General features: G+C 68.9%; 40 protein-coding genes and 3 pseudogenes. 30 read left to right on the top strand and 13 right to left on the bottom strand.

The genetic code is table 11. The annotated features are described in order from the left end of the window. Positions 1-290 precede the first annotated feature (290 nt). The 4 genes from FAB82_RS09700 (at position 291) to FAB82_RS09685 (ending at position 6,016) form a co-directional block, all read left to right on the top strand. Positions 291-2,207 carry a right-handed parallel beta-helix repeat-containing protein gene (locus FAB82_RS09700; protein ID WP_136534343.1) on the top strand — a complete coding sequence of 639 codons (1,917 nt, stop codon included), beginning with the start codon at positions 291-293 and terminating at the stop codon, positions 2,205-2,207. 24 nt (positions 2,208-2,231) lie between these two features. Further along, a complete protein-coding gene (locus FAB82_RS09695; protein WP_136534342.1) occupies positions 2,232-2,435 on the top strand; it encodes a hypothetical protein in 204 nt (67 codons plus the stop codon). Between the two features lie 66 nt (positions 2,436-2,501). After that, positions 2,502-4,838 carry an AAA family ATPase gene (locus FAB82_RS09690; RefSeq protein WP_211116487.1) on the top strand — a complete coding sequence of 779 codons (2,337 nt, stop codon included), beginning with the start codon at positions 2,502-2,504 and terminating at the stop codon, positions 4,836-4,838. Positions 4,839-4,975: 137 nt separating this feature from the next. Beyond that, on the top strand, positions 4,976-6,016 hold the full coding sequence (locus FAB82_RS09685; protein WP_136534341.1) for an NAD(P)-dependent alcohol dehydrogenase: 1,041 nt from the start codon (positions 4,976-4,978) through the stop codon (positions 6,014-6,016). Positions 6,017-6,077: 61 nt separating this feature from the next. Here FAB82_RS09685 and FAB82_RS09680 read toward each other — a convergent pair whose 3' ends face one another. Continuing rightward, the gene (locus FAB82_RS09680) at positions 6,078-6,800 is read right to left on the bottom strand and encodes a glycoside hydrolase family 11 protein (RefSeq protein ID WP_211116486.1); all 723 of its coding nucleotides are present in this window, start codon (positions 6,798-6,800) and stop codon (positions 6,078-6,080) included. Positions 6,801-7,164: 364 nt separating this feature from the next. Between FAB82_RS09680 and FAB82_RS09675 the strand changes: the two genes are divergently transcribed. The 16 genes from FAB82_RS09675 (at position 7,165) to FAB82_RS09600 (ending at position 22,671) form a co-directional block, all read left to right on the top strand. After that, positions 7,165-7,782, top strand: coding sequence for a helix-turn-helix domain-containing protein (locus tag FAB82_RS09675; protein ID WP_136534340.1), 618 nt, complete (start codon positions 7,165-7,167; stop codon positions 7,780-7,782). 60 nt (positions 7,783-7,842) lie between these two features. Beyond that, positions 7,843-9,024, top strand: a complete 1,182-nt coding sequence (locus FAB82_RS09670) for an NAD(P)/FAD-dependent oxidoreductase (RefSeq protein ID WP_211116485.1) — start codon at positions 7,843-7,845, stop codon at positions 9,022-9,024. Beyond that, positions 9,021-9,278 (top strand): (2Fe-2S)-binding protein, encoded by a 258-nt coding sequence (locus FAB82_RS09665; protein WP_136534338.1) that lies wholly within the window; start codon positions 9,021-9,023, stop codon positions 9,276-9,278. Before FAB82_RS09670 ends, FAB82_RS09665 begins: the two co-directional genes overlap by 4 nt. Next, a complete protein-coding gene (locus FAB82_RS09660) occupies positions 9,275-10,648 on the top strand; it encodes an FAD-dependent oxidoreductase (RefSeq protein ID WP_136534337.1) in 1,374 nt (457 codons plus the stop codon). The genes FAB82_RS09665 and FAB82_RS09660 overlap by 4 nt, the downstream gene beginning before the upstream one ends. Then, complete coding sequence (locus tag FAB82_RS09655; protein WP_136534336.1) at positions 10,645-11,568, top strand: dihydrodipicolinate synthase family protein; 924 nt, start codon at positions 10,645-10,647, stop codon at positions 11,566-11,568. The genes FAB82_RS09660 and FAB82_RS09655 overlap by 4 nt, the downstream gene beginning before the upstream one ends. A gap of 1 nt (position 11,569) precedes the next feature. Continuing rightward, positions 11,570-12,571 (top strand): proline racemase family protein, encoded by a 1,002-nt coding sequence (locus FAB82_RS09650; protein WP_136534335.1) that lies wholly within the window; start codon positions 11,570-11,572, stop codon positions 12,569-12,571. A 62-nt stretch (positions 12,572-12,633) separates the two neighbouring features. Next, complete coding sequence (locus FAB82_RS09645; protein WP_136534334.1) at positions 12,634-14,145, top strand: aldehyde dehydrogenase (NADP(+)); 1,512 nt, start codon at positions 12,634-12,636, stop codon at positions 14,143-14,145. 145 nt (positions 14,146-14,290) lie between these two features. Continuing rightward, the gene (locus FAB82_RS09640) at positions 14,291-15,118 is read left to right on the top strand and encodes a phosphotransferase enzyme family protein (RefSeq protein ID WP_136534333.1); all 828 of its coding nucleotides are present in this window, start codon (positions 14,291-14,293) and stop codon (positions 15,116-15,118) included. Positions 15,119-15,282: 164 nt separating this feature from the next. Next, positions 15,283-15,516: a hypothetical protein gene (locus FAB82_RS09635; RefSeq protein WP_136534332.1), complete on the top strand. Its 234-nt coding sequence runs from the start codon at positions 15,283-15,285 to the stop codon at positions 15,514-15,516. A gap of 327 nt (positions 15,517-15,843) precedes the next feature. Next, positions 15,844-17,298 (top strand): family 43 glycosylhydrolase, encoded by a 1,455-nt coding sequence (locus tag FAB82_RS09630; protein WP_136534331.1) that lies wholly within the window; start codon positions 15,844-15,846, stop codon positions 17,296-17,298. Between the two features lie 172 nt (positions 17,299-17,470). Continuing rightward, positions 17,471-17,980 carry a mycothiol transferase gene (locus FAB82_RS09625; RefSeq protein WP_136534330.1) on the top strand — a complete coding sequence of 170 codons (510 nt, stop codon included), beginning with the start codon at positions 17,471-17,473 and terminating at the stop codon, positions 17,978-17,980. A gap of 136 nt (positions 17,981-18,116) precedes the next feature. Then, positions 18,117-18,929 carry an ABC transporter ATP-binding protein gene (locus tag FAB82_RS09620; RefSeq protein ID WP_136534329.1) on the top strand — a complete coding sequence of 271 codons (813 nt, stop codon included), beginning with the start codon at positions 18,117-18,119 and terminating at the stop codon, positions 18,927-18,929. After that, positions 18,926-19,594 (top strand): ABC transporter permease, encoded by a 669-nt coding sequence (locus tag FAB82_RS09615; protein WP_136534328.1) that lies wholly within the window; start codon positions 18,926-18,928, stop codon positions 19,592-19,594. The genes FAB82_RS09620 and FAB82_RS09615 overlap by 4 nt, the downstream gene beginning before the upstream one ends. Further along, on the top strand, positions 19,591-20,322 hold the full coding sequence (locus FAB82_RS09610) for an ABC transporter permease (RefSeq protein WP_136534327.1): 732 nt from the start codon (positions 19,591-19,593) through the stop codon (positions 20,320-20,322). Before FAB82_RS09615 ends, FAB82_RS09610 begins: the two co-directional genes overlap by 4 nt. Next, the gene (locus FAB82_RS09605; RefSeq protein ID WP_136534326.1) at positions 20,319-21,221 is read left to right on the top strand and encodes an ABC transporter substrate-binding protein; all 903 of its coding nucleotides are present in this window, start codon (positions 20,319-20,321) and stop codon (positions 21,219-21,221) included. The genes FAB82_RS09610 and FAB82_RS09605 overlap by 4 nt, the downstream gene beginning before the upstream one ends. Before the next feature lie 16 nt (positions 21,222-21,237). Then, positions 21,238-22,671: a dihydrolipoyl dehydrogenase family protein gene (locus FAB82_RS09600; protein ID WP_136534325.1), complete on the top strand. Its 1,434-nt coding sequence runs from the start codon at positions 21,238-21,240 to the stop codon at positions 22,669-22,671. Positions 22,672-22,695: 24 nt separating this feature from the next. Here FAB82_RS09600 and FAB82_RS09595 read toward each other — a convergent pair whose 3' ends face one another. Both FAB82_RS09595 and FAB82_RS09590 read right to left on the bottom strand, forming a co-directional pair. Then, positions 22,696-22,962, bottom strand: coding sequence for a dihydrofolate reductase family protein (locus tag FAB82_RS09595; RefSeq protein WP_136534324.1), 267 nt, complete (start codon positions 22,960-22,962; stop codon positions 22,696-22,698). 61 nt (positions 22,963-23,023) lie between these two features. Further along, positions 23,024-23,425 carry a nuclear transport factor 2 family protein gene (locus FAB82_RS09590; RefSeq protein ID WP_136534323.1) on the bottom strand — a complete coding sequence of 134 codons (402 nt, stop codon included), beginning with the start codon at positions 23,423-23,425 and terminating at the stop codon, positions 23,024-23,026. Positions 23,426-23,518: 93 nt separating this feature from the next. Between FAB82_RS09590 and FAB82_RS09585 the strand changes: the two genes are divergently transcribed. From FAB82_RS09585 to FAB82_RS09575, 3 genes are all read left to right on the top strand, one after another. Then, entirely contained in the window at positions 23,519-23,887 is a 369-nt protein-coding gene (locus tag FAB82_RS09585) for a winged helix-turn-helix transcriptional regulator (protein WP_136534322.1), read from the top strand. 113 nt (positions 23,888-24,000) lie between these two features. After that, complete coding sequence (locus FAB82_RS09580) at positions 24,001-24,441, top strand: RbsD/FucU family protein (protein ID WP_136534321.1); 441 nt, start codon at positions 24,001-24,003, stop codon at positions 24,439-24,441. Next, positions 24,438-25,646: an alpha-L-fucosidase gene (locus FAB82_RS09575; RefSeq protein WP_136534320.1), complete on the top strand. Its 1,209-nt coding sequence runs from the start codon at positions 24,438-24,440 to the stop codon at positions 25,644-25,646. The genes FAB82_RS09580 and FAB82_RS09575 overlap by 4 nt, the downstream gene beginning before the upstream one ends. A gap of 82 nt (positions 25,647-25,728) precedes the next feature. On the opposite strand, the gene FAB82_RS09570 is transcribed toward FAB82_RS09575, so the two are convergent. After that, a complete protein-coding gene (locus tag FAB82_RS09570; RefSeq protein WP_136534319.1) occupies positions 25,729-26,748 on the bottom strand; it encodes a helix-turn-helix domain-containing protein in 1,020 nt (339 codons plus the stop codon). Positions 26,749-26,801: 53 nt separating this feature from the next. Further along, positions 26,802-27,641 carry an alpha/beta hydrolase gene (locus FAB82_RS09565; protein ID WP_136534318.1) on the bottom strand — a complete coding sequence of 280 codons (840 nt, stop codon included), beginning with the start codon at positions 27,639-27,641 and terminating at the stop codon, positions 26,802-26,804. Positions 27,642-27,763: 122 nt separating this feature from the next. Between FAB82_RS09565 and FAB82_RS09560 the strand changes: the two genes are divergently transcribed. Next, positions 27,764-28,054, top strand: a complete 291-nt coding sequence (locus FAB82_RS09560) for a hypothetical protein (RefSeq protein WP_136534317.1) — start codon at positions 27,764-27,766, stop codon at positions 28,052-28,054. Here FAB82_RS09560 and ligA read toward each other — a convergent pair. Then, positions 28,047-30,149, bottom strand: coding sequence for an NAD-dependent DNA ligase LigA (gene ligA / locus FAB82_RS09555; protein ID WP_136534316.1), 2,103 nt, complete (start codon positions 30,147-30,149; stop codon positions 28,047-28,049). The genes FAB82_RS09560 and ligA overlap by 8 nt on opposite strands. 340 nt (positions 30,150-30,489) lie before the next feature. Between ligA and FAB82_RS09550 the strand changes: the two genes are divergently transcribed. The 3 genes from FAB82_RS09550 (at position 30,490) to FAB82_RS28860 (ending at position 32,016) form a co-directional block, all read left to right on the top strand. Then, entirely contained in the window at positions 30,490-30,726 is a 237-nt protein-coding gene (locus FAB82_RS09550; RefSeq protein ID WP_136534315.1) for a hypothetical protein, read from the top strand. Between the two features lie 264 nt (positions 30,727-30,990). Continuing rightward, positions 30,991-31,728 carry a class I SAM-dependent methyltransferase gene (locus FAB82_RS09545; RefSeq protein WP_136534314.1) on the top strand — a complete coding sequence of 246 codons (738 nt, stop codon included), beginning with the start codon at positions 30,991-30,993 and terminating at the stop codon, positions 31,726-31,728. A gap of 114 nt (positions 31,729-31,842) precedes the next feature. Further along, entirely contained in the window at positions 31,843-32,016 is a 174-nt protein-coding gene (locus FAB82_RS28860) for a hypothetical protein (protein ID WP_168801515.1), read from the top strand. Positions 32,017-32,034: 18 nt separating this feature from the next. Here the strand turns inward: FAB82_RS28860 and FAB82_RS09540 are convergent, their stop codons facing one another. The 5 genes from FAB82_RS09540 to FAB82_RS09520 all read right to left on the bottom strand — a co-directional run bounded on the left by FAB82_RS09540 (position 32,035) and on the right by FAB82_RS09520 (position 39,015). Continuing rightward, entirely contained in the window at positions 32,035-32,742 is a 708-nt protein-coding gene (locus FAB82_RS09540; protein ID WP_136534313.1) for a hypothetical protein, read from the bottom strand. A 222-nt stretch (positions 32,743-32,964) separates the two neighbouring features. Then, positions 32,965-34,437, bottom strand: coding sequence for an ATP-binding protein (locus FAB82_RS09535; protein ID WP_136534312.1), 1,473 nt, complete (start codon positions 34,435-34,437; stop codon positions 32,965-32,967). Positions 34,438-34,577: 140 nt separating this feature from the next. Continuing rightward, a complete protein-coding gene (locus tag FAB82_RS09530; RefSeq protein WP_136534311.1) occupies positions 34,578-36,380 on the bottom strand; it encodes a hypothetical protein in 1,803 nt (600 codons plus the stop codon). Between the two features lie 297 nt (positions 36,381-36,677). Then, positions 36,678-36,986: a hypothetical protein gene (locus FAB82_RS09525; RefSeq protein ID WP_136534310.1), complete on the bottom strand. Its 309-nt coding sequence runs from the start codon at positions 36,984-36,986 to the stop codon at positions 36,678-36,680. A 223-nt stretch (positions 36,987-37,209) separates the two neighbouring features. Beyond that, entirely contained in the window at positions 37,210-39,015 is a 1,806-nt protein-coding gene (locus FAB82_RS09520; protein ID WP_136534309.1) for a GmrSD restriction endonuclease domain-containing protein, read from the bottom strand. Between the two features lie 24 nt (positions 39,016-39,039). Between FAB82_RS09520 and FAB82_RS09515 the strand changes: the two genes are divergently transcribed. Next, positions 39,040-39,189, top strand: coding sequence for a hypothetical protein (locus FAB82_RS09515; protein WP_211116483.1), 150 nt, complete (start codon positions 39,040-39,042; stop codon positions 39,187-39,189). A 47-nt stretch (positions 39,190-39,236) separates the two neighbouring features. Further along, positions 39,237-39,830 (top strand): annotated as a pseudogene (locus tag FAB82_RS09510) (transposase); the annotation flags it as partial. A gap of 62 nt (positions 39,831-39,892) precedes the next feature. Here FAB82_RS09510 and FAB82_RS09505 read toward each other — a convergent pair. Beyond that, positions 39,893-40,192 (bottom strand): annotated as a pseudogene (locus FAB82_RS09505) (transposase); the annotation flags it as partial. Here FAB82_RS09505 and FAB82_RS09500 point away from each other — a divergent pair. After that, a pseudogene (locus FAB82_RS09500) lies at positions 40,184-40,333 on the top strand (VOC family protein); the annotation flags it as partial. The pseudogenes FAB82_RS09505 and FAB82_RS09500 overlap by 9 nt on opposite strands. A 554-nt stretch (positions 40,334-40,887) precedes the next feature. Here FAB82_RS09500 and FAB82_RS28855 read toward each other — a convergent pair. Then, a complete protein-coding gene (locus FAB82_RS28855; RefSeq protein WP_425461580.1) occupies positions 40,888-41,424 on the bottom strand; it encodes an ATP dependent DNA ligase in 537 nt (178 codons plus the stop codon). Positions 41,425-41,546 lie beyond the last annotated feature (122 nt).

Genomic DNA, 41,546 nt, shown 5'->3' with positions numbered 1-41,546 from the left:
GTGTCGCGGATCGGCACCCCCCGGTCTCAAAGATGCCCCCGGAGACCGACAAAACTCGACGGCAATGCCACCCGCGGTCGGGCGCGTTGCGCGGGCACCCTCCACACCCTTCCGTCGCTGCCTGATTGAAGCCCAACCCGAACGGCGCGGGCCACGGCCATTCCACCCGGGCACGGTGCCACCTCTTCATCGCCGATGCTTGAAGACCGCACCGAACGGCGCCGGGGGATGGCAACTGTCTTCCGATTCCGATCGAGTCCGTGTGGGCACGATCGGGTTACCCTCGCCTTATGCCCCCGCAGCCCCGCAAACCCGTTCGGCCGGTTGCCATCGGCACCCTGACGGTCCTGGTGGCCGCCCTGGGTGTGGCCGGTTTCGCGTTCCTCGCCCTCCCCTTCCTCGAGGGCCCGCCGCTGTCGGATCCGGTGGTCGCGCGGGAGGAGACGGCGCTGCCGGAGTACCGGGAGACCGGCGGCTACCTGCTCGTGTGCCCCTCCAGCGCCGAGGACTTCGCCGAGCGCAACGAGGGCGTGGAGTACAACCAGCGCATCGTCAACGAGCGGCTGTGGGAGGACGAATGCCCGTCCGACGGTCACGCGAGTCTCGGCGAAGCCATTGCGGCCGTGGAGGAAGGGGCCTGGCGCATCCTCGTACTGCCGGGGCATTACTCCGCCGATCAGACCATCGCCGTCGACCACACCACCCCCGGTCTCCAGATCGAAGGGCTCGGCGACGGGCCCGAGGACGTGCAGATCGCCGCCGGGTCGGGCGTCGGCTCCGTCATGGAGGTGAGCAGTCCGGATCAGGTGTACCTCACCGGCTTCACGCTCAGCGGAGGCGCGGAGGACGGGCTGGTTGTCTCGGGGGCGCGGGGCACGGTCGTGGACGGCGTCGCGGCGACCGGCAATGGCGTCAACGGCTTCGCCGTCCATGGCGACGGCGTGGATGTGCGGGACTGCCGCGCCGAGGACAATGGCAATGTCGGCATCGCCCTCCAAGCCGCAGTGGGCGCTGTGGAGGGATGCGAATCCAGTGGGAACCGCGTCGGGATGCGCGTGAACGGCGACGTCGACCTCACCGTCACCGGGAACCGGCTGCACGGCAATGTCACCGGCCTCCTCGTCGCCGGGTCCAACGGCAGCACCGCCCTGGAGGCCACCGGCAATGCGATCTACGACAACAATGCCGACCATCGCGCCGAACCCGGCTCCGACGCCTGCACCCCCGAGCTGACCGAGCCTGGCCCTGGTTCCGACTCCAGTTCCAGCTCCGGCGGCGTCCTGTGCGCCGACCTCGCCGCGCCCGCCGGCGTCGGCGTCGCCATCGCCGGCGGCCGCGGCAACTACTTCTGGGGCAACCACATCTGGGGCCAGCGCTCCTACGCCATCGCCGTCTGGTCCCCGCTCGCCGAACCCGCCATGGGCAACCGGTTCGAGGACAACACCCTCGGGATCCGAGACGACGGCCAGCGCGCCCGCAACCGCCACGACCTGTGGTGGGACGGGGCGGGCGAGGCGAACTGCTTCACCGAACCGACCGCGCTGCACACCGCGCCCGCCGCGATGCCCGACTGCGCCGACGCCGGATCGGACCGGGTCGTGGGCGATCCGATGCGGACGTTCAAGACCTGGCACTGCGGCCCGGGCGGGCTGGCCGGCGGCATCGTCCCCGACTCCTGCGACTGGTTCGGCGCCCGCCAGACCGAGCGGCTCGAATTCCAGGTGGGTGTGCTGTTCGCGGCCTCGCTGCTGTTCCTCACCGGCGCCGGCTGGTTCGCCGCCGCCCGCTCCCCCGCTCCGCCACCGGGCGGGGCGATGTCCTTCTCCGCCATGGCGACCGCCGCCGGCGCACTGCTGATGGTGCTGGCGACCTGGTCGGGGCGGGCCGACTACGAGGCCCTGGCGATCGGGTTGTGGGGCGTCGGGTGGCTCCTGGCCGGGCGGTCGTGGTCGAGCGCCGGGCTCCGCGCCTTGGGCGCGGCCACCTCGCTCATCGGGGCCCTCGCCTTGGTCGACTCGATCGACCGGGGCGTGTGGATCATTCCGGCGATCCCGTTCAGTCCGGCGTGGACGTGGCTGATCCTGTTGCCGCTGTGGGTGATCCTGGCGTTCGCGGCCATCGTGAAACGTCACCCGCAGCTGTATGAGGGCCCCGAGGTCGAGCGCACCCCGGCGACGGCCCCGGCCCGCGACTCGTTCGACTGGTAGGTCCCGATCGCGTAGGGTTACGCCATGACTTGGACGTGGCAGATCGAAGACGGTGACGGCAATATCCTCGAAACTCCCGACTCCGACCTGGGCAGCCAGGGCGACGCCGAATCCTGGCTGGGCGAGCGGTGGCGCGAGTTCGTCGCCGACGGCGCCACCGTGGCCGCGCTCATGGAGGACGGGCGCACCGTCTACCGCATGGACCTCGAAGCCGCCGCCGAAGACTAGCGCTGTCAGGTTTATCGCGCGGCCACGATTCGCCGCACCGGGCCAGACCGTAATAGGCTGAGCGGTGTGACCGAATCTGCGTCCATCACATTGACCGCCACCCGTGCCCGTGCCGGACTCGACGCCCGGCGCGGCATCGTGCGGCTCCACACCGAGGTGCTCACCGCGCTCGGGCTGCAGCCGGGCGACCCGGTCGAGCTCGCCGCGGGCCGCTCGACGACGGCCATCGCGCTGGCCGGGGACCGGTACGCGTCCCGGCGGGCGCTCTACGCCGACGATCTGACCTTGGGCAATATCGGTGCGCGCGACGGCGACCCGGTGCGGATCGAGCCCGCCTCGCTGGCCGCGGCCGACCGTGTGGTGCTGGCGGGCCCGGCGTCGGTGGTGGCGGTGGTCGATCCCGACACGCTGCGGCTGGCGCTGCTGAGCAAGGTCGTCGGCGAGGGCGACGATGTGTCGCTGCTGCCGATCGAGCTCGGTGACGGGCAGCGGGAGATCGTCTCGGCGACCCGGCGGACGCTCAACAACACCCTCGGTATGGGCTGGACGACCATGGTGCTCAACGTGGTCGAGTCGTCCCCCGTTCACGCGGCGATGATCACGACCGACACGATCGTGCGGTGGGAGCAGGACGCGCCCGCCTCGATCGACATTTCCTTGGCCGACGGGCGGGTCGCGAACCTGCCCCGTGCCTCCGTCCCGCTGCCGGCGTCCTACCCGGGTACCTCGACCGGCGACGCCGCCGCGTTCCGGCCGCGCGCCGAGTCCCGGGAGCACATCCGGGAGCGACCGAGCCAGGAACGGCCAAGCCAGGAGCGGCCGCGCCAGATCGAGGCCGCGCCCGGCATCGCCCCGATCCCCTTCGAGGAGCTGGCCGGGGCGCACATTCCCGCCGAGGAGCTGCGCGAACTGCTCGACCTGGGCTTCAACCACCGCGAGGTGCTGAAGGTCGTGGGTACGGACATGGCCCTCGGGGTGCTCGTGACGGGCCCGGCGGGGGCCGGCAAGGCCACCGTGGTGCGCTCGGTGGCCGCCGCGGTCGGCGCCGGGGTCAGTGAGGTCGCCGGTCCCGACCTGGCCGCGATCGAGGCGAACGCGGCGGCCGAGCGGCTGCGTGCGGCGGTGGCGGCGCTGCCGACCCCCGGCGTGCTGCTGGTGACCGGGGCCGAGGCTCTGGCTCCGGCCGACAAGCAGACGCCGCTGGGGACCATGTTCGCCAAACTTGTCGAGGAGGTCCTGGAGGACGGGCACGCCGTCGTGTGCACGACCGCCAGGATCGAGGACCTCGACACGGGGCTGCGGGGACGGCTGGAGCACGAGGTCGTGGTGCCGATGCCCGACGCCGACGCCCGGCGGGAGCTGCTGCTGTACTTCACGCGCGGCATGAAGGTCGCCGAGGACGTCAAGCTCGAGTCGGTCGCGCAGCGCGCCCCCGGCTATGTCGCCTCGGACCTGGCCATCATGGTGCGCGAGGCCGGGGTTCGGGCGGCGATCCGCGCCAAGGACGGTGGGGCGACCGCTTTGCAGCCCACGGACTTCGATTCGGCGCTGGAATCGGTTCGTCCCTCCAGTATGGCCGGTGACTCGGTGGAGCTGGGCGGGCTGACGCTGGCCGACGTCGGCGGCATGGCGGACCTGAAGCAGACGCTCACCGAGACGGTGCTGTGGCCGCTGACGTACCCGGACGCGTTCACGCGCTTGGGGATCGAGGCGCCGCGCGGCATCCTGCTGTACGGCCCGCCCGGGTGCGGCAAGACGTACATCGTGCGCGCCGTCGCGGGCGAGGGCCACGCGAACGTGTTGAGCGTCAAGGGATCCGAACTGCTCAACAAGTGGGTGGGCGAGTCGGAGAAGAACGTGCGGGAGCTGTTCCGCCGGGCCCGGCAGGCCTCGCCGACGCTGATGTTCTTCGACGAGTTGGACGCGCTGGCCCCGGTGCGGGGCGGCGGCACCGACGGCGGCACCGCCGACCGGGTGGTGGCGGCGCTGCTGACCGAATTGGACGGCGCGGAGTCGCTGCGGGACGTGGTGGTCGTGGGAGCGACCAACCGTCCCGACATGATCGACCCGGCGCTGCTGCGCCCGGGCCGCCTGGAGCGGCTGGTCTACGTCCCGCCGCCGGACGCGAACGGCCGCGCGGACATCTTGCGCGCCAACGCGAAGAACGTGCCCTTCGCCGACGACGTCGACCTGAACGCCATCGCGGACGAGCTGTGGCTGTACTCGGCGGCCGACTGCTCGGCCCTGGTCCGCGAGGCGGCCTTGACGGCGATGCGGGAATCGCTCGAGGCCTCGGTGGTGACGGCGTCGCACGTGGAACAGGCGATGGAGCGGGTGCGGCCGAGCCTCAATGCGGAGCAACTCGAATACCTGGAGAACTACGCGGGAGCGCGCGAGGCCTGAGCAGTGGCCAGAACGCCGGGGACGTGAGTGAATCCCCTGTTGGCGGCCCCGATCGTTGATACGGTCAACCCGGCCGGGGACCGCGGCGCGCGCGTCGGGCCCCACCGCACCGAACGTTCAGCGGACGGAGGCACCCGATGCGAGCCCTGCAATACCGGAAGGTCGGCTCGGCCCCTGAGGTCGTCGAGATCCCAACGCCCGAACCGGGGCCGGGCGAGGTCCTGCTCAAGGTCACCGCCGCCGGGGTCTGCCACTCCGACATCGCCGTCATGTCCTGGCCCGTCGAGAACTTCCCGTACCGTCTGCCGCTCACCCTCGGCCACGAAGGCGCCGGTATCGTGGCCGCACTCGGCGCCGGCGTCCGCGGTGTTGCGCTCGGCGAATCGGTCGCCGTCTACGGCCCGTGGGGCTGCGGGCGCTGCATCAAATGCGCCGCGGGCGAGGAGAACTACTGCCTGCACGCCGCCGAGCTGGGCATCAGCCCGCCCGGTCTGGGCGCGCCCGGCGCCATCGCCGAGTACATGATCGTCGACGACGCCCGCCACCTCGTGCCGCTCGGGGACCTCGACCCGGTCCGCACCGTCCCACTCACCGACGCCGGGCTCACGCCGTACCACGCCGTCAAGCGCTCACTGCCGAAACTGCTGCCGGGCTCGACCGCGGTCGTCATCGGCACCGGCGGCCTCGGGCACGTCGCGATCCAGTTGCTGCGGGCCATGACGGCGGCGAAGGTGATCGCCCTCGACGTCACCGAGCAGAAGCTCGAACTGGCCCGCCGCGTCGGCGCCCACGAGACCGTCATCTCCGACGAGCAGGCGGCCGGGAAGGTCAAGGCCATCACCGGCGGCCTCGGCGCCCAGGCGGTCTTCGACTTCGTGGGGGCACCGCCCACCACGGCCACCGCCGGCGACTGCGCCGGAGTCGACGCGGACGTGACCATCGTCGGCATCGGCGGCGGCACCCTACCGGTCGGCTTCGGCGCCATGCCGTTCGAGGTGTCGGTGAAGGCCCCGTACTGGGGCTCCAGGGACGAACTCATCGAGGTCTTCGAACTGGCTCGGAACGACGCGGTCGAGGTCCATGTCGAACCGTACTCACTGGACGATGCACCGCTGGCCTACGAACGCCTGCACGCGGGAGCGATCACCGGCCGCGCGGTCATCACCCCGAACGGCTGAGCGCCCGGTCAGTGCCCGTCCCCCTCGCCCGGCGCTCGGAGGACGGGCCTGGGCACCGGGATCAGCTCACCGTGATGTTCGAGCTGCCGCTCGACTGGTAACCCTCGGTCGCCATGATCATGTAGTAGTTGAACGAGCCGAGGTTCATGCCGGCCTGGGCCCAGGCGTCGAAGTGCGCACCGGTGTCGATGGTGCCGCTGCTCCGATGGTTCTGCCGGACGCTCCAGTACTGCGGGAAGGTCGCAGTGCCCTCCACCGACGGGGCGTTGTACCGCATCGAGTGGAGGAGGGTGTACGTGCCGTCGGCCTCGAGCGAGCCGCGGTTCTCGGCGCCGGTGCTGGGGTTGTAGGGGCCGTGGGACTCGACGATGTAGTACTCCACCAGCGGGTTCGCGGTCCAGCCGTAGAGTGCCAGGTATCCGTTGCTGCCGTGGTCGACGGTGCCTTCGTAGTTCACGACCCGGGCGCTGCCGTTGCTCCAGCCCTTGCCGCAGACGAAGTTGTTCGTGCCGCCCCACTGGGTCGAGTAGTTCCCGCCCGGGCCCATCGTCATCGACACGCTCCCTTGGGTATCGGTCCAGAACGAGTAGTAGAACCCGTCGTGCGTGCCCTCCTGGTTTGTGGTGATCGTTTCCTGGGCGCTGGCGGTGCCGGACGCCACCACTGCGGACGTCCCCAGCGCCAGCGCGCCGGCGCCGCCGAGCAGGAGACTCCTGCGGCGGATCAGGGGACGAGGCGTGTGCACCTCAGGGATCCCGTCCTTGTCGTGCATGGCCTTGCGCATGCTTCCTCCATTGAGGGCCGGCCTCGCGGCCGGCCAATAGGAATAGACATCTATCGATGCCAATGGACGGGTTCAGTATGTCCCGATCGCTGGTACATGTCAAGAAATTCCGGAAATGTTCCGGTACTTTATCGCCGTTGCAGAAGTGCCTGGAGCGGACTCAAGTCCTGGTTATCGGACACACTTCGGGAGATACGGTCGGCCCGGTCTGCAACTCATGGTCGACGTTCGTCCAACCGATTCCCGGAAGTTTCGGAACCTTTTCGGACGAGCGTGAGACCCGCATTCGCTCCCGTGTCCCCGCCGCGCCGGGGTCCGGGTCCGGTGAGCGGGTAACTTGACGTCGAACAACCTAGGAGGATCGGTGTCTCAGGAACAGGCGGGACGGGCACTCGGCGCGAATCTGCGCGCGCTGCGGCAGCGCGCGAAACTGTCGCTGTCGGAGCTGGCCCGGCGCTCGGACATCGCCAAGGGCACGCTGTCGCAGCTGGAGTCCGGGAACGGCAACCCCACCATCGGCACGGTGTTCAGTTTGTCGAACGCACTGGGGGTGCCGGTGTCCTCGCTGCTGGCCGAGCCGGACGACTCCGGCGCGGTCCTGGTGCGCAGCGCGAACCTCGAGGTGTTGCGCAGCAACGCGGTCGATCTGCGAATGCTGCGCCGCATGGACATCACCGACACGGTGCTGGAGATCTACGATCAGCGGGTGCGGCCCGGCCAAGTCCAGCACTCCGACGGCCACCCCGGGCGCGAGCACGTGACGGTGACGTCCGGGCTGCTCAGGGTCGGTCCACCCGACTCCCCATACGAGCTGGGGCCGGGCGATTACGTCTGCTTCCCGGCCTCGGAGCCCCACATCTATGAGACGGTGGAGGGGCCGGTGACATCGGTGCTCATGCTGGAGTACCCGGCCGATGCGGGACTGGGCTCGCACGGCGCCTCGCACGCGGTGCACCCCGAGGGGCCGCCGCCGCGGCCTTGACGGCGCCGCCGGGCGGGGGTTAGTCTCACATCGTTCAGTTAAATGAACGGAGGTGAGTTTGTGGTTTCCCCGGACATCGTCGTGATCGGCGCCGGAGTCATCGGCGCCGCCTGCGCGGAGGCGCTCAGCGCGGCCGGGGCGCGGGTGACCGTGCTCGATCGCGGCGCCCCGGCGAGCGGCACCACCGCCGCCGGCGAGGGCAACGTCCTCGTCTCGGACAAGGCGCCGGGCCCCGAACTCGAACTGGCCCAGGCCTCCCGGAAGCTCTGGCCGGAACTGCTCGCCGCCCTCGCCGAAGAGCTCGGACCCGAACTGGCCGATGCCGAATGGGAACCCAAGGGCGGCCTGGTGGTCGCCACCGGCGACGAGTCCGCCGCCCCGCTCCGGGACTTCGCCGGCGCCCAGCGCGCCGCCGGCGTCAGGGCCGACCCCGTCACCGCCGCCGAGGCGGGCGCGCTCGAACCCCACCTGACCAAGGCGATCACCGCCGCCGTCCACTACCCCGAGGACGCCCAGCTGCAACCGGTGCTGGCCGCGACCGCGCTGCTGGCCGCCGTGCGCGCCCGCGGCGGCGAGGTCCGCTCCGGCGTCCGCGCCATCGGGATCGAGGCGGACGCGGGCGGGGCGTTCAAGGCGGTGCTCACCGACCGGGGCGCGATCGCCTGCGCCGCCGTCGTCAATGCCTGCGGCCCCTGGGCCGGGGCCTTCGCCGCCGACGCGGGCGCCCCGATCGCGGTGCTGCCGCGCCGGGGCATGGTCCTGGTGACCGCCCCGCTGCCGTACACGGTGCGGCACAAGGTCTATGACGCCGACTATGTGGGCGCCGTGGCCAGCGGCGACGCCGACCTCCAGACCTCGACCGTCGTCGAGTCCACCGGCACCGGGACCATCCTGATCGGATCGAGCCGGCAGCGCGTCGGTTTCGAGGAGCGGTTCGAGGTCCGGGTGCTGGCCGAGTTGGCGCGAAAGGCGCAGCGGCTCTTCCCGATCCTGGCCCGCGTCCCGGTCATGCGGGCCTACGGCGGCTTCCGCCCCTACGCCCCGGACCACCTGCCGATCATCGGAGCCGACCCGCGCGTGCCGGGGCTGTGGCACGCGACCGGACACGAGGGCGCCGGGATCGGCCTGGCCGCCGCGACCGGCCGCATGATCGCCGATCTCTACGCCGAGAAGGAAACCGCCGTGGATGCGAGCCCGTTCCGGGTGGATCGTCCGGCAGTGATCGAGGAGGTCGCCGCGTGAGGGTGCGAGTCGACGGCGAGGTCTGCGAGGCCGAGGAGGGCCAGACCGTGGCGGGCGTCCTGCTGGCCGCGGGGCGCAACTCGTGGCGGTCGACCCGCCGGGGCGGGCGTCCGCGCGGCGTGTTCTGCGGCATCGGCGTCTGCTTCGACTGCCTGGTGGTGGTGAACGGCGTGCCGGACGTGCGGGCCTGCCAGCGCCGGGTCGAACCGGACGACGAGATCCGCACGCAGCACGGGGCGGAGCTGCCCTCATGAGCCGCACTGTCGTGAGCAGCATTGTCGTGATCGGCGCCGGGCCCGCGGGCCTGGCCGCCACCCGAGCCGCCGCCGACACCGGTGCGGACGTGACGTTGATCGATGCGGCGCCGAAGCTCGGCGGCCAGTACCACCGCCAGGACGCCCGCACCGGGGACGAGCGGTTCGCGCTTCCCGCTGGCGTGCAACACCTTCGCGAGTCGGTGGTGTGGGCGATCGAGCCGATCGACGGCGGGCACCGGGCGCATGTCCGCACGGGGCCGGCCGATTCGCCGGATCGCACCGGAACCTCCATCGACGCCGCGGCGCTGGTCTTGGCGACCGGCGCCTACGACCGGGCGCTGCCGTTCCCCGGCTGGGACCTGCCGGGCGTGTTCACCGCCGGCGCGGCGCAGGCGCTCGCGAAGGGTCAGGGCGTGGCCGTGGGAAGCCGGGTGCTGGTGGCCGGGACCGGCCCGTTCCTGCTGCCGGTGGCCTCCTCGCTGGTCGGGGTGGGCGCTGAGGTGGTTGCGATCCTTGAAGCCAATGCGGCCGTTCGGGGTTGGCTGTCGAATCCGTTCGGGGCGCTGGCCGGTGCCGGCAAGGCCGGGGAGCTGGCCGCCTACGCGGCTACGCTGGTCCGCCATCGCATTCCCTACCGCGCCAGGCGGGCCGTGATCGAAGCGCACGGGGCCGACCGCGTCGAGGCGGTCACGACCGCTCGCTTGGATGCGGACTGGAGTCCCTTGCCCGGCAGCGAGAAGACCATGGAGGTCGACGCCGTCGCGGTCGGCTTCGGGTTCACCCCGCAACTCGAACTGGCCGTGTCGGCCCGCTGCGAGCTGCGCGACGGCTTCGTCGTTGTCGATGCGGCCCAGGCGACTTCGGTGCCGGGCGTGTTCGCGGCTGGCGAGCTGACCGGCATCGGCGGGGCGACATTGTCGGCGGCGGAGGGCGCTGTGGCCGGTGCGGCGGCGGCCCGCCACGTCGGCGCCGAGGTGCGCCCGCCGTTGCAGGCGATGCGCCGCATCCGTTCCGGTCGCCGCTTCGCCGCCGCGCTGGGCGAGGCGTACCCGGTCCGTCCGGGCTGGCGGACCTGGCTGCGCGACGACACGCTGGTGTGCCGCTGCGAAGAGGTCGACTACGCCGCCCTGCGCGGCGCCCGCAATGACCGCGACGCCACCGGTTCGCGCTCGCTGAAGCTGGTCAGCCGGGCCGGGCTCGGCCTGTGCCAGGGCCGGGTGTGCGGCGCGAACGTCGCCGAACTGTCAGGAATCGACGATCCCGCCGCCTTTGCGGGGCGCCCCATGGCCGTCCCGCTGCGGCTGTGCGAGCTGGCCGGTGCGGATCCCGAAGCCACCCCAGAGATCGAACCAGGAGTGAAGGTATGACCCAGGAGAAACTCGACGGCGTCATCGTGGCGACCGCCCTGCCCTACGCCGAGAATGAGGCTGCCCCGGCCGGGCTCCGCGTCGACTACGACCGTTTCGCGGAGCATTGCCGCTGGGTGATCGACAATGGCTGCCGGGGCGTGGGCCCCAACGGGTCCCTCGGGGAGTACTCCTCGCTGAGCAATGTCGAGCGCCGCAAGGTCGCGCAGACGGCGATCGAGACGGTCGGCGATGACGGCGTGGTCGTCGTCGGCGTGCACGGTCCGGGCGCCCACCAGGCCCGCGAGTGGGCCGAGTACGCGGCCGAGGACGGCGCCGACGGCGTCCTGTGCCTGCCGCCGACGATGTTCCGCGCCAATGACTCCGAGGTGATCCACCACTTCGAGCAGGTGGCGGCCGTGGGCCTGCCGGTCATGGTCTACAACAACCCGATCGACACCAAAGTGGACCTGACTCCGGCGCTGCTGGCCGAGATCGCGCAGATCGACAATGTGGTGGCCGTCAAGGAGTTCTCCGGCGACGTGCGGCGCGTGCTGGAGATCGCCGAGTCCGCCCCGGAGCTGAACATCGTGGCCGGAGCCGACGACGTCGCCCTGGAGGCCCTGCTCATGGGCGCGCGCGGCTGGTTCGCGGGCTTCCCCAACGTGTTCCCGGCCGAGTCGGTGCACCTGTACGACCTGGCCCTGGAGGGGCGCCTGGCCGAGGCGCGCGCGCTGTACGAGCCGCTCGTCGCGGCGTTCCGCTGGGACTCGCGCACCGAGTTCGTGCAGGCCATCAAGCACGGCATGGACCTGGTGGGCCGCTTCGGCGGGCCCTGCCGCCCCCCGCGCGGGCCCATGAACGGCAAGCAGCTGGGGGCGCTGGACGCCGACATGCGCAAGGCCATGGACTATCTGGCCGCGAACCCGCTGGGGGCGTGAGGTGCGGGCGTCCAGGTACTTCACGGCGGTCGACTCGCACACCGAGGGCATGCCCACCCGGGTCGTCACCGGCGGCATCGGGCCCATCCCCGGCGCCACGATGGCCGAGCGGCGCGAATACTTCATCGCCGAACTCGACCACATCCGCGAGTTTCTAGTGAACGAACCGCGGGGCCACTCGGCGATGAGCGGCGCGATCCTCCAGCCGCCCACCCGTCCCGACGCCGACTGGGGGGTGCTCTACATCGAGGTGTCGGGGTGCCTTCCCATGTGCGGCCACGGCACCATCGGGGTGGCGACCGTCCTGGTCGAAACCGGGATGGTGGAGGTCAGCGAGCCGGTCACCGAGGTGCGCCTGGACACCCCGGCCGGACTGGTCGTGGCCGAGGTGGCGGTGGCCGACGGCCGCGCCACCGCCGTCACGATCGCCAATGTGCAGTCCTTCGCGGCCGAACTCGATGCGGCCGTGGAGGTTCGAGGTCTCGGCGAGGTCACCTACGACATGGCCTACGGCGGCAACTTCTACGCGATCCTGCCGCTGGCCCGGATCGGCATCGACTTCGACCGGTCCAACAAGGACGAGATCCTCGCCGCCGGTCTGGCCATAATGGATGCCATCAATGAACAGCGGCCCCCGGTCCATCCGGAGCTGCCCGGTATCGACGACTGCAAGCACGTGCAGTTCACCGCGCCGGGATCCGACGGCTCCGATTCGCGCAATGCCATGGTGATCCACCCCGGCTGGTTCGACCGCTCCCCCTGCGGCACCGGCACTTCCGCCCGCATGGCCCAGCTGCACGCGCGCGGCGAGCTCGGCCTCCAAGAGGACTTCGTCAACGAGTCGTTCCTCGGCACCCGCTTCACCGGTCGGCTCACCGGCACCGCCGCCGTCGGAGGCGTCGATGCCGTGCTGCCCACCGTGACCGGCAGTGCCTGGATCACCGGCATGGGCCAGTATCTGCTCGACCCCACCGATCCGTTCCCCGCCGGCTTCACGCTCTGAGCCCGGGCCCGCCATCGCGAACGCCGCCAAGCAAACCGCACCACGCTACCGAGAGGACCGCAATGAGCGCCGAGACCAGCATCGACCCCCGCACGGGGGCGCCGTACGGGGTCGCCTTCGCACCGACCACGAGTGCCGAGGTGGCCCGGATCGCCGCGGCGGCGGCCGAGGCGGCCGGACCCTTCGAGGCGGCCGGGCGCGGCTTCCGGGCCGGCCTGCTGCGGGCGATCGGCGACGCGCTGGAGGACGCCCGCGAGCAGATCGTCACCGTCGCCGACCGCGAGACCGGCCTGGGCGAAAAGCGCCTGGGCGGCGAGCTCACCCGCACCGTCTACCAGGCGCGACTCTTCGCCGACGTGCTCGACGAGGGCTCCTACCTGGAGGCCGCCATCGACCACGCCGGCCCCACGCCCATGGGGCCGGGTCCCGATCTGCGGCGCATGCTCGTCCCCATTGGACCGGTCGCGGTGTTCGGCGCCGGCAACTTCCCCCTCGCCTTCGCCGTCCCCGGCGGCGACACCGTCTCGGCGCTGGCCGCCGGATCCCCGGTGGTGATCAAGGCGCACCCGTCCCACCCGGCGACGTCCCGTCTCACCTTCGACCTGATGGCCCGGGCCGCCGCTGCCTTCGGTGCGCCCCAAGGCATTCTGAGCCTGGTGTCCGGTCTGCAGGCCGGGGCCGACCTGGTCGCCGACCCGCGCATCCGCGCCGTCGCCTTCACCGGCTCCCTGCGCGGCGGCAAGGCCCTGCTGGAGATCATCAACGCTCGGCCCGAGCCGATCCCGTTCTACGGCGAGCTCTCCAGCCTCAACCCGGTCGTCGTCACCGAGGCCGCCGCCGCGACGCGCGGCGACGCCATCGCCGCCGGCCTGGTCGGGTCGTTCACCGCCTCGGGCGGGCAGCTGTGCACCAAACCGGGCCTGGTATTCGTCCCCGCGGGCGAGGCCGGGGACGCACTGGTCGCTGCCGCCGTCGCCGCGACCGGTGACGTCGCGGCCCCCTGGGCGCTGGGCGAGAACATCGGCGCCGCCTACGACGGCATCGCATCGGGCCTGGCCTCGCGGCCGGGCGTGAAGGTCATCGCCGAAGGGGGCCCCGTCCCGGGCGAGGGCTTCGCCATGCGGGCCCGGCTGCTGACCGCCCGGGCCGCCGACCTGAGCGAGGCCGATACCGAGGAGTGCTTCGGGCCCTTGGCGATCATCGCCCGCTACGACGGCGAGGCGGACCTGCGTTCGGCCCTGGACCGGCTGCCCGCGTCGCTGACCGGAACGCTGCACTGCGAAGACGACGAGGACGACCTCGCCGTCGAACTCACCGAGGCGCTGCGCGCCAAGGCGGGCCGAGTTCTCTACAATGGATTCCCGACCGGCGTGCTGGTCTCTTGGGCCCAGACCCACGGCGGCCCTTGGCCTTCGACCAATACCGCCCACACCTCGGTGGGCACCACCGCGATCCGCCGCTTCCTGCGCCCCGTCACCTGGCAGGACGCACCGGAGGCGGTCCTCCCGGCCGAACTTCAGGACGGCGATGCAGGCATCCCGCGCCGCATTGACGGGCGGCTCATGCTGCCTTAGAACTTGCTTCAATCCGATCAGGCGAGTATGGATCGCCCCCACGCCGGGCACTGCGAATACACCTCGGCCGGTACGAAAAGCGCTGGGCTGTTCCGTGCCGCGGCCGATAGCGTGTACGGCGTCAGACTTCAGAAGAGGAGGGGCGATGCAGGAGCCAGAGAAGTCGCGTGCGGTCAAGACGGCCGAGTCGATCTTGGCTTCGCTCGGCCTGGCAGCAGACGAGGCGGTCGTGATCCACGACTCGAACAAGCTCACGCTGCGGTTGCTGCCCTGCGATGTCCTGGCCCGGATCGCGCCCGCGGCGCACGGGGACGCGGAGTTCGAGCTCGACCTCGCCCTGCGCCTTGCCGAGGCGGGGTGCCCGGTGGCGGCGCCCGATCCTCGAACGGAACCGCGGGTCTACGCGCGCGATGGCTTCGACATCACCTTGTGGACCTACTACGAACCGGTTGCGCCTCAGGAGATTCCGCCGGGCGAATACGCCGAGGCGCTCGCGCGGCTCCACACCGGGATGCGGCAGGTCGAGATGCCGACGCCGCATTTCACGGACCGAGTCGAGTCGGCGCAGCAGCTCGTGGCCGACCGCGAGCTTACGCCAGAGCTGATCGAGGCAGACCGGGAACTACTCGCGGACACGTTGCGGGACCTGCGGAGCGCGGTCACCGGACGCGGCGCCGAACACCTGCTGCACGGCGAGCCGCACCCGGGGAACCTCCTCGCCACCAAGGGCGGGCCGTTGTTCATCGACTTCGAGACCTGCTGCCGGGGGCCCGTCGAGTTCGATCTCGCCCACGCCCCCGACGCGGTCGGTGATCACTACCCGGGCGTCGACCGTGACCTGCTGTACGAGTGCCGCATCCTCATGCTGGCCATGATCACGACGTGGCGCTGGGACCGCGAGGACCGGCTCCCGGACGGGCGCCGGCTCGGGAAGGAAGGGCTCGGGCAGATCCGCGCGGCGCTCGGGCGCTGATGAAAGGCCTTACAGCCGCGACCCTGAACCGTCAAGAGCATCAGTCCGGTTGAGAATGGATCGATATTCGTCGTCCCCGAAACCGTTCTGCCGGACGGAAACCGACGCGAGGCGACCAGGGGAGGATTGCGGTGATGATATTCAAAGGGATCGAATACTTCCCGGTGACCGATGACCCCGAAAAGCTGGCCTACCCGCACAGGAGATCGGACGCCGGCGCCGACTCGAAGGAACTGGCCGAATTCGCGGTCACCCTCGGCTTGACGCCCCCGGGCCGCCCAGCAGGCGGCAAATTGCCATTGATTGCCATGGTCTGGCCTGCGGGCGAAGCGACCGGCCTGCTGGTGTGGGACATCCATGAAATGGAGGAGGCCGACCGCGAGGAAGGACGGCACTGACCTGGCATGAAGGCCAGGGCTCGTGCAAGTTCCCGATGGCTTCGGTTGACGGTGGTTCTCGCTCCAACCCGATCGACAGTGACTGTCGGCTTTCCGACAGCGAATTCACCCCGACAAAGCTTGCGCCGCACCAGGCATCCCAATGAAGGGTCCGCCGCTGTTGCGACCGGCGCCGGGGTATCGCGGGCAAGAGCTCGAAGCATTCGTAGTGGTGGATGTATTGACTTGCCCGACCCGGGTTGTTAACGTGAACATCACCTGGTGGCCACCGTGCTCCCCCGGCACGTGCAGGCACGCCCGGTGCCCATGTACCCCTAAGGAGCAGTCATGCGTACCTCACCGTTCAGTCGCCGCCGGCTCTTCCAGACCGCCGGCGCGGCGGCCGTCGTCACCGCCGCGTCCACCTTCGGCATCGCCGCCCCGGCCTCGGCCGCACCGGGCGTTCTCTACACGAACCCGCTCATCCGGCAGCGCGCCGACCCGTTCATCGTGCGGCACACCGACGGCTACTACTACTTCACCGCGAGCGTCCCGACCTACGACCGGATCGTCATGCGCCGCTCGACCACGTTGCAGGGCTTGGCGACCGCCCAAGAAGTCACGGTGTGGTCGAAGCACACCAGCGGGCCGATGAGCTACCACATCTGGGCACCGGAGATCCACTACATCAGCGGCAAGTGGTACATCTACTTCGCCGCCGGGCGCGCCGAGGACGTCTGGGCCATCCGGATGTACGCCCTGGAGAACGCCAGCGCCAACCCGATGAGCGGCACCTGGACCGAGAAGGGCCAGATCACCACCCCGCGCGACTCGTTCGCCCTGGACGCCACCACGTTCACGGACGGCGGCACCCGCTACCTGTGCTGGGCGCAGAGCGACCCCGAACTGGGAAGCGGGACCAGCCTGTACCTGGCGGCGATGTCGAACCCGTGGACGATCACCGGCACCCCGGTCCGCATCAGCAAGCCCACCCTCTCCTGGGAGGTCATCGGCCACAAGGTGAACGAGGGCGCCGCCGTCGTGAAGCGGAACGGGCGGATCTTCATGACGTTCTCGGCCAGCGCCACGGACGCGAACTACGCGGTCGGTCTGCTGACCGCCTCCGAAGGCGCCAACCTGCTCAACGCGTCGTCGTGGGTCAAGAACCCGCAGCCGGTGCTGCGCAGCAACGAGTCCACGAGCCAGTACGGGCCGGGCCACAACTCGTTCACCGTCTCCGAGGACGGCCAGAGCGACATCATCGTCTACCACGCGCGGCCGTACAAGGACATCAGCGGCGACCCGCTGTACGACCCGAACCGGCACACCAGGATCCAGAAGTTCTACTGGAACGCTGACGGCACACCGAACTTCGGGATCCCCGTGGCGGACGGCCCGACCCCGTACCGGTTCGCGGTCCACGGGGCATCCGGGGTGTTCCTGAACCACTACGATTTCCGGCTCAGGGCGAACGCGAGCCCGGCGATGCTGGCCGACTCGCAGTTCCGGATCGTGACGGGCCTGGCCGGGTCGGGGACGGTGTCGCTGGAGTCGGCGAACTACCCGGGCTACTTCCTGCGGCACAAGAACTACGAGGTCTGGGTAGAGCGAAACGACGGCTCGTCGCTGTTCAAGGCGGATGCGAGCTTCCATCGGCGCAGCGGCCGGGCCGATGCCGCGGGCGCCTCGTTCGAGGCGACGAATGCCGCGGGCCGGTACGTCCAGAACGTCAATGGCATGGTGAATCTGCTGGCGGCCACGACCGACACCGCCAGGGCCGCGGCGACGTTCCACCTCGAATAGCGCACTCGAATCGGGCACTTGGGCGGTCATCGCAATGATGGCCGCTCATTCGCGTTCGAGATTCCCATCGGCGCCGCGGTCGCTCGGTCTGGTGAGAGGATGGGCCTGTCCGCCCGCGGCGTGTCGGGGCGGGCCGAGAACCCTTGACGGCGAGTGCGAACGGGTGGTTTCCATGCAGGTCAGCGAGGTCTTCGCCGATGCGTTCGAGCGGACGCGGGAGGAGGTCCACGCCGTGCTGGACGGCCTCTCCCAGGAGCAGTTGGACACGCGGCCGGGGCCCGGCGCGAACTCGATCGGATGGCTGGTGTGGCATATCGCGCGGGTCCAGGACGACCATGTCTCGGACGTCGCCGGACGGGCGCAGACGTGGACCGCGGACGGGTGGCACGAGCGGTTCGGACTGCCGCTCACGCCCGTCGACATCGGGTACGGGCACACCAGTGAGCAGGTGGCTCAGGTCAGCGGGATCGCCGCGGCCGAACTGAGGGCCTACTACGACGCGGTCCACGCCGCCAGTCTCGACTACGTCGGGACCGTCTCGGCCGCGGATCTCGACCGGATCGTGGACACGAGCTGGGATCCGCCGGTGACCCTGGGCGTGCGGCTCGTGAGCGTGGTGAACGACAATCACCAGCATGTCGGCCAGGCCGCCTACGTGCGGGGGCTGATCGAATCGAGCTGAGCGCTCGGCCCGCGCCCCTTCGGCGCTACCGCTTGGGCGGCAAAGCGACTCGAACCTGTCGCGGCGATTCGTAGTGTCGGCCTCCAGACGGTAGAGTTCTGCGTCTGGACAGTCCGGAGTGCGGACGGGAGCGGACATGATCGAGTTCGAGTCGGTGTCGAAGACGTACCCCGGCGGCACCGTCGCGGTCAGGGAGTTCTCACTTCAGGTGCCTTCGCACCGGACCGTGGTCCTGGTCGGCTCGTCGGGTTCGGGCAAGTCGACCCTGCTCCAGATGGTGAACCGCATGGCCGAACCCACCGGCGGACGGGTCCTGATCGACGGGGACGATGTCGCCGGCCGTGACGCGGTGGCGCTGCGCCGGTCCATCGGCTACGTCCTCCAGCACGGAGGCCTCCTGCCGCATCGGACCGTGCTGGACAATATCGCCACCGTCCCGGTCCTCAACAGGACCCCGCGCCGGCGCGCCCGGATCCAGGCCGCGGAACTGCTCGAACGCGTCGGCCTCGACGAGTCGCTGGGCACCCGGTACCCGTCCCAGCTCTCGGGCGGCCAGCAGCAACGGGTCGGCGTCGCACGCGCGCTCGCGGCCGACCCGAACATCCTGCTCATGGACGAGCCGTTCGGCGCGGTGGACCCGATCGTGCGCCGCGAGCTCCAGGCGGAACTCGCCCGGATCCAGGCCGACCTGGGCAAGACGATCGTGTTCGTGACCCACGACGTCGACGAGGCCCTGCGGCTCGGCGACGAGGTCGTGGTGCTCCGGCGCCACGGCGTGATCGCCCAGCGCGGCACCCCCGCACAGATCCTGGCCGCCCCGGCCGACGACTTCGTGCGCGACTTCATCGGCGCCGACCGGGACGAGCGCCGGCTCACGGTCGAACGGATCGACGGCCGCGATATCGCCGTGGACGGCACCGGGCGTCCGATAGGGGTGCTGGACTCATGACCTGGTTGGCGCTGAGCTGGCCGTACGTCCTGGAATTGACGGGGGAACACCTGCTCCTGAGCGTCCCGGCGGTCCTGTTGAGCGTGCTCATCGCCATCCCCATCGGACAGTTGGCGAACCGGCGGCCGACCGTCGGCGGATTCGTGCTCGGCGCGGCGAGCCTGATGTACGCGATCCCGGCGCTGCCGCTGCTCATCATCATCCCGGTGGTCTTCGGCTTCCCGCTGCGGTCCCCGGCCACGGTGATCACGGCCCTCACGGTGTACGGGACCGCGCTGCTGGTGCGGACCGCCGCCGACGCGTTCGGGTCGGTGGACGCCGAGGTGCGCGCGGCCGCGCTCGCCGTCGGCCATTCGCCGCGCGGCGTGTTCTGGCACGTCGACCTGCCGCTGGCGGTTCCGGTGCTGCTCTCCGGTGTGCGGGTGGTCGCCGTCAGCACGGTCAGCCTGGTGACGATCGGTGCGCTCATCGGCGTGCCCAGCCTGGGGTCGCTGCTCACCGACGGCTTCCAGCGCGGCATCACCGAGGAGGTCATGGTCGGTGTGGTCGCGACGATCCTCGTGGCGCTGGTGCTCGACGGGCTGCTGATCCTGACCGGGAGCGCCCTGGCGCCGTGGGCACGCCGGCGGAGCCCGCGCCCGAAGATCCTGGGGGCCACTCGATGAACCTGTTCATGGAGGCCCTCGCCTGGCTGGGCGACCCGGCGCACTGGTCCGGGGGCGGCGGCATCCCGACCCGCATCCTGCAGCACCTCGCGATCACCGCCGCCGCGGTCGGGATCGCCGGAGCGATCGCGCTGCCCGCCGGCATCCTCATCGGACATACGCGGCGCGGCGCGGGCCTGATCGGGGCACTGTCGGGCGCGGCCCGCGCGATCCCGACGCTGGGCCTGCTGACCCTGTTCGGACTGGCGTTCGGCATCGGGCTCAAGGCGTCGCTGGTGGCGTTGGTCGTCCTGGCGGTCCCGTCGATCCTGGCGGGCTCCTACGCGGGAATCCAGGCCGTCGACGCCGCGACCGTCTCGGCGGCCAAAGCGGTCGGGATGCGCCCGAGCCAGGTGATCTTCGGCGTGGAGCTGCCGCTCGCCTCGCCGGTGGTCATCGGCGGCATCCGCGCGGCGACCCTCCAAGTGGTCGCGACCGCGACCCTGGCCGCCTACATCGCCGACTTCGGCCTGGGCCGATACCTGTTCTCCGGCTTGAAGTCCCGCGACTACGCGCAGATGCTGGCCGGGGCCCTCCTGGTCGCGGCCCTCGCACTCGCGCTGGAGCTCGCCTTCGCCGCCGCGCAGCGATACGCCGCGTCCCGGCACGCCGCCCCAGCCCGTTCGGCCGGGCTCTTCAGATCCGACCGGACCGACACCCGACCCGCTCAGAAAGGCCCGACCTCATGAAACGACGCGTATTCTCCGCGGTCCTCGCACTCGCGGGAACGTCCGCGCTCACCGCCTGCTCCAGTTCAGACCCATTCGACTCCGGATCCGATGGCGGCGACGGAGCGACGATCGTCATCGGCTCCCAGGACTACTACTCCAACGAGATCGTCGCCGAGATCTACGCCCAGGCGCTCGAGGCGGAGGGGTACACCGTGGACCGCCAGTTCCGCATCGGGCAGCGCGAGGCGTACCTGCCGGAGATCGAGGAAGGCCAGATCGACCTGTTCCCCGAGTACACCGGCCCGCTGCTGCAGTACTGGAACCCCGACGCCGCGGTGAACCTGTCCGACGAGGTGTACGCCGAACTGGAGCAGACCGTGCCCGACGGGCTGCGGGTCCTCGACCAGTCCGCGGCGAACGACCAGGACTCCTACACGGTCACGCAGGAGTTCGCCGACGAGTGGAGCCTGACTGAGATCGGCGACCTCGCCGACGTGACCGACCCGCTCGTGCTGGGTGCGAACTCCGAGGCCGAGACCCGACCCTTCGGTCCCGACGGCATGAAGGAGGCCTACGGCATCGATATCGGCTTCACGCCCATCGAGGACGGCGGCGGCCCGCTCACCGTGCAGGCGCTCGAGGACGGGGACATCCAGCTGGCGGTCGTCTACACCGCTTCGCCCTCCATCGCCCAGGGCGGCCTGGTGACGCTCGAGGACCCCGAGGGCCTCTTCCTGGCCTCCAATGTGGTGCCGCTCGCCAGCGACAATGTCGACGACGACGCGGCGGCCGTCGTCAACGGCATCAGCGCGAGCATGGACACCGCCGACCTCATCGCCCTGAACGTGCGCAGCGTCGAGGAGGAGCTCCCGGCGGCGACCATCGCCGAGGACTGGCTCGCCGAGAATTCGAAGTAGCGAAGGGATCAGGCGCATGGAATCCAAGGAAGCGCGCGAGGTGGACGTCGTGGTGATCGGCGCGGGCGCGGTAGGCGAGAACGTCGCCGACCGGACCGTCCGCGGTGGACTGGAGACCGTGATCGTCGAAGGCGACCTCGTCGGCGGCGAATGCTCCTACTGGGCGTGCATGCCGTCGAAGGCCCTGCTCCGCTCGCCGCAGGTCCTCGCGGCCGCCAAGGCGCTCCCCGGCGCCGCCGAGGCCGTCACCGGCGACCTCGACGTCGCGGCGGTCCTGCGCAGGCGCGACTCGTTCACCAGCGAATGGTCGGATTCGGGTCAGGTGGGGTGGCTCGAAAGTGCCGGGATCGGCCTGATTCGCGGGCACGCGCGGTTGAGCGGCGAACGCGAGGTCACGGTGACGGCCGACGACGGAAGCACCCAGGTCATAGGCGCTCGGCACGCGGTCGTGGTCTCGACGGGCTCGGTCGCGAACATTCCGGACATCCCGGGGCTGCGCCGGGCTCGTCCGTGGACGAGCCGGGAGGCGACGAGCGCGCACTCGGTGCCCGAGAGCCTCGCGATCATCGGCGGCGGCGTCGTCGCGGCCGAAATGGCGAACGTGTACGCGGCGTTCGGCGCCGAGGTCACCGTCATCTCCAGGAGCGGCCTGCTGGCGGGCGTCGAGAGCTTCGCGGCCGACATGGTTATCGAGTCCCTGCGCTCACAGGGCGTCCAGATCATGACCGGCGTCGAGACCCGGAGCGTGGAGCGAACGGACGACGGGGTCCGCATCGAGACCGACGCGGGCACCGTCACCGCCGCCGAGGTGCTCGCGGCGGCCGGGCGCAGGCCCGCGACCACCGACCTCGGCCTCGACCGGATCGGCCTCGAACCCGGCTCGACGCTCGAGACCGACGACACGCTTCGCGTCGACGGCTTCGACTGGCTCTATGCCACCGGCGATGTCAACGGCCGGGCGCTGCTGACCCACCAGGGCAAGTACCAAGCCCGCGCGGCAGGCGACGTGATCGCCGCACGCGCCGCGGGCCGCCCGGTCGACGACGTGCCGTGGGGCGCGCACGTGGCGACCGCCGACCACAACGCGGTGCCGCAGGTCGTGTTCACCGACCCCGAGATCGCCGCCGTCGGACCCACCGCCGAGCAGGCGCGCGAAAGCGGCAGGACCGTCCGGGTCGTCGACTACGACCTGGGCCATGTCGCGGGGGCGAGCCTCTCCCGCGACGGCTACGAGGGGGCCGCGCGCATGATCGTCGACGAGGACCGCGGCGTGATGATCGGAGCGACCTTCGTCGGCCCGGACGTCGCCGAACTCGTGCAGACGGCCACCACGGCGATCGTCGGTGAAGTCCCGATCGACCGCCTCTGGCATGCGGTCCCGGCCTACCCGAGCGTCAGCGAGATCTGGCTGCGCCTCCTGGAGGAATACGGGCGCCCTTCCGGGACCTGAATCCCCGGCCCGGTCGACGGGATACTAGCGGCGCACGTCGTAGACGAAGTGGGTCACGCCGTCACCGGGCACGACCTTCGAGGGATTGCCGAACATGAGCGGTTCGTGCGTCCCACCAGCGGCGAAGAACGGGCGGCCGGAGCCGAACACCACCGGGACGACGTTCATGACGACCTGGTCGATGAGGCCGAGCCGGAGCGCCTGGCCGCCGATCTGGCCCGCGGCGACGTCGACGAGCCGGTCACCGGCGTACTCCCGGGCCGCGGCGATGCCCTGCACCCGCCCGAGCACGAATCGATCCCGCCCACGCGCCGGGTCAGTCCCAGACGGCGGACGGGATCGTCGGTGTCGCTCAGACCTGGCCCCAGAAGGCGTCTTCGGCGTCCTGGTCGGCCGAGAACAGCCACATCTCGGCGATCTTGCCGCCCTCGACACGCAGGACGTCGATGCCGTCCATCGACATCTCGGCGCCCTCGCGCTCGCCGGAGAAGTGCACCGGGAACGCGGCCAAGTCGCCGTTGATCATCGGTCCGCCGGTGAACTTGAGCGCGAACGTGCCGGCGGTGAGGTCCATCTGGCCGCCGATCATCTCCCCTACCGCCGCCGCGCCGTCCTTGAGGCCGGCGAAGCGGTGGCCGCCGGGCTGGTGCCAGGCGATATCGGGGGCGAACAGGCCGGTGGCGGTGGGGATGTCGCCGGAGGACATCGCCTCGTAGTACTGCTGGGCCACGGCGGCGGTGTTGGACTCGGTCATCGGATCGCTCCCTAGTGCGTTGTGCCTGCGTTCCGTCTATAGTCACTATCGGAAACCGGCCACTGCAACGTAACCATTGGAGTTTTGTGTCGCATGTCATACGAGCCTGATTGGAATGTGCTGACGCAGACCTGCCCCTCGCGCACCTCGCTGGCGAGGATCGCCAACAAGTGGACGGCGATGATCGTCATCGTGCTCGGCAAGGGCCGCACGCGCTTCCGCGATCTGCGCCACGCGGTGGAGGGCATCAGCGGGAAGGTCCTCACCGAGACGCTGCGCGACCTCGAACGCGACGGCCTGGTCGCCCGCCATGTCTTCGCCGAGGTCCCGCCCCGGGTCGAGTACGAGCTGACCGACCTGGGCCGCACCCTGTACGGGCCGCTGAGCGCGATCGGGCAGTGGGCCGAGGCCCACATCGCCGAAGTCCTCGACGCGCGCGAGTCCTACGACCGCCAACGCTGACGGCGCGATGGTGAAAACCGACCACTAGTCGGTGAACACAGCCCTTCCCGTCACCGACGCCCGCTCCTAGGCTCGACGGATGGCGGCCCCAGGCCGTCGATCGAAAGGACGGCATGCTCACCTACGACCTCATCCACCCTCCGCTCCTCGCCGCGCTCGCGTCGGCCGGGCACGGTTCGCGGATCCTCATCGCCGACGGCCACTTCCCCTGCTCGACGCACACGAATCCGGCGGCGGCGATGATCCACCTCAACCTGCGCCCCGGCCTGCTGAACGTCGACGACGTGCTCGTGACCCTGCTCGACGCCGTCCCGGTCGAGCACGCGACCGTCATGGGCTCGGGCGGCCCGCCCGTCACCGCCCACGACGGCTACCGAGTCGCACTCGGAGCGCACGTCCCGTTCGAGCAGGTCGAACGGTTCGCGTTCTACGACCTCGCCCGGACACCCGACACCGCCGTGGTCATCGCCACCGGAGACCAGCGCCAGTACGCGAACCTGCTGCTGACCGTCGGCGTCGCCGGCGTGACACCCCGAAAGGAGCACTCATCATGACTGGAACGCACCGCGAGGGCCTTCCCGACTGGGCGCGGGAGGCGAGCTTCGGCGTCTTCATCCACTGGGGAGCGTACTCGGTGCCCGCGTGGGCCGAGCCGATCGGCGCGCTGGGCACGATCCCCGACGAGCAATGGTTCGCCCACAACCCCTATGCCGAGTGGTACGCGAACACCATCCGCATCGAAGGGTCGCCGGCCGCGCGGCACCACGCGGAGGTCTACGGGTCGGCGCCCTACGAGGACTTCCTCGACCGGTGGCAGGCCGAGAGCTACGACCCCGCCGAATGGGCGCGGCTCTTCCGAAGGCTGGGCGCGGACTACGTCGTGCCCGTGACGAAGCACCACGACGGCGTGACGCTGTGGGACGCGCCCGGGAGCGAAGGGTTCAACTCCGTCGACCGCGGCCCGAAACGCGACCTGATCGGCCCGCTCGCTGCGGCGGTGCGCGCGGAGGGGATGCGCTTCGGCGTCTACTACTCCGGCGGCCTCGACTGGTCGGTCGCCGACCATCCGCCCATCGAGATCGTCGACCACCTCCGCACGCACCGGCCCGTCGACGCCGAGTACGCCGCCGCGGCCACTGCTCACGTGCGCGACCTGATCGACCGCTACGAGCCGTCGGTGCTCTGGAACGACATCGACTGGCCGGACGCTGGGAAGGCGGACGGCTCGCTCGCCGAGCTGATGGCGCAATACCGCGGCGTGGTCCCCGACGGCATCGTGAACGACCGCTGGGGCGCCGACGTCTGGGACTACCGCACGAGCGAGTACTCCGCGGGATCGAACCACGAGACGGGCACCGGCTGGGAAAACAATCGCGGGCTCGGATTCTCCTTCGGCTACAACCGGATCGAGGACCAATCGCTCACCCTGAGCCCGCGGGGACTGGCGCAGCACTACGCGGACGTGGTCGCACGGGGCGGCCGGTTCCTGCTCAATGTCGGACCGGACTCCTCCGGCCGCATCCCCGATGTCCAGTTGCGGACGCTCGAAGGCGTGGCCGCGTGGATGGCCGAGGTCAAGCCGCACACCACCGACCGGCGGTTCCCGGGCGACGATGAAGTCGCGGTGTCCGCCGACGCGGACAACTGGTGCCGCACCTGGGCGAGCGGCGGCCGGCTCGTGGTGGTCGCCGACCGGCCCGAAGCCGTCCGCGTCACCGCGCCAGGCTACGAGATCGTGCACGTCGCCCTTCCCGAGTGACCGCCGGAGCGAGCCGAGCGAGAGGTCGGCGGGAGGGTTGCGGACACCGTTCCCGCCGACCTCTGACTCGGCGTCATCGGCTTCAGCGTTCGGGCTGGAGGTCCTCGCTGTGCGCGATGCGCCAGAGCGCGAGGGCGATGGCAGCGCGTTGGCGACCGCCGGGTCGTGCCAGCGCGATGTCGTGCCGGGCCTCCAGCCACGCGAGACGTTCCTGGAGGGTGGAGTGATGGACGTGCAGGCTGCTCGCGGCCTGGCGCAGGCTGGTCTGGTCGAGGGCGGCCTGGAGCGTGTCCACTATCCAGGGATGCGACGCCAGGGCCTGGTCCAGGCGTTGGACTTCGGGCACGGCCCCGGCCTCTTGCGGCGTGAAGCGCTCGGCGAGGGCGGCGACGGCGCCGAGGTCCTCGTAGCGCACCACGGACGCGCCCGGCCCGTCGATGCGATCGACCAGGCGGAACGCGGTGGCGGCGCGTTCGAGCGCGGTCGGCAGGTCCGCCGGTTCACGCGCCACTGCAGTGCCGGCCCACAGGTCGGGCGGGAAGACGGGTGTTCCGGGAGCCAGCGCGACCACATACCGACCCACGGTGGTGGCAAGCGGCCCCGGCCGGCCGGGGGCGGTGCCGACGACGACGGTCACCGGACCGGTGAGACCGAGGGCCTCCACCGCGCTCCGCCGGTCAGTCTCGGCGGCATCCGGGTCGCATGCGACCCGGACCAGGGCGCCGGTGGTTCGCGGGACGGATCGATTGAGCGCCTGGACGGTCCGCGCCGCGCGCTCCAGCAGGAGCGAATCCAGCGGACCGGCCGCCGCGGCGGGCCGTTCGAGCCAGACCCGGGTGCCGATGCGACCCGGCACCGCCAGCCGCGCCGACGAGACGTGCTCGGTGTCCGGCAGCCGCCTGCCCTCGGGATCGAACCGCCGGACGACACCGCGTTCGGCGTCGTGCAGGCCGGCTGGGCAACCCGCCAGCGCCGCCATCGCCCGGACCACGGCCGCGGACGTGGCCCGCTCCTCGACGAGGCGGTCGAAATGGTCGATGACGCGCAACGCGGCGGCCGAGGGGTCGTCGCTGGACTCCAGCTTGCCGATGAGCTCACGCACTCGAACCTCCAACGCCGCCCTCACTGCTCCTGTGTGTGAAGGCTAGCTCCGCCTCAGGCTTCGAGGGCCCGCCGGATGAACTCGTCCCGGGTGGCGTTCGAAGCCCGTGAGACGGCCGCATGCCCCGCTATCATGTCCGAGGCGTGGAAGGCCCCGCCCCACATGTGCAGGTCGACGTTCACTCCGGCTTGGGAGAGCCGGGTCGCGTAGTCGAGGATCTCGTCGCGGAAGACCTCCACCGAACCGGTGTCGATGTAGGTGCGTGGCAGGCCGGTGAGGTCCTGGGCGCGTGCGGGGGCGGCGTAGGGCGACACGTCGGGGCCGCCGCGCCGCTCGCCGAGCAGTGCGGTCCAGCCGAAGAGGTTGGCGTTGCGGTCCCACACGCCTTCGCCGTCGAGCATGCGGCTGCTGTGGGTCGCGAAGCGGTCGTCGAGCATCGGGCAGATGAGGATCTGGTGGCTGAGGTCCGGGAACGCCCGGTCGCGGGCGAGGAGCGCGGTCCCGGCGGCGAGGCCGCCGCCGGCGCTGCCGCCGACGATGATGAGCCGGTCGGGGTCGATGCCGAGTTCGGACGCGTGCTTCGCCGTCCACGCCAGTCCGGCGTAGCAGTCCTCGACCGGCGCGGGGTCGGGGTGCTCGGGGGCGAGGCGATACTCCACCGAGACCACGACGGCGTCCCCGTCGGCGACGTACGGCAGGTTCAGTTCGACGCCGGACCGGCGGTCGCCGAGGATCATGCCGCCGCCGTGGATGTTGAAGATGCCGCCGACCGGGCCGCGAGGGCTGGCCGGGCTGAGGATGAGCAACGTGATCTCCGGTGCCCCCTCCGGGCCGGGAACCTGGCGTTCTTCGACCCGGACGCGCCCGCCCACCGTCAGATCCGTCGGCTCCACGACCGAAGGCTATGCGCGTCTTGATGGGTGGTCGATTCGGGCGCTCGCGCGCAAGTTCAAGGTCGGTCGGGACCACGGTGCGAGAGGCCCTGGCGTCTGCGTTTCCCGAGGCGCGCAAGCCGATGCCGCCCAGGAAGTCCAGTCTGGACTCGTTCAAGGGCGCGATCGATGCCATCCTGATCGCCGATCTCGACGCGCCGAGGAAGCAGCGGCAAGCCGCGAAGCGCATGTTCGACCGCCCGATCGAGGAGTGGAGCATGACCGACGTGTCGTATCCGGTCGTGGCCGACTACATCGCCGAGCGTCGGCCCCAGATCGCGTTCGAGGCCAGGGGCGAGCTGCCCGAGGCGTTCATCCGCCAGACCTACCAGCCCGGCACCGGCCTCAATCGCTCGGAGGGGACGGTCAGGTAAGGAAGTTGGCGATCCGTTCCGCGAACGCTTCAGGCGTGGCGATCTCGATGCCCAGACTTTCAGCTTTGGCACGTTTACTACCGGCTTTCGCGCCCGCGACGACCAGGCCCGTGTTCTTGGAAACGCTCGAAGACGCGCGGCCTCCCGCGCTGGCGATCAGTTCGGTCATCTCGGTCCGGGAGTAGGACTCCAACGGTCCGGTCATCCCTCCGGTTACGACGACTGTCATCCCGGCCAGAGGAAGGTCTTCACCCTGGTCCCCCGCCGCAGCCGACTTCTGGTCCTGGTCGGCATCGGCCGGAGCGGGAGGGACGAACCCGGGCTGGTCCAGGTTCACTCCGGCGGCCTTGAGCTTGTCGATCACCGGCGCCAGCTCTTCGAGCTCTGCCACGATCACGGGGGCTTTCTCTCCGCCGATGCCGTCGACCTGCTCCAGCGCTGCGGCGTCGGCGTCCTGGATCGCCTGCATCGAACCGAAGTGGGTGGCGATGCGCAGCGACATGGACCGGCCGGTGCCCAGAATGCCGAGGGCGCAGAAGATCCGGTTCAAAGGCTTGGTCCTGGCGGCGGCAATGGCGGCCAGGAGGTTGTCGGCGCTCTTCTCCCCCATGCGGTCCAATGTGAGCAGCTGCTCGCGGAAGAGCGTGAACAGATCGGCGTAGTCCTCGATGAGGTCGAGTTCGACCAACTGGACGACGATTCTCTCGCCGAGGCCGTCGATGTCGAGCGCGTCACGGGCGACCGCGTACCGGATCGCCTCGACCTGGCCACAGGCACGGCCACGAACGCACCGCCACCGCTCCTGGGACCGGTCGATGTCTGCGCCGCAACGCGGGCAGGCTGTCGGGAACTCGATGGGGCGCTCGTCGCCGGTGCGCTGGCTTGCGACGGCGCCTTCAACGCGCGGAATGACTTCACCGGCGCGGAGGACGAACACCTTGTCGCCCAGCATCAGGTCCTTCCGTCCGATGTCGGCGACGTTGTGCAAACTCGCGTACGTGATGGTGGTGCCGCCGACTTCGACGGGTTCGAGGACGGCGCGCGGGGCGATGACACCGGTCCGGCCGACGTTCCACTCCACTGCCCGCAATGTCGTGATCTTCTGCGCGGCCGGGAACTTGAACGCGGTCGCCCAATGCGGGATGCGTGAGCCCGTACCGGCTTCGTTCTGGTCGGCTCTGGAGTCGGCTTTGATGACGGCACCGTCAAGCTCGAAGTCGAGATTCGCACGGAGGGCACCGATTTCGTGGACCCGCGCAAGGACCGCATCGAGGCTCGTGCAGGCGAGCGTGGCGACCGGTGTTCCCGCAGCAGTGCCGATGCCGAGCGCGGCCAGGCGGGCGATGAGCTCCGTGTGGGTCAGGTCCGCCAGGGTCGGGTCGCTGGTGTGATCGGGGCTGGTCACCGCGTCGTAGGCGAGGAACGTCTGCTCGACCTGGTAGTCGCGGTCTTTGGCACGCAGCGACCCGGACGAGGCGTTGCGGCGGTTCGCGAACGCTTGGCCGCCGAGCGCACCTCGCGCCTCGTTCGCGGCAGCGAACTGGGCCTCGGTCATCAGCACTTCCCCGCGGACCTCGACCGTGACCGGCTCGGCGAGGGCCGCCGGTAGACCGGTGATGTGCCCGATCGTGTGCGACACGTCCTCGCCGGAGGAACCGTCGCCGCGCGTCACGAGCTGGACGAGCTTGCCCTCGACGTACCGGGCCGCGAGCGCGACACCGTCAAGTTTGGGCTCCACCGCCCATGCGGTCACCACTCGTCCGCCGAGGCGGCGCTCCAGGGACGCCGCCCAGTCGCTCAGGTCCTCGTCGGAGAAGACGTTGCCGAGCGACAACATCCGCACCGAATGTTCGACGTCACCGGTCGTCACCCCTGCCGCGACCGCACGCGTCGGCGAGTCCGCTGCAATATCGCCGGGATGCGCGGCTTCCCAAGCGGTGATGCCGCGCAGCAGCCGATCATACGTTTCATCGTCCATACCGGACTCGCCCGAGCCGTAGTAGGCGTCAGCGGCGGCACGCGCCTGCTCGACTGCCCGCCGGTACGCGCCAAGGTCCGGCAAGCTCACGGCCGCCACAGTAGAAGATTCAATCATGTCCCAATATTGTCACCTGGGTACGACAGAACATGTGCCGCCGAAAGGCCCCCAGAACATCTGACCTGCGGCGGCACCATGTGTCGGACAGCCCCCGCTGCGTGAGGTTTGCCATGCGCTCCTCACTCTTCACCGCGCCGACTACCGCCAGAACCGCCTCCCCTCCGGATTCATCCCGGACATGAAGGTCATAGACATGCGCGACCCCGCCAACCTGGTCGAGCTTCCTGTAGACGGTTGAACAGGCCGCGATTCCGTTCCAAGCTGCTTCGCTCCTGGAACAGCTAGCTGCCGGGGTGGTCGGGCGGGCAGAATCGGAGGGTGCCGAGGAGGGCCGACGATGAACGTCAACGTGGACCGATCGAGCGTCGCCGCGGGAGACGACTTCTACCCGCACGCCCAGACGATCGACCTGCCGGAATCGAGCACGATCGCCGAGGCGATCGCTCGGCGCCTGCCGCTATCCAGCGGGTCAAGTCTGAAGCTTTGCGACTATTTCCGATCCACGAAGGAAAACCCGAATGGCCGATGCCTGATGTTTCTGCTGGTAGAACACCCAGACTCTCAGACGTCCTAAAATATGGGACACTGACCAGAGGTTTCACCCCGATGGGTGAAGAATTTTGAGCCGCAGTCACTTTCGATCCAAAACTTTGGCCGGTATTTGGCCGGAAACTGCCTGACCTTGGCCGGAAGGCGGAGCACGCGTCCAGCGGTGAACAGCCTCTCCCAGTTAGAGCTTGTCTCAGTTGGTGAGTCCCACGGCGCAGTTAGTGCTGGCCATTGCAGCGGACATGCGTCAGTACTGCGTCGCTGATCCTGAACCAGTAGGCTCGGCTCGATGGTTGACGCCTGGGACGAAATCGCTGACTGGTATGCCGAGCGGCTGCATGCCGGCTCGGCCATGCATGAGTTCGCCCGAGACATACTCCTCGAACATCTTCCAGCGGACCTTGACGGCGAGCGGGTAGTCGACGTGGGTTGCGGTGAGGGCCTGTTGACGCGCGCGGCCGCCGAGCGGGGGGCGAAGGCCCTGGGTATCGATCCGGCCCAGCGCATGATCGAGCATGCACTGGCCGCCGAGGCCGCGCACCAGACTGGTGCGGAGTACGCCGTCGACGACGGCTGCACCCTCGCTACGGTCCCGTCAGGATCGACCGACTGGGTGATAGCGGGCCTGTCGCTGAACAACGTTCCCGATCTGAGCGCCGCCATCCAGGCAATCCGTCGGGTGCTGGTGGTCGGAGGCCAGGTCGTGTTCACCATCCCGCATCCGTGCTTCGAAGCGCCCGGTGCGAACTGGACGGACCAGGCGGGCTCGCCCCGTCGGGTGGTCGGTGATTATGCGACCGAAGGCTTCTGGCGTTCGACCAACCCGCAGGGTGTGCGTCGTGCCGGGAACCAGCATCGGATGCTGAGCACCTATGTCACCGCCTTGATCGGTAACGGCTTCGTCCTTGAGGCGATGGCAGAGCCCGTCCCCGATGAGAGCGTGGTCGCCGAGCAGCCCCGACGTGCCGGACTGCCGCCGTTCATTGTCGTTCGTGTCCGCCTGGACGCGAACGAGATCCCCGGTTGACGGAGGATGCTCTGATTTCGACGATGCTCTCGGGGCAAGGCTCAGCGCTGCCGCGGAGATTGGGGCTCAGAACGCGTCTCAGTCGCTGCGCATTAGGTGTGATATCACTCGGCTGTGGATGAGTTCGCCAAGCGCCTTGTGCCCGATGGGCTGTGGGAGATCGTCGAACCGCTGATCCCGGTCGCGCCGAAGCGCGTCCAGGGAGGTGGGATCGCCCGAGCTGATCTCTTCGCCGCATTCCTCGCCCTCGCAGCACCCCTCACCTGCTACAAGAAACTGGCCAACTGAGACAAGCTTAGTCGGGAGTCAAGTGACCTCAAGAGAGCCCGCCACCGCAGCGATCTTGTCGTGGTAGAGCGCGATCTTCGGCCGCGGCCCGCCGGTGGTCAGTAGGTAGCGGCGCCATCCGTCGGCTGTGAGCTGGCCTTTGATCGTTACTCGCAGCTCTACGGGCATCCGATTGCTTCGCAGTTCGTCATTCGCGCGACTGAGCGCTGCCGGTGACTGGTGCGCAAGCGCGTTGCGCACCAACCGCATGGCGAGCACTGACTTGAACTCAAACTTCCTGATATTCAGGAGAGTCTGCCGGTAATCCCCCGCCAGCCATCGCTCAGCATGCTTCCTCAAGTCCGCATACTCACGCAGAACGATATTGGCATCTTTGCTGTCGAGGATTGCGCGTGCCGAATCCATGTTGAAGTGTGACTGAGTGATCAGGGTGGCCGCCACATGGGACTTGGGCACCCCCAGCTCTCTGATCGCGTATTGCTCCAATTGGTCGGAGAGGTTTTGTGCTGCTCGGCTGGAGTCTTTATTCACCGCCGCTATCAACCAATCGGAGAAGAAAACCTCCCAGGATACCGCGAGCGCGAAGAAGGCGTCCGAAGCAACCCGTCGGCGCAGCCGCAGGTCTTGCTTGCCGAGTGCGGCGTCGATCGACTCCCAATCACCCAAGGCGTTTTGGGTCGCTTCGACGAAGTCATTGACGATGGCGTTGGGCGAGGATTTGTTCATGGATGCATGGTAGAACCAGCACCGCGTCGCGGCAGGACTCTCACAGTCTGGCGAAAGCGGCCAGTACTGAGGCGGCGTCGGCGACCGGGATCAACGCATTGAGCCAGCGGTGATGCAAGCATGCCGGAAATCGAAGGGGGTCTTGACCACAGGAGATACCTGTTCCTCCGTGGTGAATGCCAGTTTGCGGGCACATTTGAGTATGGAACGGCAGGTTCCGAGTCAATTTCCTTCCGGGTAGAGCTGTTCCAGGCCAACGAGGTGAATGCGTGAGTTGGATGCCGCCGCCGCCTGGACTCCTTCGGCGAAACCCGCTGCGCTGAAGAGCATGAGGTGGGCGTCAGCGGTGTCGAACTTCCTTTCATTGAGGAGCTCTCGGGCTCGGAGAAGCCTGTCGAGGTGGCCGGTGTCGATGATCTCGCCCCATTTCGCCTCGCCCAGGGCCAAAACCCGGCGTCGATCCGCGGACTCGGCGGCGGTCACGGCAACGTCGATCTCGATCTGCGTGCGGGAGCGAGGGTCGTTGACGACGGCGTTCCCGACCCGATCCGCGAATTCTCCGAGGATCTCAAAGTCGTGGTCCCGCACGTAGGAGCGGCAGATGCTCTCGAAGTGCGGACCCAGAATCTGGGTCTTGAAGGTGTGCTGCACCGATTCCCAGACCTGGGCGGCCCGGCCGGACTCCAGTGCCGTCCATCGTGTCCGCATGATCGCTTCGTAGAAGGTGATCAGCGGTTCACTGATGCGGTATTGGACCCGCTTGGCGCCGAAGGTGTCCGGTTGACGCTCGATGAGGCCGCAATCATCGAGGACCCGAAGCGGGTGCGCGATTTCAGCGGACTTGCGGCCGACGTAGTTCGCGATGCCGCCGTTGGTGCAGTTGCCCGCAGCGATGGCGGCCAGCACGGATTGGTAAATGGCCGGATCCCGAATGTCGGGCTCTTCTGAGAGCAGGTAGCGCGCTTCGCGGAACAGGGGCACCTGCGGGTTGAGCACGGTACGGGTGATCCAAGCGTCGAAGTCTCCCAGGTCAGTCGGGACGTCGCCGCGGTTGAACTCGTACCGGTACGCGGGGGTTCCGCCGACGACCGAATGGACGAGCATTGCGAGGCGCGGATCGCCGATGCCCCAGAACTCGGCGGCGTCGCGGTAGCCGAACGGCCTGATGATCAACTCCAAACCGGCGCGGCCGCGCAACGGTGCGGTCCCTGATAGCAGCTTCCCCATGACCGAAAGCGCCGAGCCGCAGAGGATCAGGCGGGCGCTGCTGTCGGCACCGGAACCGCCGGGCCCGAGCTCACGCTGCAGTATCGAAGGCAGCGCGGGCGAAGCGGCGGTCAGGAACGGGAACTCGTCGATCACCACCGGGCGGGGGCTGCCTTGCACACTGGTGAACATGTGACGAACCGCCTCGTCCCAGGTGTGGACGTCGGCCCGGGGCACGTGGCCGGTCTGCTGGGAGATGCTGCGCGTGAACTGGCGGATCGACTCCGCCTCGGTGGCCTCGGTCGCGCCGAAATACACCCCGTCGGCGGCCTCGGCGAGGGCGCGGAGCAAGTAGCTCTTGCCCTGGCGGCGACGTCCCAAGACGACGCAGAGCGTCGCGCCCCCCGCCGCCGACCCCGTCGCGGGCAGAAAGGCCGTGAGTCCGGCCCACTCCTGGTGCCGATCGAACACGGACGCCGGTTTCTCCATGACAACTCCCCATCTTCACTAAACCACAATTTAGTAATGTGTAGTTTAGTAGAGGTCGGGCGGCGTGGTCAAGCGACTCGCCGATCGACGGCCCCTGCCCTGACCAGCCATGGACTGGACCTGAAGGATGAAGGGATCGGTCACCGGTTGCGAGGTGGCCAGGGGAAACCGAGTGCTTCGGCGTGTTCTCTCGACCCGCCGGAGTGCCTCTTGACGGTCTTCGGGTCGGCCGACCGCAGGTCCGCCACGACCCGCTCGACGGCGGCGGTCACCGCGGTGTCGTCCACGACGACCGCGTCGGGTACCTCGAACGCGTACCGAAACTGAAGCCACGGCTGCTTCTCTTCCTCCGATTCGCGACCGGGGTAGTTGAAGTAGAACTGAACCGTTGAACGCTCACGGTTCCAGGAACTGACCCATCCGAGGCCGCATTCCCAGCGCGAGAGCAGCTCGGGCTCGGCCATGATCCGTTCGCGCAGCAGCCGCGCGGCGCGTCGGGCAGGCCATTCCCAAGTGAAGTCACTTGCAGCCCTGGCGATCTCGGTGTCATACGCAGCGGCGTCGAAACTGAAGCGAACCGGTCCCTCCTTGCTGCGGTGCGTATGCCGGACCTCCCATTCGACCAGGCCAGCCTTCTCATCTCGCCAGATCCGGGCCCGCAGGGCCCCGCAGCACCCTTCGGTGCAGTCGGGTTCGGCGAGCCGGACCTCGCGGGGCTCGACCGTGGCCCGCAAACCCCCCTGCCTCTGGAGCATCCATTCAGGGGAGTCCCCGAACCCCTGGTTGAAGAGCCGCTCGATGAGCGGGACGCCGTCGACCAGGAGCTGGGTTCGCGCGTCGCCGCCGTTTCCAGGGTCGGGGACGATGACCCGGACCGCGATCCCGGACGGCATGGTCTCCGGTTCCGCGAGCACTGCCCGTCCGATCTGGCGGCTCACCCAGATCAAGGTTCCCGAGGCCGGGTGGCGTGCCAGCGCCCGCTCGACGTCGCCGGCCACTTCCGGTGCCCTCAGCAGCATCCGGAGTGATTCGGCTGTGGCCTCGCGTTCGCCGGGGGCGAAGCCGAGCAGCGCGAACCTGCCGTAGCGGACCTCGTCCCATACTCGTGCGATCGTGACCAGGACGGCCGGGTGGCGGCTGAGGTCGCGGGGCGTTTCGGCGAGGACTTTGACGACCTTGGCGAACCCTTGGTGCCCGATGAGCCGCCGCGGTGTCCCAGGCAGACAGAGCAGCATCTCGGCAAGACTGGCTGTCTGCTTGGGCGACAAGGAACCGAGCAGTGCCTCGATGTCCGCGTCCGGCTGGCCCGCGAGTCCTTCCACCACGGTGGTGCGGTCCCGTCGGGGCGTACGCTCGGCGACCTTGAGCAGGTGCGGCGCCGATCCCGGCAGCCGCCCGAGCGCCCTGACCGCGTAGTACCCGAGGTCTTGCCCGAGCATCGCCAGTTCACGCAGCAGGTCCGCGTCGTCGCTGCGTGCGATGTCGGCCATGAGGTGGAGTCCGGTCAGGACCTCGGCGTTCGAGACGCCGTTGCGCAGCAGGTGGAGGGCGATGGTGTGGATTCGGTCGGCAGGAAGGTCGAGGTCGGATGCTTCCAGGGCCGGGGGACGCCCGGATCTGAAGGTGTTGTGCCGCAGCCGTTCGCTGAGCCGTTCAAGGTCAGCGGCCACGCCGCTTCCGGCGGGGCGCACGATGTCGGCCAGGAACGCGCGGGCGGCGCGCCGCCGTTCGATCCGGGTCTTGAGGTCCGGCCGATCGTTGAAGGACGGTTCGGATAGCGGATCGCCACTGCCGGGGAACGGCCGTCTCGCGGATTCGCTGATGGCCTTGACTTCGGCCTCGGGAAGCGGGCCTTCGGGGTATTTCGCGATGAGGTCGCGGATGCGGTGATGGACGGGGACGAGGCCGGGGTCGAGCGCACTGCGCTCGCCGGACGTCGTCATGAACCTGAGGTACTCGTTTCGTCGAACATCATGCGGGCAGCCTACCCCGGGCACGCAACACCTTTGCCGTACTCGGTTGCCCTGTCGATGGGCGTCCGGTTGGTGAATCCTGCCGACCGGAGCACTTCTCGCGGTCAAACGGTCATTGCTTGAAGCCCTTGAGGAGCGGACTCGATGTGGATGAACTCAGCGCGTTTCTGCATGTCTGACCCTGTCTCGACCGCACCGCGGGCTCTTCCACTCGGGTTCACGGGAAGAACGGCGTGTCCTCAGGAAGCACCCTCGGGCGGTGGCCTTTCAAGGCAGAGCGCACCAACTGCCGCACTTCCGGCGGATCTTCGGGCTCATGGTCAGGAAGAAGTTCATGATCAGGCCAGGGCCTTGCGAGCTGAACTTGGGCTTGACGGTGCGCGACGTGATTTGAAGGTAGTCCCACGTATCGAAGATCGCACAATGCGCTTGTCCTGTGGAGTGCCGTGAGACCCAGATCAGGCGATCACCTGGGATGAGGAACTCGCGGCCGTTGAGCGCGAGGTTGTGGATCTGCCCCAGCTCGTCGACGAACGGCATCGTGTCGATCGTCGTACGTTCGTCGAGCTCGGACATTCCGAACACGCTCTCCCGGTCCCTCGCGACTTGCAGTTCAAACTGGTCACCGGTGGTGTGCGCGTACCAGATGTCGATTATTGCGGACGAGCCCGCCGAACTCTGCTGCCGCAGTGGGATGAGGCGGTCTCCTTGGGGCAGTGATGGTTTCATGCCTTCGGAGTTTGTGCGATGTTCGCTGCTGAGCGGGGTCGAGAGGTCTCATCCTGTCAGTGTCACCGGGCTATTCGTCCTCGGTGTCGTCGACCTCGCCGACATACTCAGCGGCACGCGCGGCATCCCGGTAGCACGGTTTCCCGGTCGCGGCTTCGATCGCGGTGAGCAGCGTTTCCTCGCGGGCCCGTAGAAACGCCGTGAAGTCATCGACTCGAGGCAACTGCGGGTCGACGAAGTGCGTCCGCAACGTCGCATCCACTCGGTCCTGGTCGCCGAGAGACGGGAGGTACTTCGAAGGTGCACTTCCGCCGATCTTGCGGTTGGTGCGGCTCGACAACGGCGTCTTGTTCGCGATCCCGTTGTACGTCTTGGGATCGATGCCCTGCTCTTCGCACCATCGTTTGGGGAAGATGTGGTGGATGTCGAGGCTCTCGCCGAAGTAGGTGTCGACGTCGACGGCTTTCCCGGTCAACCAGTCCCGTGCCCCGGCCGTGAGCAGCAGCGCGTAGAGACCCTTGTAGGCCGCGCTGTTGCGGGTACGGAGCGTGGACAGACGGGAGGCGGCGAACTGCGCCTCGGTGATCGTGCGGGGCACTTCCGCAGAGCCTCGCACCCAGGCGACGACCTCAGGAAGGTCGGCCGCGAACCTGGTCTCGGTGGATCCGCCGTACAGCTCACCGAACACGCCGCACCAGAACCAGCGTGAGATCTTCGTTTGCGCCCCAGCGGATTCGGTGTCGTCCCCGAGTGCCGCGAGGATCGCAGCGAGAGGGATGATCTGGCTGCCGTAGGGCAGGAATCTCGCCTCGAAGAGCTTTTGGCCGTATAGAAACCTGGCCGCTGTCAGCAGTCCCTCGACTACGGTCGGAGCGTGGCGCCGATAGTCCTCCAACGTGAGGTCGAGAATGTCGATGCGACGACAGCCGACACGAGGGGCATTGGCCGGGTCAACGCCAGAAGCAATCGCGTCCAGCCGGTTCGCCCTGGTTGAAACCAGGGTCACCGCTTGGAGGAAATCGGTGGCTGATACTTCTTTGAGCAGGCGGTGGACGAGCGGGTCGCGCAACGACCGCTGGTGCGCTTCCCAATCCGAGCGCAGGTCGAACGACGCTGCCGCATAGATCGCGGTGAGAAGCTCGAAAACGTTCAACGGCACTGCACCGGTGTTGACGTTCTCGAAGATCTGGCAGACTGCTTCGCGGCTCGCGTTGGCCTTGAGCTCGATGAGTGGAACTTGATACTCGCGGAAGGCGCTGAGCACCTGGGACCGGAAGTCCATCCATAGGTCCATCCGCTCTGCCTGGTGGCCTGTTCCCTTGGTGTGGTCGTAGAAGCTCCGTTCCCAGGCGTCGGATTCGAAGGCGAGCCTGAGCGGGAACAGCAGCGAGTCATATTCCGCCTCCGGGGTCGAGAGGTCCTGCTCGACATCACCGCGGAAGTTCCGAACTTTCCGGTCTGCGGCGATAAAGCGGATGGCGGAATCGCGGGAACCCTTGTCGTCCAGCGCGTCCCGCATGTCGATGTAGAACCAGCCGCTGCGGCGCCGTTTCTTTTCGTCCTGTGTGATCACCGGTGCATCGCGTCGAAGCGCTTGGAACAGCGAGGTGAGACGTTGCTGGCCGTCCAAAATCAGACGTTGGGCGTTCACGTCTGCTTCGACGCCCTCGACGGGGCGCTCGGCGAACGTGACGGCGCCGCCGGTAACCAGGGTCATGATCGCCCCGATCGGAAAGCCTTCGGAGACCGAGGCGATCAGCCTGGTGATGTTCTCGACCGGCCACACCCAGCTCCGCTGGAAGTCGGGGAGTTGGAGTTCGCCTGCTTCGATCTCCTGAAGCAAGCCTTTGAGCGATTCCTTGTCACTGCGAAACATTGCTGCCGTGGCGTCCTTTCGGGGTTGACAACCAGCGGGGATCCATTATGGAACGACGACGGCACCCCGCAGGCCCTCCTGGTCTTCACCGTCGCCGAAGGCCGCATCACCGCGATCACGGCCGTGGCCGACCCGGCCAAACTCGCACTTATGGACCTGCCAGACCCAGCGTGACCCCTCAACAGAACTGGCCGCCATCCGCAAACACCAACTTTCGCGGATGGAGTATTAGCTTGACTATGCGCCAAATCGCGGCCCTGTTCGCAACATCCAAATCCGCCGTTGACCGGATCATCGACGACCTGGCCCCGAAGGGCGCACTCCGGGCCCGGCAGCGGTACGCGCCTGAAACTGTGCTGATCGTGGATGGCACGCTGGTACCCACCCGTGGCCACACTGCGGCGGCGAAGTCGAAGAACTACCGGTACTCGACTAACCACCAGGTGGTCATCCACGCCGACACCCAACTCATCGTCGCCGTGGGAATCCCGCTGCCGGGCAACCGCAACGACTCCAAAGCGTTTGGTGAATCAGGGGTCGACCACGCCACCCGCAACGGCAAGGTGATCGCCGACGGCGGATACCCGGGCACCAGGGCGATCATCCCGCACCGGCGCAAGGACAAGGACGTGCCGCTTGTCGGCTGGAAAGAGGAGCACAACGCCTCCCACCGGCACGTGCGTGCCCGCATCGAGCACACCTTCGCACGGATGAAACGCTGGAACGTGCTGCGAGACTGCCGCCTGCGCGGTTCGGGCGCCGCCGAGGCCATGGCCGGCATCGCGCGCCTCCACAACCTCACCCTCGCGGGCTGAACTAACGAGACCACCGCGATCCCCCGCCCCACGACCACTTACGGGACTCTCAATGGGTTTTGTCAAGTAGGCCGAGACGGTGGCTCCAGGCTGAAGGTGCGGTTGTCGCGCAGGAGCGCCCAGCGGACATCGACCCTGCGGCGGGCCAAGGCTATGACGGCCTGGACGTGGCGGCAGCCCTCAGCGCGCTTCTTCAGGTAGAAATCCCTATTGGGACCGGTGCCGATGATGCTGGCCTGGGCGGCCATGTGAAAGACCCAGCGAAGCCGCCGACTATAACGTTTGGGCCGGTGCAGATTCCCAGTGCGCCTATCGAAGTCGCGAGGGACGGGGACCAGTCCCGCCGCTGAGGCCAGGTGCCCGGCATCGGCGACGAGCGGTGGGCCCGGATCAAGGCGGAGGCGGAGCGGCTGACCGAGGCCGGCGCGACAAAGCTCGCGGAGGAGACTCGCCACCATGTCGTGATGGCCGATCCCGAGGGGAACGAGTTCTGCGTCGGCTGACGGTCCACCGGGAAAGCCCGATCGGCGGGCTCGGACCGGCGGCTGGCCCGACGGCGCCGAACGGGGCCGAGGCGGAATCCTCAGTCGGGCTGCACCGCGTGCTTGTCCTCCGCGTACAGGCGGTATCGCGTTCGGACTCCGTTTTGGGCCCCCACGCCGACTACGCCGGCGCCGACAGCCACCCATGCCGCAATCGCGACGATCAACCTGGCGGAGTCCTCCGGCGACAAGTTCTCGGTTGCCGGCGGAGGGTCCCCCGATATGTAGAAGAGTACCGAGAATGTCACTATCCCCGCCATCGCCAGGGCCGCCGACAACCAGCGCATCTTTCGGATGCTGCGGAGACTGCTGACGCGAAGCGGGACACTGGCGTCGCATCGCACGCAGCGGACCTCCACGATGGCGGAGCCGGTCTCGGGCCGACGCACCCGTTCGGATCTCTCGGGGAAGATGAACAGCGGCGAGCTTCCACCGTGGACCGTTGTGCTGTAGTTTCCGGTCGGATGCCCGACCTTGAACGAGACGTACGCATCCGCGTGCTGCATTCCGTACCGTCACCTCCCGGCACGCCCACCATAAGCGGCGTCGCTCGGGACCCCTCCCGGGCGCGACTTCGGGCGCCGTGCCGAGGTGCTTCCCGGGCTCGAAGGGCCGGACGCGTCACGATACCGCGGAGGTTCGAGCCCCAGACGTTCTAGAGGCAACCGGGGCCGAGCCTGGGCGATTGGATGACAGTTCCGGAAGTCAGCTCTGCGGAGGTCACTGGTTCGGGCTGTGGGAGGGCGGAAACTGCGCTCCTGTGGATGAGCCTGCGTACCAACTGGATAGGGCCGATCATGCTGCCTTGCCTCCCTCATCCGACGCGAGCTTTTCCGAGGACCGCTTGATCCCCCGCAGGGGCCGACGATCGACGGGGCAGTACGTGCCCCTGGCCGGTGGTGCGGGTGATGGTGAGGAAAGCGAGCGAATGCAAGGTTTCGCCCGAGCTGGTCGAGGCGCACTCGCATGAACTTGGGCTGGCGTAGCCGCCCGTCCGGTTCCCGGGAGGCAACGGTGACCTCTGCTTGCAGTTCCGGGCGCACCCACTGCACCGATTCCGGCGGTGCACAACAACCTCCCTGGTCGTGGCACACGAAACAAGCTCACTGCACGTTTTGTGAATTTCGTGAGCGCTGATGGTCTCCTTCACAGAGGTTGAGACCAACTTATGCTC

This window comes from Glycomyces buryatensis (assembly GCF_004912275.1).
GTDB classification, from domain to species: domain Bacteria; phylum Actinomycetota; class Actinomycetes; order Mycobacteriales; family Micromonosporaceae; genus Glycomyces; species Glycomyces buryatensis.
This window is presented reverse-complemented; position numbering and strand designations above follow the sequence as displayed.

Excerpts from the sequence above, each read along its gene's own strand:
- FAB82_RS09700 (WP_136534343.1), top strand. The coding sequence starts at position 291 with ATGCCCCCGCAGCCCCGCAAACCCGTTCGGCCGGTTGCCATCGGCACC.
- FAB82_RS09695 (WP_136534342.1), top strand. The coding sequence starts at position 2,232 with ATGACTTGGACGTGGCAGATCGAAGACGGTGACGGCAATATCCTCGAA.
- FAB82_RS09685 (WP_136534341.1), top strand. The coding sequence starts at position 4,976 with ATGCGAGCCCTGCAATACCGGAAGGTCGGCTCGGCCCCTGAGGTCGTC.
- FAB82_RS09680 (WP_211116486.1), bottom strand. The coding sequence starts at position 6,800 with ATGCGCAAGGCCATGCACGACAAGGACGGGATCCCTGAGGTGCACACG.
- FAB82_RS09660 (WP_136534337.1), top strand. The coding sequence starts at position 9,275 with ATGAGCCGCACTGTCGTGAGCAGCATTGTCGTGATCGGCGCCGGGCCC.
- FAB82_RS09655 (WP_136534336.1), top strand. The coding sequence starts at position 10,645 with ATGACCCAGGAGAAACTCGACGGCGTCATCGTGGCGACCGCCCTGCCC.
- FAB82_RS09645 (WP_136534334.1), top strand. The coding sequence starts at position 12,634 with ATGAGCGCCGAGACCAGCATCGACCCCCGCACGGGGGCGCCGTACGGG.
- FAB82_RS09640 (WP_136534333.1), top strand. The coding sequence starts at position 14,291 with ATGCAGGAGCCAGAGAAGTCGCGTGCGGTCAAGACGGCCGAGTCGATC.
- FAB82_RS09630 (WP_136534331.1), top strand. The coding sequence starts at position 15,844 with ATGCGTACCTCACCGTTCAGTCGCCGCCGGCTCTTCCAGACCGCCGGC.
- FAB82_RS09625 (WP_136534330.1), top strand. The coding sequence starts at position 17,471 with ATGCAGGTCAGCGAGGTCTTCGCCGATGCGTTCGAGCGGACGCGGGAG.
- FAB82_RS09620 (WP_136534329.1), top strand. The coding sequence starts at position 18,117 with ATGATCGAGTTCGAGTCGGTGTCGAAGACGTACCCCGGCGGCACCGTC.
- FAB82_RS09615 (WP_136534328.1), top strand. The coding sequence starts at position 18,926 with ATGACCTGGTTGGCGCTGAGCTGGCCGTACGTCCTGGAATTGACGGGG.
- FAB82_RS09610 (WP_136534327.1), top strand. The coding sequence starts at position 19,591 with ATGAACCTGTTCATGGAGGCCCTCGCCTGGCTGGGCGACCCGGCGCAC.
- FAB82_RS09605 (WP_136534326.1), top strand. The coding sequence starts at position 20,319 with ATGAAACGACGCGTATTCTCCGCGGTCCTCGCACTCGCGGGAACGTCC.
- FAB82_RS09600 (WP_136534325.1), top strand. The coding sequence starts at position 21,238 with ATGGAATCCAAGGAAGCGCGCGAGGTGGACGTCGTGGTGATCGGCGCG.
- FAB82_RS09590 (WP_136534323.1), bottom strand. The coding sequence starts at position 23,425 with ATGACCGAGTCCAACACCGCCGCCGTGGCCCAGCAGTACTACGAGGCG.
- FAB82_RS09585 (WP_136534322.1), top strand. The coding sequence starts at position 23,519 with ATGTCATACGAGCCTGATTGGAATGTGCTGACGCAGACCTGCCCCTCG.
- FAB82_RS09580 (WP_136534321.1), top strand. The coding sequence starts at position 24,001 with ATGCTCACCTACGACCTCATCCACCCTCCGCTCCTCGCCGCGCTCGCG.
- FAB82_RS09575 (WP_136534320.1), top strand. The coding sequence starts at position 24,438 with ATGACTGGAACGCACCGCGAGGGCCTTCCCGACTGGGCGCGGGAGGCG.
- FAB82_RS09560 (WP_136534317.1), top strand. The coding sequence starts at position 27,764 with ATGCCGCCCAGGAAGTCCAGTCTGGACTCGTTCAAGGGCGCGATCGAT.
- ligA (WP_136534316.1), bottom strand. The coding sequence starts at position 30,149 with ATGATTGAATCTTCTACTGTGGCGGCCGTGAGCTTGCCGGACCTTGGC.
- FAB82_RS09550 (WP_136534315.1), top strand. The coding sequence starts at position 30,490 with ATGAACGTCAACGTGGACCGATCGAGCGTCGCCGCGGGAGACGACTTC.
- FAB82_RS09545 (WP_136534314.1), top strand. The coding sequence starts at position 30,991 with ATGGTTGACGCCTGGGACGAAATCGCTGACTGGTATGCCGAGCGGCTG.
- FAB82_RS09540 (WP_136534313.1), bottom strand. The coding sequence starts at position 32,742 with ATGAACAAATCCTCGCCCAACGCCATCGTCAATGACTTCGTCGAAGCG.
- FAB82_RS09535 (WP_136534312.1), bottom strand. The coding sequence starts at position 34,437 with ATGGAGAAACCGGCGTCCGTGTTCGATCGGCACCAGGAGTGGGCCGGA.
- FAB82_RS09530 (WP_136534311.1), bottom strand. The coding sequence starts at position 36,380 with ATGACGACGTCCGGCGAGCGCAGTGCGCTCGACCCCGGCCTCGTCCCC.
- FAB82_RS09525 (WP_136534310.1), bottom strand. The coding sequence starts at position 36,986 with ATGTCCGAGCTCGACGAACGTACGACGATCGACACGATGCCGTTCGTC.
- FAB82_RS09520 (WP_136534309.1), bottom strand. The coding sequence starts at position 39,015 with ATGTTTCGCAGTGACAAGGAATCGCTCAAAGGCTTGCTTCAGGAGATC.